The sequence below is a fragment of the Phocaeicola coprocola DSM 17136 genome, from assembly GCF_000154845.1.
Classification (GTDB): domain Bacteria; phylum Bacteroidota; class Bacteroidia; order Bacteroidales; family Bacteroidaceae; genus Phocaeicola; species Phocaeicola coprocola.
In genome coordinates this window covers 1-42,661 of the sequence record NZ_DS981498.1, presented here as the reverse complement: position 1 = coordinate 42,661, position 42,661 = coordinate 1, and the positions used below count along the sequence as shown (strand labels likewise).

The 42,661-nt window shown below is 41.5% G+C and carries 33 protein-coding genes, 2 tRNA genes and 5 pseudogenes; 23 read left to right on the top strand and 17 right to left on the bottom strand.

Features of this window, described 5'->3' with window-relative positions; all coding sequences use genetic code 11:
- The 3 genes from BACCOP_RS14945 to BACCOP_RS14935 all read right to left on the bottom strand — a co-directional run.
- The coding region (locus BACCOP_RS14945) for a reverse transcriptase domain-containing protein (protein WP_007570594.1) at positions 1-772 on the bottom strand (772 nt) is incomplete at its 3' end.
- Between the two features lie 526 nt (positions 773-1,298).
- Positions 1,299-2,585: an NCS2 family permease gene (locus tag BACCOP_RS14940; RefSeq protein ID WP_007570591.1), complete on the bottom strand. Its 1,287-nt coding sequence runs from the start codon at positions 2,583-2,585 to the stop codon at positions 1,299-1,301.
- A gap of 27 nt (positions 2,586-2,612) precedes the next feature.
- Positions 2,613-3,314, bottom strand: a complete 702-nt coding sequence (locus tag BACCOP_RS14935) for a nucleoside-specific channel-forming Tsx family protein (protein WP_007570589.1) — start codon at positions 3,312-3,314, stop codon at positions 2,613-2,615.
- Positions 3,315-4,057: 743 nt separating this feature from the next.
- On the opposite strand from BACCOP_RS14935, the gene BACCOP_RS14930 reads away from it, so the two are divergent.
- A complete protein-coding gene (locus BACCOP_RS14930; protein ID WP_040312139.1) occupies positions 4,058-6,067 on the top strand; it encodes an AAA family ATPase in 2,010 nt (669 codons plus the stop codon).
- A 5-nt stretch (positions 6,068-6,072) separates the two neighbouring features.
- Here BACCOP_RS14930 and BACCOP_RS14925 read toward each other — a convergent pair whose 3' ends face one another.
- Together BACCOP_RS14925 and BACCOP_RS14920 are read right to left on the bottom strand one after the other, a co-directional pair.
- The gene (locus tag BACCOP_RS14925; RefSeq protein ID WP_007570584.1) at positions 6,073-7,005 is read right to left on the bottom strand and encodes a glycoside hydrolase family 25 protein; all 933 of its coding nucleotides are present in this window, start codon (positions 7,003-7,005) and stop codon (positions 6,073-6,075) included.
- 101 nt (positions 7,006-7,106) lie between these two features.
- Positions 7,107-8,750, bottom strand: coding sequence for a diphosphate--fructose-6-phosphate 1-phosphotransferase (locus tag BACCOP_RS14920; protein WP_007570582.1), 1,644 nt, complete (start codon positions 8,748-8,750; stop codon positions 7,107-7,109).
- Between the two features lie 145 nt (positions 8,751-8,895).
- Here BACCOP_RS14920 and BACCOP_RS14915 point away from each other — a divergent pair, with 145 nt between their 5' ends.
- The 3 genes from BACCOP_RS14915 (at position 8,896) to BACCOP_RS14905 (ending at position 10,978) form a co-directional block, all read left to right on the top strand.
- Positions 8,896-9,168, top strand: coding sequence for a hypothetical protein (locus tag BACCOP_RS14915; RefSeq protein WP_007570580.1), 273 nt, complete (start codon positions 8,896-8,898; stop codon positions 9,166-9,168).
- A 5-nt stretch (positions 9,169-9,173) separates the two neighbouring features.
- A complete protein-coding gene (locus BACCOP_RS14910; RefSeq protein WP_007570578.1) occupies positions 9,174-9,731 on the top strand; it encodes a 1-acyl-sn-glycerol-3-phosphate acyltransferase in 558 nt (185 codons plus the stop codon).
- A gap of 287 nt (positions 9,732-10,018) precedes the next feature.
- Positions 10,019-10,978 carry a bile acid:sodium symporter family protein gene (locus BACCOP_RS14905; protein WP_007570575.1) on the top strand — a complete coding sequence of 320 codons (960 nt, stop codon included), beginning with the start codon at positions 10,019-10,021 and terminating at the stop codon, positions 10,976-10,978.
- A 74-nt stretch (positions 10,979-11,052) separates the two neighbouring features.
- Here BACCOP_RS14905 and BACCOP_RS14900 read toward each other — a convergent pair whose 3' ends face one another.
- Together BACCOP_RS14900 and BACCOP_RS21445 are read right to left on the bottom strand one after the other, a co-directional pair.
- Positions 11,053-12,684: an energy transducer TonB gene (locus BACCOP_RS14900; protein WP_007570573.1), complete on the bottom strand. Its 1,632-nt coding sequence runs from the start codon at positions 12,682-12,684 to the stop codon at positions 11,053-11,055.
- 173 nt (positions 12,685-12,857) lie between these two features.
- A pseudogene (locus BACCOP_RS21445) lies at positions 12,858-13,059 on the bottom strand (MobV family relaxase); the annotation flags it as partial.
- A 465-nt stretch (positions 13,060-13,524) separates the two neighbouring features.
- Between BACCOP_RS21445 and BACCOP_RS14895 the strand changes: the two are divergent.
- Genes BACCOP_RS14895 through BACCOP_RS14880 form a run of 4 tightly spaced genes read left to right on the top strand, consistent with a single transcriptional unit; the run spans position 13,525 to position 18,055 of the window.
- A complete protein-coding gene (locus BACCOP_RS14895; protein WP_007570568.1) occupies positions 13,525-13,746 on the top strand; it encodes a helix-turn-helix domain-containing protein in 222 nt (73 codons plus the stop codon).
- Positions 13,747-13,756: 10 nt separating this feature from the next.
- The gene (locus BACCOP_RS14890; protein ID WP_007570566.1) at positions 13,757-15,895 is read left to right on the top strand and encodes an N-6 DNA methylase; all 2,139 of its coding nucleotides are present in this window, start codon (positions 13,757-13,759) and stop codon (positions 15,893-15,895) included.
- A complete protein-coding gene (locus BACCOP_RS14885) occupies positions 15,892-17,280 on the top strand; it encodes a restriction endonuclease subunit S domain-containing protein (RefSeq protein ID WP_007570563.1) in 1,389 nt (462 codons plus the stop codon). Before BACCOP_RS14890 ends, BACCOP_RS14885 begins: the two co-directional genes overlap by 4 nt.
- Positions 17,267-18,055 carry a restriction endonuclease subunit S gene (locus BACCOP_RS14880; protein ID WP_007570561.1) on the top strand — a complete coding sequence of 263 codons (789 nt, stop codon included), beginning with the start codon at positions 17,267-17,269 and terminating at the stop codon, positions 18,053-18,055. Before BACCOP_RS14885 ends, BACCOP_RS14880 begins: the two co-directional genes overlap by 14 nt.
- A gap of 82 nt (positions 18,056-18,137) precedes the next feature.
- Here the strand turns inward: BACCOP_RS14880 and mobV are convergent.
- Both mobV and BACCOP_RS21185 read right to left on the bottom strand, forming a co-directional pair.
- Positions 18,138-19,509: pseudogene (gene mobV / locus BACCOP_RS14875) on the bottom strand (MobV family relaxase).
- A gap of 154 nt (positions 19,510-19,663) precedes the next feature.
- Positions 19,664-19,921, bottom strand: a complete 258-nt coding sequence (locus tag BACCOP_RS21185) for a hypothetical protein (RefSeq protein ID WP_040312138.1) — start codon at positions 19,919-19,921, stop codon at positions 19,664-19,666.
- 613 nt (positions 19,922-20,534) lie between these two features.
- Here BACCOP_RS21185 and BACCOP_RS20715 point away from each other — a divergent pair.
- Positions 20,535-20,753: pseudogene (locus BACCOP_RS20715) on the top strand (conjugal transfer protein TraG); the annotation flags it as partial.
- A gap of 92 nt (positions 20,754-20,845) precedes the next feature.
- Here BACCOP_RS20715 and BACCOP_RS14860 read toward each other — a convergent pair.
- The 5 genes and pseudogenes from BACCOP_RS14860 to BACCOP_RS14845 all read right to left on the bottom strand — a co-directional run bounded on the left by BACCOP_RS14860 (position 20,846) and on the right by BACCOP_RS14845 (position 25,912).
- The gene (locus BACCOP_RS14860) at positions 20,846-21,487 is read right to left on the bottom strand and encodes an NYN domain-containing protein (RefSeq protein WP_007570552.1); all 642 of its coding nucleotides are present in this window, start codon (positions 21,485-21,487) and stop codon (positions 20,846-20,848) included.
- Positions 21,488-21,670: 183 nt separating this feature from the next.
- Positions 21,671-21,796, bottom strand: a pseudogene (locus BACCOP_RS20505) (RteC domain-containing protein); the annotation flags it as partial.
- Positions 21,797-21,820: 24 nt separating this feature from the next.
- Positions 21,821-22,192, bottom strand: a complete 372-nt coding sequence (locus BACCOP_RS14855; protein ID WP_007570550.1) for a hypothetical protein — start codon at positions 22,190-22,192, stop codon at positions 21,821-21,823.
- A gap of 201 nt (positions 22,193-22,393) precedes the next feature.
- Positions 22,394-24,202, bottom strand: a complete 1,809-nt coding sequence (ltrA, locus tag BACCOP_RS14850) for a group II intron reverse transcriptase/maturase (protein ID WP_007570549.1) — start codon at positions 24,200-24,202, stop codon at positions 22,394-22,396.
- Between the two features lie 549 nt (positions 24,203-24,751).
- The gene (locus BACCOP_RS14845) at positions 24,752-25,912 is read right to left on the bottom strand and encodes a site-specific integrase (protein ID WP_007570548.1); all 1,161 of its coding nucleotides are present in this window, start codon (positions 25,910-25,912) and stop codon (positions 24,752-24,754) included.
- Between the two features lie 299 nt (positions 25,913-26,211).
- Between BACCOP_RS14845 and BACCOP_RS14840 the strand changes: the two genes are divergently transcribed.
- From BACCOP_RS14840 to mnmA, 4 genes are all read left to right on the top strand, one after another.
- Entirely contained in the window at positions 26,212-29,079 is a 2,868-nt protein-coding gene (locus BACCOP_RS14840; protein WP_007570546.1) for a golvesin C-terminal-like domain-containing protein, read from the top strand.
- A 61-nt stretch (positions 29,080-29,140) separates the two neighbouring features.
- Positions 29,141-29,467 carry a hypothetical protein gene (locus tag BACCOP_RS14835; RefSeq protein WP_022125100.1) on the top strand — a complete coding sequence of 109 codons (327 nt, stop codon included), beginning with the start codon at positions 29,141-29,143 and terminating at the stop codon, positions 29,465-29,467.
- Between the two features lie 178 nt (positions 29,468-29,645).
- On the top strand, positions 29,646-31,460 hold the full coding sequence (locus tag BACCOP_RS14830) for a YgiQ family radical SAM protein (RefSeq protein ID WP_007570542.1): 1,815 nt from the start codon (positions 29,646-29,648) through the stop codon (positions 31,458-31,460).
- 78 nt (positions 31,461-31,538) lie between these two features.
- Positions 31,539-32,600: a tRNA 2-thiouridine(34) synthase MnmA gene (gene mnmA / locus BACCOP_RS14825; protein ID WP_040312142.1), complete on the top strand. Its 1,062-nt coding sequence runs from the start codon at positions 31,539-31,541 to the stop codon at positions 32,598-32,600.
- Positions 32,601-32,670: 70 nt separating this feature from the next.
- Here mnmA and BACCOP_RS14820 read toward each other — a convergent pair whose 3' ends face one another.
- Positions 32,671-33,270, bottom strand: a complete 600-nt coding sequence (locus tag BACCOP_RS14820) for a MarC family protein (RefSeq protein WP_007570538.1) — start codon at positions 33,268-33,270, stop codon at positions 32,671-32,673.
- A 170-nt stretch (positions 33,271-33,440) separates the two neighbouring features.
- Here BACCOP_RS14820 and BACCOP_RS21440 point away from each other — a divergent pair.
- The 6 genes and pseudogenes from BACCOP_RS21440 to BACCOP_RS14795 form a co-directional block, all read left to right on the top strand.
- Positions 33,441-34,100 (top strand): annotated as a pseudogene (locus BACCOP_RS21440) (Crp/Fnr family transcriptional regulator); the annotation flags it as partial.
- A gap of 39 nt (positions 34,101-34,139) precedes the next feature.
- Positions 34,140-36,176: a M3 family metallopeptidase gene (locus BACCOP_RS14815; RefSeq protein WP_040312141.1), complete on the top strand. Its 2,037-nt coding sequence runs from the start codon at positions 34,140-34,142 to the stop codon at positions 36,174-36,176.
- Entirely contained in the window at positions 36,173-36,637 is a 465-nt protein-coding gene (locus tag BACCOP_RS14810; protein ID WP_007570534.1) for a DUF4847 family protein, read from the top strand. The genes BACCOP_RS14815 and BACCOP_RS14810 overlap by 4 nt, the downstream gene beginning before the upstream one ends.
- A 6-nt stretch (positions 36,638-36,643) precedes the next feature.
- The gene (locus BACCOP_RS14805) at positions 36,644-37,078 is read left to right on the top strand and encodes a deoxycytidylate deaminase (protein ID WP_007570533.1); all 435 of its coding nucleotides are present in this window, start codon (positions 36,644-36,646) and stop codon (positions 37,076-37,078) included.
- A gap of 5 nt (positions 37,079-37,083) precedes the next feature.
- Positions 37,084-38,724, top strand: coding sequence for a S41 family peptidase (locus BACCOP_RS14800; RefSeq protein WP_007570531.1), 1,641 nt, complete (start codon positions 37,084-37,086; stop codon positions 38,722-38,724).
- A gap of 223 nt (positions 38,725-38,947) precedes the next feature.
- Positions 38,948-39,508, top strand: a complete 561-nt coding sequence (locus BACCOP_RS14795; RefSeq protein WP_007570530.1) for a 5-formyltetrahydrofolate cyclo-ligase — start codon at positions 38,948-38,950, stop codon at positions 39,506-39,508.
- Positions 39,509-39,537: 29 nt separating this feature from the next.
- Here BACCOP_RS14795 and BACCOP_RS14790 read toward each other — a convergent pair whose 3' ends face one another.
- Positions 39,538-39,828, bottom strand: a complete 291-nt coding sequence (locus tag BACCOP_RS14790) for a DciA family protein (RefSeq protein ID WP_007570528.1) — start codon at positions 39,826-39,828, stop codon at positions 39,538-39,540.
- Positions 39,825-40,946: a DNA replication/repair protein RecF gene (gene recF / locus BACCOP_RS14785; RefSeq protein WP_007570526.1), complete on the bottom strand. Its 1,122-nt coding sequence runs from the start codon at positions 40,944-40,946 to the stop codon at positions 39,825-39,827. The genes BACCOP_RS14790 and recF overlap by 4 nt, the downstream gene beginning before the upstream one ends.
- Positions 40,947-41,109: 163 nt before the next feature.
- Between recF and BACCOP_RS14780 the strand changes: the two genes are divergently transcribed.
- The 4 genes from BACCOP_RS14780 to BACCOP_RS14765 all read left to right on the top strand — a co-directional run bounded on the left by BACCOP_RS14780 (position 41,110) and on the right by BACCOP_RS14765 (position 42,651).
- Complete coding sequence (locus BACCOP_RS14780) at positions 41,110-41,787, top strand: tetratricopeptide repeat protein (RefSeq protein ID WP_007570524.1); 678 nt, start codon at positions 41,110-41,112, stop codon at positions 41,785-41,787.
- Positions 41,788-41,941: 154 nt separating this feature from the next.
- The gene (gene ribH, locus BACCOP_RS14775; RefSeq protein ID WP_007570522.1) at positions 41,942-42,436 is read left to right on the top strand and encodes a 6,7-dimethyl-8-ribityllumazine synthase; all 495 of its coding nucleotides are present in this window, start codon (positions 41,942-41,944) and stop codon (positions 42,434-42,436) included.
- Between the two features lie 51 nt (positions 42,437-42,487).
- Positions 42,488-42,570: transfer RNA gene (locus BACCOP_RS14770), tRNA-Tyr, on the top strand.
- An 8-nt stretch (positions 42,571-42,578) separates the two neighbouring features.
- A tRNA-Gly gene (locus BACCOP_RS14765) sits at positions 42,579-42,651 on the top strand.
- The last annotated feature ends 10 nt before the right edge of the window (positions 42,652-42,661 follow it).

The following is a 42,661-nucleotide window of genomic DNA, read 5'->3' as shown; positions in this document are numbered from 1 at the left end:
GTTCCTTGTCCAGCTCATTGAGCATAATATTACTTAACAATGGACTTAGAGGTCCTCCTTGGGGAGTTCCTTCCTCGCTCACTTCGAACAGACCTTTGTTCATTACACCGCTTCGGAGATATTTGTGTATCAGACTGACAACTCTGCCGTCTTTAATAGTACGGCTGAGAATTTCTATGAGTTTGCTATGGTTCACGGTATCGAAGAAGCGTTCAAGGTCAAGGTCTACAACGTACGTGTAGCCTGTATTGATTATCTCTTGGGCTCCTCTCACCGCGTCATGACAACCTCTTCTCGGACGGAAGCCATAACTTCTCCTGGAGAATTGTTTCTCATATATAGGACTCAGAACTTGGTTAATGGCTTGTTGCACCAAACGGTCTACCACAGTGGGGATTCCTAATAGACGCATCTTGCCATTGTCCTTGGGGATTTCTACCCTTTTGACGGGGTTCGGACGGTAAGAACCGTCCATCAAGGAACGGATGAGCGCATCTTTGTTGGCTAATAGCCATAAAAACAATTGTTCACATGACATATTGTCGATACCGCCACAGCCCTTGTTTCCAATCACTGCCTTATAGGATCGGTTTAGGTTCGCAGGACTCAGGATTTGCTCGAAAAGGTGTTCCTTGTCGAATGGTACTTCCACGATGTTGTCTTCACATATCCACATGAAAGTCTGCACTCCCTCATACCATTCGGTTTCCGACCTATCTCTTTGAGGGCAGTCATTAACTTCGGATAATGTTTTCTGCATTCGTTCTTTCATTAGGTATGTTTCAATTACTATCGTTTAATTATTAGGTTCAGTCCTTCGCAAACCTATCGGCTCGTTTGCTACTATGACTTCTGCTGACTTCTCACGGCAAGCTTTACTCCGCTGATTTCGATTTTTTCTATTTTCATGCGTCCGTGAGACCTCCTCGGATAAGGGTATTAACTTTCAATCTTATGTCTGCTTCATCTACATTAACCGTTCCGAATAGCTATAGGGCTTTGGTTTGGATAGCAACCTTACCCACGGTTTTTATGCCTTATATGAAGTTTCTGTTCGTCAGACCAGATGTTTGCCGCCAGCTTCTTTCAGATTCCACCTCACGATGGACACCCTTGCTATTGGCTGTATGATTCCCGCTATTAGGGCTCATTGGGGACTTGCACCCGTTAGCTAATACTCATGCCGAGCATACTATCAAAAAAGCATGTGAAACAAAGCCTGAAGACTTTTATTTCACATGCTTTTTATATTAATCTATCAAAGCTATCTCTCCCTTAAAACAGAGAGAAACTAGATTCTACATAAAGAACTTAAAGACAAAGATAACCGACAAAATATACATAGCCGGAGTCAATTTCTTATAATTTCCGCATAATAAATTTATCAGCACATAGCTTATCATTCCCAATACAATACCATCAGAAATACTATAAGCCAAAGGCATAAAGATAATACATATAAATGCAGGTATAGCCTCCGAATACTCAGTAAGATCAACTTTCTTGATAGAAGACATCATCATCAATCCTACCAGAATCAGTACCGGAGCAGTAGCAGCCCCCGGAACAGCCAGGAAGAAAGGAGCAAGAAACAAAGCAAGCAAGAAACAAACAGCTGTAACAAAAGCTGTCAGACCGCTACGTCCACCCTCACCTACTCCTGAAGCACTTTCCACAAAAGTAGTAATTGTACTGGTTCCCAACATAGCACCTACCGTTGTACCAACAGCATCTACCAAAAATGCTTGTTTCAAGTGAGGAATCTTTCCTTCTTTTGTCACCATACCAGCCTTAGTAGTTACTCCCACCAGTGTACCGATTGTATCAAACATATCTACAAACAAGAAAGTAAACACTACTATTACCATTTCTTTAGTAAATATATGTTCCCATTGGAATTTAAAGAAAATCGGCTCAATAGAAGGAGGAGCACTTACAATGCCGTCAATATGTGTCAATCCCATTGGAATACCAATAATTGTAGTCAGCAAAATACCAAAAAGCAAAGCTCCGCGTACACGCTTCACCAACAAGATAGATGTAACCAGCAAGCCGATAATTCCCAGCAAAGCAGAACCTGAAGTTATATCTCCCAACGAAATAAGAGTCGCATCATTATTCACAATGATACCAGCATTCTGCAAACCCAGAAAAGCAATAAACAGACCAATACCTGCACCAATCGCATTTTTCAATGTAGCCGGCAAGGCATCAACGATCTTTTCACGCAAATTGGTAACTGTCAGCAAGATGAAGATAATACCCTCCAGCAAAACGGCAGTCAGTGCAAATTGCCATGAGTACCCCAGTGTCAAACAAACAGTATAAGCAAAAAAGGCATTCAGTCCCATACCCGGAGCCAGTCCGAAAGGTAATTTGGCATAAAAAGCCATAAGCAAAGTAGTAAAGGCCGACGCTATCACAGTGGTAGTAAACAACGCCCCTTTATCCATTCCCGTAGCACTCAGGATGTTCGGATTAACAGCAAGAATATAAGCCATCGTCAGGAAAGTTGTGATACCAGCCAGTATCTCAGTACGTACACGTGTCACTTTCCGGTCGAAGCCAAACAATTTTTCCAGCATACTATTTATAATTTTATGATAAATCTATTAGAAAGTCCACTTCATTGCCAGCGTAGGGATATAATAGAATCCGTTACGAGTAGCAAAATTCGTACTCATCTCCCACTCTGTACCAACGCTTAAATTCAAATCCTTATTTACATGCTTAAACTGATTCAGGTTTACCCAGAACTGAGGCTCAGTCATAAAGATGTAATTATGTTCGTTACCGTGAACATCAAAATGTTTCTCACGCCAGAAATCAGCAAAACCGCTGAAAGTATACTTACCCTGACAGAAGTTGATAGTCCATGTACCAGTCACCTGGAAGTTATGCGGTTCGTCATTCTTCTGGATATACTTATACATTACCTGCACACCAAACACACGAGAAAAGTCTGCACTGTTCCAGTTGTATGCCGGACCGGCCAGAAAAGCATTGTTAATATAATTCAAACCACCATTATATTCTATATGAGCAGATACAGGAGCTTTCCAGAATTTCAGTTCACGGCTGATTTCCCAATAAGCAGAAGCCACGCCCTTATCTGTATAGTCCATATCAACAAAGAAGAAAGTACTACCCCACTTGTCAGCTTTAAACATTTCTACTGTAGTAGTAACCCATGGACGGTCCTCCAGAGAATTGTACATAGCACGTCCTAAATCATAATGCAACTGGATGTTTTGTGCCTTTGCCACTCCTGCAAAACAGCACATCAAAAGAACGAATAAGAATGTTTTTTTCATCGAATTTTAATTTTGCTTAATAATTTGAAAACGCAAAAATAGTGAAAAATCTGTTTAAAAGCATAAATAAAAGCTATTTTGTTTCTCTTTTTAGCATTAATCTCCTTCTACACACCAATCATATACCTTATTATATATGCGAAGAACATGCAGTCCTCATCGACTGCCCCGATTACTTTTTCCGCCAAAAGTCCAATACCCTCCGATAGAAATGTTCAGTCACGTCACACCTATGTAACAAAAGAAGGGCTTTTTTTGATTTAGGTCAAAAAAGAGGCACTTTTTGCAATATATATGCTATAAAACATATTTTCTATTAAAATAACTCGTATATTTGCAGTGTAAAACAAAAGGAAATAATAAAAGACTAGACTTAACTAGATTTGAATTTTTAAGGTTAAAGGTTGAAAAGATGAATTAAAAAGCCGGCCGTGAGGCTCGCCGTAAAATTAAAAAGTAAAGTTTTCAGGTATTATTTAATGTTTAACTAAAAAAGAAAGGATAACATTATGAAAAAGGTAAAAAACATTTTTCACAAGATCGTAAATGCAGATCCAATGATCTGGGGTTACGTAATGCTGAACGATAAGATCAGCAAGTAAAAACAAGCTGAATGCTGAAAAAGGCTTCAGCTTTGAGAGAGAATCTGATAAATGCCGAGAGGCGTGTAAATAATCAACTAAGCGGTTGCACATGCGACCGCTTTTTTTATGTATCTTTGTCAGCAAATCAAGTTTTCACCTATGGCATATACACCGATAGATACCGACAACGCAGAGTTCCAAAATGCTTTAAAGCTGATACAATACACCCGCCAGTCGGTTTTCCTGACCGGAAAGGCCGGAACCGGTAAATCTACCTTTCTGAAACATGTATGCCAGATTACCAAGAAAAAATTTGTGGTACTTGCCCCGACAGGCATTGCAGCCATCAATGCAGGAGGAAGTACCCTGCACAGCTTTTTCAAGCTCCCTTTCTATCCCCTCCTGCCCGACGATCCCAACTTTAGTCTGAAAGGAGGAAAACTGCACAGTTTCCTGAAATATTCATCAGACCACCGCAAACTCATCAAGAATATCGAACTGGTGATCATCGACGAGATTTCCATGGTACGTGCCGATATCATCGACTTCATTGACAAAGTGCTACGTGTATATTCACAGAACATGCGCGAGCCCTTTGGCGGAAAACAGCTGCTGCTCGTAGGAGATGCCTTCCAGCTGGAACCGGTAGTGAAAAGCGATGAACGAGAAATCATTAATCGCTTCTACCCCAATCCCTACTTCTTCTCTGCACGTGTATTCCGCGAAATGGAGCTGGTAGCCATCGAGCTGACTAAAGTATACCGACAGACCGACAAAGTCTTCGTCAACGTGCTCGACCATATCCGCACAAACACCGCCGGAGCAGCCGACCTACAACTGCTGAACACACGTTACAACGCCCCGGTAAAGGCAAGCGAAAACGACATGTACATCACTCTTGCCACCCGTCGAGACAACGTAGACTACATCAACGAACGTCGTCTTGCCGAACTTCCCGGCGAAGCCGTCACCCTGCAGGGAGAAATACATGGCGAGTTCCCCGAAAGCAGTCTTCCTACACTTATGGAGCTGACCATAAAACCCGGTGCACAAATTATTTTCATCAAGAACGATTCCGAAAAGCGCTGGGTAAACGGAACCATCGGAACCATTTCCGGTATCGATGCCGACGGAATCATATATGTCATTACCGAAGACGGAAAAGAACTGGACGTTCATCGCGAAAGCTGGAGCAATATCCGCTACCGTTATAATGAAGAAGAAAAGAAAATTGAGGAGGAAGAACTGGGAACATTTACACAATATCCTATCCGCCTTGCTTGGGCTATAACCGTACACAAAAGCCAAGGCCTTACATTCAGTCGGGTAGTCATCGATTTTACCGGTGGAGTTTTCGCCGGCGGACAAACCTATGTCGCTTTAAGCCGCTGTACTTCACTGGAAGGCATCTGCCTGAAACGTGAAATAACCCGTGGAGATATCTTTGTCCGCCCCGAAATTGTAGCTTTTTCACAACGGTTCAACAACGAACAAGCCATCGAGCGTGCCATGAAACAAGCACAGGCCGACATACAATACGTAGCTGCTGTCAAAGCATTCGATAAAGGCGACTTCGAAGAATTTCTCAATCAGTTCTTTAAGGCTATCCATTCACGTTACGATATAGAAAAGCCCCTCCAGCAACGTTTCATCCGGAAAAAACTTGGCATCATCAACAAGCTGCGTGAAGACAACAAGCGACTGAAAGAACAGATGCAGGAACAGCAGAGAAATCTTCAAAAATACGCCAAAGAATACTACCTGATGGGAAATGAGTGCATCACACACATGCACGACACCCGTGCGGCACTTGCCAATTACGATAAAGCCATCGAACTGTATCCTGACTACGCCGATGCATGGGTACGTAAAGGAGTTACCCTGTTTAATGCCGACCGTATAAATGAAGCTGAAGCCTGTCTTGACAAGGCTGTACGTCTGCGCCCGATGGAATTTAAAACCGTTTATAACCGCGGAAAACTGCGTCTTCATACAGGAGATACCGAAGGAGCTATTGCCGACCTCGACAAAGCTACTACCCTGAAGCCTCAACACGCCGGAGCACACGAATGCTTTGGCGATGCACTTACACAAGCCGGAAAAGAAATGGAAGCAGCCATCCAGTACCGTCTTGCCGAAGAGCTCCGCAAGCGTAAATCCAATCAATAAAATAGTTAGTTTTCTTCTTCAGACACAGGAATTGTCATCTGCTTCAGTTCCTCCAGTGTTCCGTTGAACACATTCAGGTCCACCTGTTCCCTTATGCCCGGCAATGTACCGGCATCTGTATGCTGCCAGAATCTCCACTGGCCCTTATATTCTACAGAATCAACATAATAATGAGCAATCCAATACGGATAAGTATTGAAGACAGAATCGTTCAGATAACGAGTTTTAAACTTATACGAAGTATAAAGAATAGGCTTCACTTTATAATGCTGTTCTATTTTACGAAGCCATACCAGCAAATCTTTCCGCAAACGGTCGTCATCATCCCCTCGCTTTTCTATATCCAGCACAGGAGGAAGATCTCCCGGCTCCAGCTGAACCGAGCGGATAAAGAAATCAGCCTGCCGCGAAGCATCTGTCTTTGGATTATAAAAATGATAAGCACCGCGGATAAACCCGTACTGTCGCGCCAGATCAAAGTTATGGACAAATGTAGTATCACTGAAATCTCCACCTTCCGAAGCTTTCAGAAAGACAAAACGGATAGGGAATGGAGTAAACTGTGTCTTGCTGAGCACTGCCCAGTTTATTTCACCCTGATGGTGAGAAATATCGAACCCATGCACCCGATAGCCCGAAGGAAGACATACGCCATATGCCTTTGTACCATAGCAAGGCTTCCATCTGTATGCATAAGGACGGATAAAGAAATAATAAAACCCAATGACCAGCAATGCAGCAGCCCCTCCCATCAGAATATAATATATCCACGATGGAACTTCCCACTTACGTGCTATTTTCTTTTTATCCTTGCTGCGTCTGGTTCTTCTCTTCGGTCCTCCAGAAGAAGTCGTATTCGATGAAGAAGAACTCGTCCGCTTACGGGATGTAGTTTTGCGAAGCTTATTTACCACCATTATGGGCGGTTCTTTTGTCATAGGTTCTATCCAGTTACATTAAAAAATAGTCACTGCACCTCTCTGCCAGTCACAGACAGGCAGAGAAGGCAATGACAGATTTCTTTATTTATAAGCAATTATTATTTTGCTTGTTCAAGCTGCAAAGTCTTAGTCGGCTGATCGCAAACTTCAGTAGGACCAAAGTACTGGATCGGACCCGGATAAACATAAGCAGTTTCTTTAGCCCAAGTTTCACGCTGAGCAGCGAAAGCCTTGAACGGAGCACCATCCAACTTAACCAGAGCTTTCTGGATAACCGGTTTCATTTCACCGTGACGGCGTTCCATGTTCATCATCATTGTGATAGGCACACCACCTGCAATCCATTCAGCAGCCGGAGCAGTAGTGTTACGAACTGATGACATATAACCAGTCTTACCGTTAGCAATCAACATAGATGCAGTGTAACCCAAAGAGTAGCAATAGTCAGCATCGAAGTTAGATGGAGCAGCGCAACGTCCTTCGTAACCGAAGAAGTGGTGCTGAGCAGCAAACTTACCAACATATTTACCTTCTTCTTTCCATGCAGCCAACTTAGTAGCAACCATTTCAGACAACAGTTTTTCAGTTTCGATCAATGAAACCTGAACGTTTCCGTGCGGGTCACGATCCAAAGACAACTGACGAGCAACACCTTCCGGCAGAGAAGCGTAGATAGCAGCATTTTCCGGAGTCAGCTTGCTGATGATGTATTCACGCTGTTTAGAACGTTTGATGTTGTTGAATTCTTCACCATTAGCAGCCAAGAAGTCGTTCAATTCAGCGATCAGACGCTTCATAGCAGGGATGAATTCGATCAAACCTTCCGGAATCAATACTGTACCGAAGTTGTTTCCTGCAGCAGCACGGTCAGCAACAACCTGAGCAATATATGTTACTACATCATCCAAAGACATGTTCTTAGTTTCAACTTCTTCAGAGATGATACATACATTAGGCTGAACCTGCAAAGCACATTCCAAAGCGATGTGAGAAGCAGAACGTCCCATCAGTTTGATAAAGTGCCAGTACTTGCGAGCTGAGTTACAGTCACGCTGGATGTTACCGATAACTTCAGCATAAGTCTTACAAGCAGTATCAAAACCGAATGAAGTTTCAATCATGTCGTTCTTCAAGTCACCGTCGATAGTCTTCGGACAGCCGATAACCTGGATACCATAGTTCTTAGCTGCATAATATTCAGCCAATACACAAGCATTTGTATTAGAGTCATCACCACCGATGATAACCAATGCTTTGATACCCAATTCTTTCAAGATTTCATAACCTTTTTCGAACTGATCTTCTTTTTCCAGTTTAGTACGACCAGAACCGATAATATCGAAACCACCAGTATTACGGTATTCGTCGATAATATCAGCTGTCAGTTCCATATATTTGTGGTCAACCAATCCACCAGGACCCAGGATGAAACCATACAATTTGTTTGCAGGGTTCAATTTCTTTACGCCATCAAACAAACCAGAGATTACATTGTGTCCGCCAGGAGCCTGACCACCAGACAAAATTACTCCCACGTTCATAGGAGCATATTCTTTTTCTTCTCCTTCAACAAATTTAATCAACGGCATGCCGTAAGTATTCGGGAACAATTTCTTGATTTCTTCCTGATCGGCAACCGACTGTGTAGGTTCTCCTTCCTGTACCTTTACAGCACCCTTCAATGCCTTAGGCAATTTTGGCTGATAAGCAGCTCTTGCAATTTGTAATGCGCTTTTTGTCATAATTGTTTTTAATTTATATAAGGTGTATAAATTTCGGTATGGCAAATTTCGCCTTTTTTTCGGAAATATGAAAACGTATGCAAAAAAAATGTTATCTTTACCCCGCAATCAATCTATTTTATTAACCCATTAAAACAATAAAACTATGGCTAGTAGAAGAAATTTAAAAAAGAACGTCAATTATATTTCCGACCTTATCGCAGGTCTGTGTATCGTAGAAAGCATGAATGCCAAAGATGAAAACCGTGAAGAACTGAGCAAATTGTTCCTTCAGGCAGTCAATCTCCGTCAGGACATCATCAGCCGCATCAGCCATACTGAACCGGGTAATGTAAAAGGCTTCTATAAGAAACTGAAAGAAGACTTCAACAACGGTACACAAACTATTTTCAAAAAATTGGAAGAACTGGGTAAATAAGGAGCATGAAACAAGCCATTTGCAGCTTTATCTACCACAAGATACTGGGATGGAAAGCTGAAGTTTCCGTCCCTGATTTCGACAAGTGCATTATCTGTGCAGCCCCTCACACCACGAACTGGGACCTGTTTATCGGCAAGCTGTTTATCAGTGCCATAGGTCGTGAGTCGGGATTCATGATGAAAAAAGAATGGTTCTTCTTTCCGTTGGGTATTTTGTTCCGCTGGATGGGAGGAATCCCCGTACATCGTGACAAACGTACCTCAATGGTAGATCAAGTCATCAAGCAAGTAAACGCCAGCGAGAAATTTCATCTTGCCATCACCCCTGAAGGAACCCGCTCTCCTAACCCGAACTGGAAAAAGGGATTCTATTACATAGCATTAGGGGCAAACATTCCTATCGTACTGATCGGCATCGATTACGAAAAGAAATGTATAACAGCAGGCAAGTATATCATACCCAGCGGGGATATAGACAAGGATATGCGCGAAATCAAATTGTATTTCAAAGATTTCAAAGGAAAACATCCTCACAAATTCGTTCTAGGCGATATAGACTGACAATGTATAGTCTTTATATACAACGTCCTGTGTGCTTTTTCACACGGGACGTTTTGTTTTTATAATTCATCAGGAAGTTCCTTTTTCTTTTTGTACAAATTTTCTCTAAAACTTCATGATATTTTGGAGAAAAGATGCTGAATTTTTAATCAAAATATCTGCAATAATTTATTTCCCATCTTCGATTCACCGAAAGTAGACAGACAGTGATTTCGACAAGACAAACATACACGTCAAGATTCACATGAAATTTTGTAACTTTGCAGACAATTTTTGAGATAACAACAATGAAAAATAAACTCATCCAACTATCTATATGGATTGCCGCCCATATTACCCTTGTGGTAGTGCTAGTGACGGCTGTGGCCCTCTTTTTGCCTTCTTCGTTCGTCTGGATAGACACTTCGGCCATCACACCAATGCTGGGCGTAGTGATGTTCGGCATGGGACTAACACTCCGTCCGTCCGACTTCAGACCGGTCTTACAGCATCCGAAAGACATTCTCGTCGGCGAACTGGCACAGTTTCTTATCATGCCCTCACTGGCGTGGCTACTCTGTAAGTTACTGTCTTTGCCGGAAGAACTCGCCTTAGGAGTAATCCTCGTAGGATGTTGTCCGGGAGGTACGGCCAGTAACGTTATCTGCTACCTGGCCAAAGGTGATGTAGCCCTGAGTGTAGCTATGACCGGAGTTTCTACCCTGCTGGCTCCCATCATGACACCTGCCCTCGTATGGTTACTTGCCGGTGAATCGGTGAAAGTAGACGTAACAGGCATGTTCTTAAGTATCGTGCAAGTGGTGATAGTACCCATCGTACTGGGAGTGGCTGCCAATCATTACTTCCAGCGGACTACCCGACGGATACTGCCGTTGCTACCGATGATTTCCACCTTATCCATTGCCTTCATCATCGGCATCATCGTAGCGCACAACGCGACCAGCATCCTTACATGCAGCCTGATAGTAGCTGTAGCGGTAATTCTACATAATGTATTCGGACTAGTCTTAGGATACGGCCTCTCTGCCATAACCGGAAGCGAACCGTCTAAACGTTCGGCCATTGCCATCGAGGTCGGTATGCAGAATTCCGGTCTGGCAACTTCACTTGCTGCCACCCATTTTGCCTTGTTTCCTATGGCAGCCGTACCCGGAGCCATGTTCTCGGTATGGCACAACTTTTCAGGCAGCATCGCAGCACAGATTTTCAGAAGACAGTCAGATAATCAGCATAATGTGATTTTATAAGAATCAAGGTCTATATGGTATTCGGTGCATTAAATAAGAAAAGTTGAGGTAAGGGCTAAAGTTAGCAATAAACCCTATAAAATTTTGCCATTCGTATCTATATAATACCAGTCGGGACTATCCCAGTAATGTTTTTCATCTTTAGAATCAGGAACGACCTTACTTTCTCCTGAAAATGTAACCTTTGCCTTGCCATTCTCAAAAGGGAAGGCAAATTTGAATTGGGGCTTTATAACTATATTCCCTAAAGAATCAGCGAAGCCAATCAGTCCGTTTTCATCCGTTATACGAAACAGTCCTTCCCGAAGTTTATCCGGTCCATTGTCATACTGAAAGACGTAGAACAGTTCTTCGCCTTGACCATTCAAGCAGACAATCCGGGTATCTTGCTTGTTTTCGTATGCGAAAACTAAATTTTTGACACGATTTATTTGACAGTAATTATACTTGCCGTATGGCACAATGGTATCTCCCCGTTCATTCAGGAAGCATACGGGAACACCTGTCTCAAGATTTTTCTCAAATGTATGAGCAATCAGTTTGCCTTTTGTCTTCCTGAAGAAAACGTTCATGGTCCATATAGACTCCCGGTATTTGCTTTTGCCATAATAACTGATGGCAGGTGTCCATCGGGGCATACCTTTGATAATATCCACTACTTGCGCGTCCCACTCATGTATGCCGCAGCTACGGAAAACATCAACTTCGGATACTTCTCCATACGAATTTATTTTTACTTTATAAAATCCTCTCACCTGTTCTTTATTACCTAACAAACTCGGGTCGTACACAAGTCTTTCGTCTATATAATTTTGTATAGTATTGGGATTTCCGTCCTGGAAACAAGATGGTGATTCCCATTCCACAAAGCAATGTTTCTGTTCTTCTTCCCAAATACTGTCTTTCTTTACTCTGTCTCTATAGTGTTGTGGCAGGAATGGAACATATACTGTGTATAGACATTCCATCCGCTTCCCATTCTTATCCAGACATGGAAGACAGTGTGGAAGATCCTTGGTCAGTCTGATGACTTCTTTGTCGAAGTCTTTATGCTTGGTTGTCAAAATATTGATACTGCGTGGCAATCCCAAAGTATCAATGGAAAACATCACTACGGAATAACCTGCTATATTCTTTTTCAGCAATTCTTCCGGGTATTTCATTTGGGAAACATAGTATTTTGTCAGATCATAATCCCAAACAGCCCATCGTGGAGGTTCTATCGTGGATAAATCCTTAACAGGTTCTCCGGTTATCTTTGCCACGCCCTTGTTCCAAATATCCTCTTTACGCCATATACTGTCCAGACGTTCTTCGTTCTTACGCTGTCCTTCAAGAGTGTTGTCTGTTACACATTTGACAGAGCCGACACTAATCGTCAAGCTGTCCGGCAAATACTGAAAAACTAAAGTGCTGTCTGTAAGTTCTTGAATGATATACTTTTTCCTTGACTCAAAAACCTTGATTGTATCTCCGCACAAAGAATACGAATAAAATGTTTCTGTTTTCTTCTCATCAGATAAAAAAGTCTTTCTCAATCCTGCATCACGAAATTCCAACTCCATAGCATATTGCTTGCCTTTTGGAGCTTGTACCTTCCAAATTTTGTTTTCCAGCAATGCGGATATGTCTGTATAATCGCTGTTTTGTGCGGTAAGCTTACTGATAACGACCAATGAACACAATATGAACAGAAACTTTTTCATAATCTTTCATCTTGATGACACTCAAAGATACTGATAATAAATAACCTAACCAATTTTTGACTATTCCTTTTCGATTAAGACTAAGTAAATTAATCACTATATTTGATTCCTTTTCTGTCTTAAAACTGTATAAGGCTTTTTCCGTATAGTTGTAAACAACTTGTCAAACTGCTCCTTGAGCCACTCTCCAATGGGTTTCCCTTCGATGCAAAGTACAAGAAATCACGGTAGTATTGAACTGTTGTCGTTTGCCGTGCTTCTGAGCCACGTACGCCTCGTTGCAAACCGTATTTTTCCATTGCTTTTGCGTAACTGTCGTGGTAGGTAACGAGTTTCTTACATGTTAGCACACAGACGTACGGTATTGGCTTTCTTGTATTCTCACGTCACTATCCGTAGATGTGTGGTGTATGTTAGTCCAAATACTGGATATGAAATTTAATTTTCCACTTACACAAGCAATAAAAAAACTAACCTGAAGCCGAGTTTAAAACTATTATTGATAACATAACCATACACAGAATAACCGATTGATGCTACATCATATCAACTTTGACATCAAGACTTTTAGCATCATTTCCCCCGTTTCACAAGGTTATTCCACAGATTTTCCGTAAATCTGTATAAAGAATATAGCTATTGAAATTAAGCAATTTAGAAGAATTACCTTGTTTGGGGGTAATGATTTAGCAACCGTTTTAATTGCTTTGTTCTGCTTTGTTTTACTTCATAGAGTAACTCTTCAGGTACAAAAGTAGTATTTTTTCAATACTATACGAAGGTTACCAAATTAAATTTTATATTTTTGCAGCCAATAAACAACGATGAGCAAAACATAATATGTGCAAGAACCGTATAAAAGAGGCATTAGCGGCAAGAGGCATCAGCCAAACGGAATTGGCAAATAGACTTGGAAAGACTTTCAATATGGTCAATCTGTATGCTTCCAATAAAGTACAACCTCCTATTTCGGTGCTATATCAAATTGCTAATATTTTGGATATTGATGTTCGGGAATTACTTATATCGAACAAGCAAACAAAAGACAATGAACAATTTTAAGATAACATAAATGAAACTAACAGATATTATTAAAGGTACAGAGTATGAACTAAGCCTGTTTTCAGAGGAGCAAATCTCGGAATTGGAAAGACGTGTAACTGAACGGATGTCAAAGAAAGGAGTTGACTATTATCTTACATGCTTAGTGCGTAAGAAAGAAATAAAGTTAACTCCAGAAGAAGTAGTGCGTCAATTATATCTGTTGGTTCTTACGCAGGATTTAGGTTATCCAGTTTCAAGAATGGAATTGGAATACGAGGTTACATTCGGCAGGGAAAAGAAACGGGCAGACATTGTAGTTTTTGACAAACAGCAAACCACAAGCCCGTATATCATTGTGGAATTGAAAAAGCCGAAGTTGAAAGACGGTAAGGAACAGCTGAAAAGCTACTGCAATGCAACGGGTGCGCCCATCGGTGTATGGAGTAACGGTCGGCAGATTTCTTATTACCATCGTAAAGACCCGAATTATTTTGAAGATTTGAGTATGCTTCCACGTGCCGACCAAAAGCTTTCAGATATTATTTCAGAACGGTGGAAAATTTCTGACCTTATCAAAAAAGATAAATTGGTGAATGAACGGAAATCTCTGAAAGACTTAATTCTCGAAATGGAGGATGAGGTATTGGCTGGTGCAGGCGTAGATGTATTTGAGGAAGTTTTCAAACTTATCTTTACCAAACTTTATGATGAAATGGAGAGTGGTCGTAAACCCGACCGCAACCTTGAATTCCGTAATTACGGCGACACAGAAACGGAGTTAAAAGAAAAGTTGCAAACTCTATTTGACCAAGCTAAAGAAAAGTGGCAAGGCGTATTTACTGAAGATGCCAAGATTCTACTTACACCATCGCATCTTTCCGTATGTGTTGCTTCCTTGCAAGACGTAAAGTTATTCAACTCCAATCTTGACGTGGTGGACGAAGCATTTGAATATCTTATCAATAAAAGTAGTAAAGGTGAAAAAGGACAATATTTTACTCCCCGTTATGTGATTGATATGTGTGTGAAGATGCTCAATCCGAAAGCTGACGAGAAGATGATAGACACGGCAGCTGGCAGCTGCGGTTTCCCTGTCCATACAATTTTCCATGTATGGCAAAAAATTCTGGAAGCAAAAGGATTGAAACGTAGTCATCTGTTTACTTTGGAAGAAAAACCAGCTGAATGCAGTGACTATGTACAGAACAATGTATTCGCCATTGATTTTGATGAAAAAGCCGTGCGTGTGGCGAGAACTCTTAACTTGATTGCCGGAGATGGTCAGACCAATGTTATGCACTTGAATACGCTTGATTATGAGCGTTGGGATGAAACTGTGAAGGATGAAAATTGGAGTGATACTTATTCAGAGGGTTGGAAGAAGCTCAAAAAAATGAGAGCTGAAAAGAACAGCAACCGTGATTTTACTTTTGATATTGTAATGGCAAACCCTCCGTTTGCAGGAGATGTAAAAGAAAGCCGTATCCTTGCCAAATACGATTTAAGTCGTTCTGTTTCGTTGGAAAAACTGAAAAATGTACCATCAGGAGCAACGATTACCCAAGGAGAGCCTACATTTCCGGAAGCATTGGCAAATAGCGGTGAAACAGTTTATCAAATGGCAGACGGTACGTTCCGTAAAACAAAGCTGAAACAGGCTTCAAACATGAGCCGTGATGTGCTGTTCGTAGAACGCAACATCGATTTTCTGAAATCTGGCGGACGTATGGCAATCGTACTACCGCAAGGACGTTTCAATAACAGTAGCGATAAGGTGTTGCGTGAATACATTGCAGACCGCTGTCGTATCCTTGCTGTCATAGGATTACATGGTAATGTATTCAAGCCGCATACAGGTACAAAAACAAGCGTCCTATTCGTTCAGAAATGGGATGATGTGCTTTGCCCGAAAGTAGAGGATTACAATATTTTCTTTGCAACCATGCAGGAACCAAGTAAGGATAATAGCGGTAATAAGATTTATCAAAATACTATAGATGAAGAGGGAAACAATGTACCGCTGCTTGATACACATGGACATCTCATTGTAAAGCATGACCTTTTCAATCACGATGGACTAACCAAAGACGGAATAGCTGAAGCTTTTGCCGAATTTGCGAAGAAAGAAGGTTTATCTTTTTTCGCGGATGCCCCTTTAATGAAGTGAAGTATAAGGCTTTGTTGGAGGGGCTGGAAATATCAATAATTAGCAATCGGACATTAGAGCGTACTTTAAGATTGGATGCTGAATTTTACTCAAAATCCAATCTTAGCCAAGTGCTATTACTGAAAGGCATAGGTGCGATTCCTTTAACCACATTCACTGATATATCTGATGGAAATCATATGTCAATTAGTCAAAACTTTGTGAATGATGGTATACCTTATTATCGGGGTGGTGATATTTATAATTCATTCATAGAGTTTTCACCCAATCCGTTGCGTATTCCAAGATATGTATATGAATTATCTATAATGCGACGGTCACATTTGAAGAAAGGTGATATATTAATGTCTATTGTTGGTGCTATTATTGGGAATATCTCTTTAGTTTCTACAAATAATAATGCTACTTGTAGCTGTAAATTGGCAATAATACGTCCTAAAAACAATATATCATCAGAGTATTTGGCAACATATCTTAGATGCAAATACGGTCAGCAGCAAATTCAAAAATTTCGAAGAGGTTCTGGACAAACAGGTATTATATTGGAAGACTTTGACCAATTATTAGTACCTGATTTAAGTAACAATATAAAGGAACAAATTTCTAGTTTTGTGAAACAATCTTATGCTTATTCTTTAAAAAGCAGGCAGTTGTATTCCGAAGCTGAATCCTACCTTTTGGAATGCTTGGGTATGACCGACTTTGCCGCCAATCCTGATGCATACAATGTAAAGACATTAAAAGAGTCTTTTCTTGATACAGGACGTTTTGACGCAGAATATTACCTGCCTAAGTATGAGGATTATTGTAGACTTGTACAATCCTATTCCAATGGTTATGAACTGTTAGGGGATGCATGTAACATTAAAGATGCTAATTATACTCCCGAAACCGGTGTGCGCTACAAATATATAGAACTTGCCAACATTGGCAAATCGGGTGAGATAATAGGGTGTGACATTCAAAACGGCGAGAACCTGCCAACCCGTGCAAGACGAATGGTACATCAAGGAGATGTGATAGTTTCTTCCATTGAGGGGTCATTGGAAAGTTGTGCATTGGTTACGGAAGATTACGAGGGTGCATTATGTTCCACTGGTTTTTATGTACTGCAATCCTCTAAAATGAACTCAGAAACATTGCTTACACTTTTCAAATCATTACCTATACAACAATTGATGAAGAAAGGTTGTTCGGGCACAATTCTTACAGCCATCAGCAAACCTGAATTAGAGAAACTGCCCATACCAATCATACGACAAGAGGTACAGGATGAAATAGCTCAACATGTACGAAAAAGCTTTGCCCTGCGAAAAGAAGCAATGAAACTTCTTGAAAATGCAAAGCTTACGGTAGAACAAGTAATTGAAAATGGGGGGGGGTAATTGGTTGATTATTAGTCAGTTATACAATAACATTGTTCAAGAAGAACGAAACGCGGAATGGTTGTTGCTTATGGAAGTCGGGGTATTGCCTGACATTGAAAAAGAAAGCAAGACCGTAAAAACCTGCAAGAGACTGTCTGATAGTTTTTTGTCAAGTGGACGTCTTGATGCAGAATATTATCAGCCCAAATATGATTACCTGTTTTACCAACTGAGTAAATTTCCGACATCAACAATAGGAGAATTGACTAAAATAGATAAGTCTATAGAACCTGGCAGTGATGCTTATCAAGAAACAGGTGTGCCGTTTATCAGAGTTTCTGACCTTTCAAAGTTTGGATTAACTGATACTGCGATACATATTGATAAAGAGGAGTTCAACAATGTTATAAGACCTCAGAAGAATACTATTTTGTTGTCAAAAGACGGAAGTGTAGGCATTGCCTATAAGGTAGAAGAACCACTTGATGTAATTACTTCTGGTGCAATACTTCACTTGTCATTAATCAGTACTGATGTCTTACCCGATTACCTGACATTGGTGCTCAATTCTCCAATAGTACGTCTCCAAGCTGAGAGGGATGCAGGAGGTTCAATCATCCAACATTGGAAACCATCGGAAATTGAAAATGTCATTATACCAATATTACCTATGCCTATTCAACAGAAAATTTCAGGAAAAATCCAAGAGAGTTTTAGATTAAGAAAAGAAAGTGAAGAATTATTGAATAACGCGAAACGAAAAGTCGAAATGACGATAGAGGGGATAGCTTAATTTTCAAGTTAAGAACCAACCAGAGAATAGCAAGTCTATTTGAACTACAGATAAAGACTTACTATTCTCTCATTGGTATTGTTTATAATCCTATACCCTTACCCTTTTTGAGTGGTGCAACTGTTCTGCGTACGGAAGAAAACAATTTATTAAATTGTTCTTTGAACCACTCTCCAATAGGTTTTCCTTCAATACAAAGTACAAGTTTTGACTTGTCTTTCGGGTCTTTTACAACTTGGAAACCTGCGTTTTCTGTCTTGAACTTCCGTTTATGTTCCTCCGAATAGAGTTCGCCTTCGTAGAACAGCGGCTTTCCTCTGATGAGCGTGGCGGTCTGCCTTTCGTTGAAACCGACTTTGAGGCAGAACTTCTCCATGTACACCAACTCTTGGAACAGCGGGAACCACTTCTTGGCTTTCTGGATGATTGATTTCAGGAATGACACTTCTTCTTGGTGTGCCACTTCTTTATCTGCCATCTCCCTGCGGTGCTTGACTTGCAATTCCATAAGTTGGCGGTTGTGTTCCTCCTGCTGCCGCTGCATCTGCTGTTGCAACAACTTGATGCTCTCATCACGGGCGGCGACCTCGCCTTGCAGGGTACGGTTGTCGGCTTCCAGTTCTTTCAATTTACCACCGCCCCAAAAGAGAACCGACTTTTGCCACGAATGCGGCTTTCGCTTCCGTCTTGGCTGCTTCCAGTTTCTCCGACTTGACTTCCTGCCTTACCTCGTCAAGCTGTTGCTCTGCTTGTTGCTGCTCTGTCTGTAACTGTTGCACATTGGCTTCAAGTTCACCCGTCTGCCGTATCAAATCACGGTAGTATTGGGCTGTTGTCGTATGCCGTGCTTCCGAGCCACGTACGCCACGTTGCAAACCGTATTTTTCCATTACTCTTGCGTAACTGTCGTGATAGGCAACGAGTTTCTCACGTGTCAGCACATCATCGGCACACAGACGCACGATATTGGCTTTCTTGCGGTAGGAGCGTTTACCTTCCGTCTGCTTTTTCTTGGCTTTCCTGCGCTCTCCTGTTACTATCGGTACGACCGTGGCATGAATGTGCGGTGTGTGCTCATCCATGTGCAGGACTGCCGAAACGGTATTTTCCTTGCCGAAGGTGCGATGAAGCCATTGAAGGTTGTCATCACACCATTCGTCAAGTCTGCCCTCGTCCTGTATTTTCATCATATCCTCGTGCGTACCCGAAAGCACGATTCTAATTGCCCGCACTTGGTCAGGGGTTATCTTACGTTTGATGCCTGCCGTACGGATACGGTGGCTTATCGCTTCGGTACGGTCGGACACTCCATCAGAAAACTCCACCAGTTCACGGTTGAGATGTGTACGTGTAGGGTCTGCGTTCTTGGGTATGGTCTTACGTTCTATGTGGTCGGATGCGCCCGTGTCAGCCGAGCCTTTCGCTTTGTTGATTTGAATGCTTATATATCCCATGCTTGTTTTTCGTTTTCAAGTTTGACAATTTGGTTTGTTGGTTTCCGTCAGCTGCGGTCATGCCGCATGGCAAACGGGGGTGTCCAGAGGGGTGTAACCCCGTTGGCTCATTGGGGCATTTTTAGCTGTGCCTGCACTGCGTAAAGAAAATGCCCTAATGAGCTATGGCTTTTCTGTTCTCAAAAGCCTGTGAGAGTACCAGCTGTATAGGCAGCTCTTTTCTTTTCATTGATATGATACGCCTTCCCTTGTCGGCTGGTCGGACAACAGGCAGGTCGGATGTCCGACCGACCAGCTTGCGGATAGTGGCATTTCCTTCCATCCGTTTGTCCCGCAGACTTGTTGGCGGATGAAAATCCGATGAATTGATGAGTTGATAGGATAATATACTGATAGCCAAAATGATATACATTCATCATCGTTTCATCAAACCGCTCGCCAAAAGAAAAGTGATGTAGAGTGCGGTGTGTTCTTTCTCTTTTCATCTGCCCGATTCTCTTGTTGAAAGGTTGATGAAGACGTAAGTTACTGTTTCTCTTTATGTTTATATATACTTTCATCATCTCATCAAAATATCAGAATTTTTCCAGCTGTATTTTGTTTACCGTGTAGTAACGTCCTATTCCTCTTATCAGCGAATAATGACAATCCCGATTCACAATCTTGTAGAGAATTGTACCTACGCAAATAATTTCTTTTTTTCTTCATGTTCTTGATACAGGTTTTAGTGCTGCCTACATTCTGTCGGCAACGGGTTAAACATGGTTGCAAAGCTACGGAAGTGTCGGTAAAATCTTGATACGCAAATCTATGCGGAACGGCGCAAAATAGGTCATGCCAAAAGAAAATGCAGTATAAACGGGTGGCTCTTTCAGATAAAAGGAGATAAAAAAGCCCGAAGTCGTGGAATATGCACGTCTTCGGGGACTGGATGTTGCAGATAATTACAGATTGACTGACGCACTGATTTACGGATTTAATGACTTCATGTCGTCACTACGTCAGATTAAACCGTTAATCATCCAATTGTGGTCGATGCCGAGAAAGTGAAGCGTGAGGAACAGGCTTACCGGTCTATACCCGTCATCACGGACTTTACAGATGCCGGCGGCAACGACCGCATGAAGGAGATGAACTAGGATAACTACAACCGTATCCGTGCCGATGTCCGGCAGATTGTCGCTGACGAGTTGCAGCGCATACAGTCCGACCCCGAACTGCAATACCTCTTGCAGAACAAATAGAAATATCATAGGCGAAAAGAAAAATCCGTAATACGACTGGATATTCCAGACTGTATTACGGATTTTCCTTTTTTATAACGCGTATTTCTGATTCAGATTGACTGAAAAGCCTTCCATTTCTTAGGTATCTGTAAATCAAAGTTTGCCTTTCCAAGATGTACCACATCAGGTAAAAGACATTGCCTGAAACGAGTTTCATATTGTTTCATATGGATAGGCTTACCCATACCCATAGTAGCAAGATTACTGGAGTACTGGTAAGGAGGGAAATATACAAAAACCTTTTGACAAGCTTCTGTTGCAAGTTCGATAGCAGGTATCATGTCACTATCAGCTGATACTACAATGGATATATCACAATTCTTCTGATAGGCATCTGCTATAATCTGTGTGGCTATTCGTACATCAGTTTCCTTTTCCTCATGGGTATGAATAACATTTCCGCATTTGAAACAGGTTATAGATTTTTTCAGGTACTTACCCAATATCAACTTGAATTTCGGATTTTCTCTATTGGCTTGAAAAAAGGCATTCTGGCGAAGACTTTGGTCTATATCATCAGGCTTTGCCGAAAAATACTTGACGGCAACAAGCTCCTGATTCGGGCGCATGAACATCTCGAACAACTTAACTATATCAAGCCAATAATATTTCTTCCATTTAGCATTGCTCTTCAGTCCGAAATAGAAATTGAATCCATCAATATAGACTATAACGCGCTGTTTTTGCTCCATATTCCAATTGTATATATAAAAAATAAGCCACCTTTTTAGGGGTGGCGAGCCTTAGTATTTTCCACCTAAGGGCGATATTGTATTGCAAAAGTACAATTTATATTTGATAATACAAATATAGTAGAAACTTTTTTTATTTTTTTCGTAATAAATCAAGGCGGACTTATCGCTTGTTTTCTTGCTTCACCGCCTCTTCCGTTCCGCCTCCTCGTCCCGCATCATCCTGCGGTTCAGCCGTTCCGCCGCCCTGTCAAAGAAATACGTCCGGCTCTCGTTCTTCCGCCGCTTGATGTCCGCATAGGTATTGTAGTGGCTGAACATAAAAAGTTCACCCTAACATTCATACGGCATTCTGTTATTCATTGACACCAGCAGGACTTGTTTTTCTTTTCGTCGGCACAATCTTTCCAGCAGGGCATTGCGAACCGTTGCGGCACCTGACGTGTCAATGCGAAAAGCGAGTGCCACCACCATCGGCAAGGCATACATGTCCGCGTAATAGCCGTTGAGCAGCTTGATACGTTTTTCAGCTTCAAGAGGATTAAAATTTCCACACTTGTACACGGCACGAATGGCGGCACGGAGCGTCGGGACGATTGCCCCGAACAGCTCCACCAGCTCCATTTCATTCATCCATATATTACCTGTATCGGATGGTATGGTAATTCTACCATAGCTGTCCGTTGTGATTATTTCCCGTTTCATATCCCAGCTATTTTCACGTTTCCGAATGATTTGCTCAGTTTGTCGCCCAGCATCGTGAGGTCATTATCCAATTTCTGCACGGTTATCTGTAGGCTCGGCAAACAACGCCTTTCCGCTTTACAGCGGTAGGTTTTCGCTTACCTGCCCCCGAACCGTACTTACACGTCTCCATGTATACGGCTCTCCATCTGTAACATCATCTTACTTGACACATCTCTGGATTTTTGCATTGCACTCCGCACAAACGACCAAAGTCTTTCTGTGCATATAGAGCATTTTGCGTTCCCAGTCATTTTTACCTTTTAACTCTTTGAGAGTGCGGACATGGTGCATTACCACTTCACCGTGCTTACCACATAGTTCGCACGTTTTTGTTATAAGCCTTTCTATCAGACTCAACGATGGCGTTTTGAACATGTACGGCAGATTGTCACTTGGGGCTGTTTCACAATCGGTTTTACGGGCATACCCCTCATTGTAGAATACCCTGTACTTGGTTTCTCCTCCCTTGTTTACAAAAGGCACGGCAAAGAGATTGTCCTTACGGTATGTTTCAATGACTTTTCTCACTGACATATTCAGCTTTTGAGCAAGAGTTTTGTATATGGAGAACTTCATAATGCAGCCGAAAGAGCGTCCCAAAGCCGATGCATTGTTTGCTATTGAGTAATAGTTGTAGAACCCTCGTATTTCGGTATTAAACTGAGCTACAATCTCGTGCGATTCATTGTCAATCATATAAGTCCGGCCTTTTGACACCCATGTTTCCTTGCCGTGTTTGGTGACAACTTTCATGGCTTCGAGGCTGAGCAGCTTGTTCTTGATTACTTCTCTTGAAACGTGCAATATCACGTTCCCGTTGAAGTATCTGCGCACTGTTCCGTTACTGTTTCTCTTTGTGGCATAGTCTTTACGGACATATATTTCGTAACCCAAAAATTTCGCGCTGTCTTGTGCATTTGTAATCAAAGTCTTTTCCTGTGACATCTCCAGTCTTAACTTTTCCTGCATAAACTTGGTGATGTCTGCTTTGATTCTCTCACATTCGTTTTTCGTTCCGATAACCCCGATTAGAAAATCATCGGCATAGCGCACATATCTCAGTCTGCGAAAATTTCTATCCATATCGTTGCCACTCGGCATTGTTAGTATCCACTTCTGCTTTTCGTGCAGTTCTTCTACCATCCTTGTTCTTACGTTTACATCCTCAACTTCATTTATCCTACGTTTTAGGTAGTGTACTCTGCTGTTGAGTTTGCAAATATCCTTGTTGCGGCTTCTTGCTGTCCCTTTATTGAATTTGTTGGCATATTCATCCATGTACTTATCGAACTTGTCTAGGTATATGTTTGCCAAAATAGGGCTTATGATACCACCTTGCGGTGTCCCTGAATAAGTCTTGTTGAATTGCCACTCTTCCATGTACCCTGCATTGAGGAATTTCCGTATCAGACGAAGAAATCTGTCGTCTGCTATTCTGCCTTTCATTATTTCTATCAGCACATTATGGTCTATGTTGTCAAAGAAGCCTTTTATATCTCCCTCAATGAACCATTTTGCACCGTTGAAATTGTTTTGTAGACTTTTCAGTGCTGTGTGGCAGCTTCGGTTTGGTCTGAAACCGTGCGATGTCCACTCAAAGTGTCCCTCATATATGGCTTCAAGCACCATTCTTACTACCTCTTGAACCAATTTGTCTTCAAAAGACGGTATTCCTAGCGGACGCATCTTCCCATTCTTTTTCGGAATGTAAGTTCTCTTTGCAGGATTGGGACTATAAGTCTCATCCTTTATACTCTCTATGAGTTTGTTTATCCTATCAATGCTCATCTCATCCTCAGTTTTGCCATCTGTGCCGGGTGTCATGTTGCCCGGCTTTGCATACATACGTTGGTAGGCGACAAAGAACATCTGTTCATTGAATAGAATACGGTAAAGCCTTTCGTATTTATACTCGGGCTCATTGCTGTGTCCAGCTAAAATGTTTAATACTTGCTCTGGATTTCTCATACGTCTCTCACGTTTTCCGTTGTTTGTATTAAAGTTACAGACTACTTCCCTTCGCCATGTACAAGGCTTTCCCCTGCTCGGACTACTACGGAAGTTCCGTTACCATATCGGATATTCAAAAGCTTTCTTTATAGCTGTTTGTTCCAGCGTTCCGACTTAGGTAATCCCCAGTTAGTTCTCTTAATAACTATTAGCACGACATACTGTCGGATGCGACTTTCGTTCTTGTCCGCTTATTGCGGCTGTGTCATAGTCGGTTCTTTATGCTCTGCACTAACGCACAAAATAGGCAGAGTACTATGAAACAACGTATGTATAATAGTCTTCCGTTGTTACAAGATTTGGTACCCTGAACTATCATTCAACCAATCAAGGCTTCATCCTTATGTATGTCTTTTCGTCTTGCCCCTCAGTCGCCACCTGACTATTAGTGGACTTGGAGCTTTAATCAGTATGCTACACTCTCCATCGGGTTTCCCTTTTGGATAAACTGATTGACGATAGGACTATATCGAACCCAATCCTAACTTCTTGCTAAAGAAGTATTTATTAAGCGACCATTCTGGGCGCACTCGCATAGATTTGCGTAGTCTTGATGTTCGTATGCCCCAAAATACGGCTGACACTCTCGATTGGCATCCCTTTGCTGAGAGCCAGGATCGCAAATCCGTGCCTTGAGCAATGAAAGCTGATTTTCTTGGTGATGCCGCATTCCTTTATCATCTTTCCCATACGCTTGCATATTGACCAATAGTTGAGATTGGGGAATACAAGATTGTTTTCCTGAAAAGCCTTGTAACGCTCGATTATCTGCAAGGGAATATCCAGCAGCTTCACCTGAAACGGTACACCCGTCTTGTGTCGTTTGGAAATAATCCATTTCTCACCGTTCACTTCCACAATCTGGTCGTTGCTTAATTCCTTTATATCCACGAATGAGAGGGCGGTAAAACTGGCGAAAACAAAAATATCACGGAGATAGGAGTTCTTGGGGTCTTTGAGCTGAAATTCCATCAATGTTTTTAACTCATTCTCCGTCAGATATTCACGCTCTTTCGTGTTCGGGCTTATATGGAACTGGGCAAACGGATTCCTCGGTATATGTCCGTTGAAATGCGCCCGCATCACCACACCTTTCAGCCACATGCAGTTTTCCCATATCGAACCGTTGTGCAGTCCGGCTTCGTTGGAAAGGAACACGGCGAACTCCTTGATGAAGTCGGGCGTAAGTTCAGGCATGGAGATGTCGTTCCGCTTGTAATGTGACCTGATGAATGCCGCCACATGGTTTCTTGCCCGTACCCTTGCCATATAGGTTGCCCTGCCCCTGTCTTTTCCGACACGCTTCTTGAACACTTCATTTTCCTTGTCGAAAGCACCGAGCAACGTTTCATACTCACCGCCCAATCCCTGATAGGCATTGCGTACCATTTCTGCCGTTACATAGGCTTCACGGTCGGATATACGCTGGTAATGCTTGATGATTTGAGCCTTGATGTTGTCAAGCGCAAGATTGGTTTCCCTCGCTTCCATACTCTTGCCCTTTGCCTTGTTCCCTTTGGCATCCCAAAGCTCTTTCGGGATAGTCCGCTTGCAGCTGAACTGTGCTACCGTACCATTGATTGTAACTCGTCCCATGATGGGGACAATTCCGTTCTTTTCCTTACTGCCGTTCACGTAGAACAGCACCTTGAATGTGCTTCTTGCCATACTCGTTTCTTTTTGGTTGCAAAACTATAAATCAACGAGTTACCTATTGATAAGCAAAACTGCGCAGAACGCCGCAAAATGAAACAGGAACTGTTAAATCTGCACTTTCATCGGGTAATGATTAGGAAACCGTTCTTTTGCTTTAATCTGCTTTAAGACGGTTTTCAACTGTCTGCCCAACTTCTGCGTTTTTCCTCTAACTCCCTAATTATCAAATCCTGTTGCGTTAATCTGCTGCAATTCGGCGGATATTCCACAGATTTTCCGTAAGTTTGTCCCTCAACATAAAAACTTACATTATGAAACGATTTTTTCTTGCATATATCTGCCTGTTACTTTGTGTTTCAGGTAATTTACCGGCTCAAAGCTTGGAAAAAAATATTGAACAACGCTTGACGGACTATTTCATTAATTACCAGACGAGTTATGCAAATATCGGTACATGCAAACTCGACCACTTTACAGTCGATCATGAGCACAAGACTTTACAAGTATATGCCAATGATAATTTTGGTTACCAGCCTTTTACAGAAGAAAACACACAGGCTATTTACCGCTCTCTGAAACAGTTATTGCCTGGCCCCGTAAATTACTATCGGATAACTCTGTATGCTGACGGTCAGCCTATAGAAAATCTGATACCTAACTTTCTGCGCAAGAAGGGAAAGGACAAGGAACGTCTGTATGGAAAAATAGAATATAAAGGTGATGCATGGACGCAGAATATCTCGAAACCGTTCAAAATCAGTCAGGGATTACAGGACCGGCATATTGCCGTATGGCAAAGTCACGGAAAATTTTATAAGAACGACCGTAACGAATGGCGCTGGCAGCGTCCACGCTTGTTCGGTACTACCGAAGATTTGTATACTCAGTCTATCGTAGTACCTTATCTTATTCCGATGCTCGAAAACGCCGGAGCAGTGGTTTTTACACCACGTGAGCGCGACTGGCAAAAGAATGAGGTGATAGTGGACAATAATACATGTACTCCCGGCAGCCGGTACTTCGAAAAGAATTACAAAAAAAACGTATGGAAGACCACCTCGCAACCGGGGTTTGCCCAGAAATATCTCCGATATCCTGACAACTATAATCCGTTCCGCGACGGCACGGCACGCTTTATCTCTACCCTCTCAAAACCAGAAAAAGCTTTTGCCGAATGGATTCCCAATATTCCTGAAACAGGAAAATATGCTGTATATGTAAGTTATCAAACTTTGCCTCAGAGTGTTTCGGATGCCAAATATCTGGTATTCCATAAAGGAGGCGTCACCGAATTTAAAGTCAACCAGCAAATGGGTGGCGGAACGTGGGTGTATCTGGGTACATTCGAATTCGACAAAGGGGTGAACGATTACGGTATGGTAGTACTGAGCAACGAGAGTTCACAAAAAGGTGTAGTTTGCGCCGATGCTGTCCGCTTTGGAGGTGGTATGGGAAATATCATTCGCGGCGGAAACGTCAGCGGAGTGCCACGTTACCTGGAAGGAGCGCGCTACTGGGGGCAATGGGCAGGAATGCCATACGAGGTATACAGCAAGAGTCAGGGGGAAAACGATTATAATGATGATATCAATGCACGTTCACTGATGACCAACTACCTAAGTGGAGGTTCGGTGTTCAATCCCACGGAAAAAGGTCTGAAAGTTCCTTTCGAACTGACTTTTGCCATGCATAGTGATGCCGGATTCAAGACTGACGATGCGCTGGTTGGCTCACTGGGTATCTATACAACCAATTTCAACGACGGAAAGGTAAACAGCGGGATTTCACGTTATGCATCACGCGACTTGACAGACATGGTACTGACCGGATTGCAAAAAGATATCAGTTCACGCTTTGGCATACAGTGGGCACGACGCAGCATGTGGAACCGGAACTATAGCGAAACTCGCCTGCCGGCTGTACCTTCGATGATACTCGAAACACTTTCGCATCAGAATTTCGCCGATTTGAAACTGGGCTATGAACCGGAATTTAAATTTACGGTAGCACGTTCTGTTTACAAATCGATATTGAAATACCTCGCAGAAATGCATCATAGCAACTATACAGTTCAGCCGTTGCCAGTCAGCCATTTTGCAGTGACTGAAGGAAAGAAGAAAAATACATTCGAACTGCGCTGGATTCCAACAGAAGACCCGTTGGAACCAACAGCAAAAGCTCAGGGATATGTGGTTTATACGCGTATCGGATATGGTGGATTCGACAACGGAACATACGTAAAAGGGACCAGTTTTACTGTAAAAGCAGAACCTGGGCTGGTTTATAGTTTCAAGGTTACCGCTGTAAATAAGGGAGGTGAAAGTTTCCCTTCAGAAATTTTGTCGGCTTACAAAGCAAAGAGAAGTAAAGGTACAGTACTCATTGTAAATGCATTTCACCGTACAAGTAGACCGGAATCAATGAATAACCTTATGATGCAAGGTTTTGATATTCAGTCCGACCCGGGATTGCCATACATCAGCACGACAGCATTTTGCGGCTACCAGCAGAATTTTAACCGCACAAAAGCCGGTATAGAAACTGAAGAAGGTTTAGGTTATAGCGGCAATGAGCTGGAAGGAATGCAGATTGCCGGAAATACATTCGATTATCCGTTTGTGCACGGTAAGGCTATCCAGACAGCCGGACGCTATTCGTTTGTGTCATGCAGCAGCGAAACCGTTGAGAGTGGTTCTACTGATTTAAGTCCGTATTACATGGTAGATATTATTTATGGAGCAGAAAACAGCACTTTGAGCAGCCGTATGCAACAGGCTCTTACCAATTATTGTCGAGGTGGAGGAAAATTGTTTATCAGCGGTTCTTATATCGGTAATAAGCTGGGCGATACAAACTTCACCGCCAATGTTTTGAAATACACATACGGAGGAAGCATGAAACATGTACGCTCGGGAGAGATTTTCGGAACGAATATCAGGTTTCAGATTCCACGTGGTGCCAATGAGCAGACGTATGCTGTTCCTGCCCCCGACTGTATTCTTCCAGCTGAACAAGCTTTCCCTGTATTTTGTTATACAGAAGGAAAACAGTGTGCCGGAGTGGCTTATAAAGGAGCGTACCGTACTTTTGTTTTGGGCTTCCCTTTCGAAAGTATCGTGAATGCTGACCAGCGGACACATGTCATGAAAGCCATGCTGCACTTTTTTGAGGAGAAATAATGCTCTCTATTCATTTAATTTTTTATCTTTGCTCATGTAAACGTTAAAAATAATCAAGACTATGTACACAATACAAACAAACGTATCTGGCACACGCAGCATGGAGATATCGGAAGAACATCTGAAAACAATTCAAAAATATGCCTTGTTCCAACAACTGATAGACAGCAACGGTATTGTTGATGAATCGGTTCTTGACAAGCTGAAACTGAATGTCCGTTCGCTTATCGCATCCATGACAGAGAATTGTAAAGATTTATTAGATCTTTGCATTGATGTTATTTACCACAATAATATGAAAGCATTCGGACTTCATCAGTTGATTCTGCTTTACATTAAGTGGGAAAACGAACAACAGACAACAGAAGAAGAAACAGAAGAAGAATAATAAGAAAGGGCCTGTTTTAAATTTCATACCGGTTTATTTTTTTAGTTTTCCGTAAAAGAAAGCTGTAAAAATGCCGGAAAAACACATATCCGAAATTTTAAAACAGGCTCTTTCCTTGTTTTCTGACAAGGAATTTAAAAAAAGGGCAATGCCTGTGACTAACTAAAAATATTGAAATTTGAAAGAGTATAAACTAACCGACTGGTTGCCTACAACCAAAAAAGAAGTAGAATTGAGAGGATGGGATGAACTGGATGTTATCCTGTTCAGTGGAGATGCATATGTAGATCATCCTTCGTTTGGTGCTGCCGTCATCGGTCGTATGCTGGAAGCACAAGGACTAAAAGTGGCCATTATTCCCCAGCCTAACTGGCGTGATGATTTGCGCGATTTCAAAAAACTGGGACGACCACGATTGTTTTTCGGTGTTTCTGCCGGATGTATGGATAGTATGGTCAACAAATATACGGCCAACAAACGTCTGCGCAGTGAAGACGCATATACTCCCGACGGACGACACGACATGCGGCCGGAATATCCAAGCATTGTTTATACTCAGATATTGAAAAAACTCTATCCGGACGTACCAGTCATCCTGGGGGGAATTGAGGCTTCCCTGCGCCGGTTGACTCATTATGATTATTGGGAAGACAAAGTCCGTCCTTCTATCCTGACCGAATCAGGAGCCGACTTGTTGATATACGGAATGGGAGAAAAACCCATTACAGATTTATGCAAACGGCTGAAAACAGACGGTGCTATCCCCTACGACTTACCTCAAACGGCTTATTTGTGCCGGAAAGCTAAGTTTGCTTCCAGCGAAAACGATTTGCGCTTGTTTTCACACGAGGAGTGCTTGAAGGATAAAAAGAAACAGGCACAAAACTTCCGCCATATTGAGGAGGAATCGAATAAATATGAAGCTGCACGCATCTATCAGGAAGTTGGAAACGATGTGGTAGTGGTGAATCCTCCATACCCTCCAATGACACAGGGAGAACTTGATATGTCGTTCGACTTGCCTTATACCCGCTTGCCTCATCCTAAGTATAAAGGGAAGCGGATTCCTGCCTTCGACATGATAAAATTCTCGGTCAATATTCATCGGGGATGCTTCGGAGGATGTGCTTTCTGTACGATTTCTGCGCATCAGGGAAAATTTATCGTGAGCCGGAGCAAGGAAAGTATTTTAAAGGAAGTAAAGGCTATTACGGAAATGCCTGATTTTAAAGGTTACTTAAGTGATCTGGGAGGACCTTCGGCAAACATGTATGGCATGCACGGACGTGACGAACGTATGTGCCGCCGGTGCAAACGCCCGTCGTGTATCCATCCTAAGGTATGTCCGAACCTGAATACCGATCATCGCCCGCTGCTGGATATTTATCATGCTGTCGATGCGCTCCCTAAGATTAAAAAGAGTTTTATCGGAAGCGGTGTCCGATATGATTTACTGTTGCACGAGAGCAAGGATCCTGAAGTAAACAAGAGTACGGCGGAATACACTCGGGAGCTGATAGCACGTCATGTAAGCGGACGCTTGAAAGTGGCTCCGGAACATACCAGCGACCGTGTGCTTTATATCATGCGTAAACCGCCGTTTGAACAGTTCTATCGCTTCAAACGTATCTTCGACCGAATAAATAAGGAGCTGAACCTGCGTCAGCAAATCATTCCTTATTTCATCAGCAGTCACCCGGGATGTACTGAAGAAGATATGGCTGAACTTGCCGTTATCACCAAACGGCTGGATTTCCACCTGGAGCAGGTACAGGACTTTACTCCTACTCCTATGACTGTAGCTACAGAGGCATGGTATACAGGCTATCATCCTTATACACTGGAACCTGTATTCTCTGCCAAAACTCAGAAAGACAAACTGGCACAGCGTATGTTCTTCTTCTGGTACAAGCCAGAAGAACGGCGTGCTATCATCAATGAGCTGAAGAAAATAGGAAGAAGTGACCTGATCGACAAGCTATATGGCAGGTAGTAAATGCAAAATACCCTAAAAAAGGTATTTGCTACAAAGCTGATAGGCGGTATCTTTGCAACAAACAAAATATCGCCCATGAATATAGCTGCACTTATCTCAGGCGGAGTAGACAGTGCCGTAGCCGTACATTTACTCTGCGAGCAAGGATACAAACCTGACTTATTTTACATTAAGATAGGAATGGACACCGACAACGAACTTAGTTGTACGGCAGAAGAGGATATCGAACTGGCTACTGCTACGGCACGCCGTTACGGCCTGCAACTGGAGATTATTGACCTTCAGAAAGAATATTGGGATCAGGTGGTAGCATATACAATAGAAAAGGTTCGAAACGGATTTACTCCCAATCCGGATGTAATGTGCAACAAGCTGATCAAATTCGGTTGTTTTGAGCAAAAGGCTGGATATGCTTACGATAAAATAGCGACAGGACATTACGCGTCAACTTGTGAACTGAATGGAAAAACCTGGCTGGCAACAGCAAAAGATGCGATTAAAGACCAGACTGACTTTCTGGCTCAAATCAATTATCTGCAAGTTTCCAAATTGCTATTTCCGTTAGGCGGTTACATGAAAAAAGAAATACGCCATATTGCAGCTCAGGCAAAACTGCCCAGCGCACAAAGGAAAGACAGTCAGGGAATCTGCTTTCTAGGAAAAATCAATTACAACGACTTTATACGACGCTTCTTAGGAGAACGCCAGGGAAGTATCATAGAACTGGAATCGGGTAAAGAAATAGGCAAACATCGCGGATTCTGGTTTCACACTATCGGCCAACGTAAAGGACTGGGATTGAGTGGAGGTCCGTGGTTCGTTGTAGACAAAGATACAGAAAACAATATATTGTATGTATCGCATGGATATGACACAGAACAGCAATACAGCAATGAATTCAAATTAACAGACTTTCATTTCATTACAGACAATCCATGGCTTACGGAAAAAGAACAGCAAGTCTGCTTTAAAGTCCGCCACACAGACGGCTTTCATCAGGGAAATCTCATATTAAAGAATGGCATATGCCACATCAGAAGCTCTGAAAAAATACAAGGTATCGCTCCCGGTCAGTTTGGGGTTATTTACGACAAAGACGCCCATTTATGTATCGGAAGTGGAGAAATACGAAAATAAAGTCTCTCTACATCTGGATAAATCGGGAACAAGCTGCAGTTTTTTTCCTGCATGGCTTGTCCTGATTTTATTATTTTAACTGTTGGAACTGATCTATCAAAGAAGTTATATTTGCAGTAAACAGGCGAGCGGAAATAGCAAGCAAAATTATACCGAAGAATTTCCGGATAATATAAATACCACCTTTCCCTAAAATGCGTTCTATACGGTCGGTCATCTTCAGTACGATATATACCCACACCATATTTAGCAGTAGCGCGATAATAATGTTAATAGAAGCATATTCGGCTCTTAGTGAAAGCAAGGTAGTAAACGAACCGGCTCCGGCAAGCAGAGGGAAAACTAAAGGGACTAGTGTCGCCTCTTTTATAGGTCCTGTATTCTTAAATATCTCTATATCAAGAATCATTTCCAGCGACATTAGAAAAATTACAAACGCTCCGGCAACGGCAAACGAAGCAATGTCAACCTGAAATAGCTTCAGCATCATATCACCGGCAAAAAAGAACCCTAACAATAATGCCGCAGCAATTAAAGTAGCCTGAACAGCATTTACCGCACGACCTTTTTGCTTTAAATCTAAAATAATAGGCACAGCACCTATTATATCAATTACTGCAAACAATACGATAAAAGCACTGATCAGCTCTTGAAAATTTAAAGTTCCCATATTCTCTTCATTACGATTAATGTTACGCAAAGTTATGCAAAAATAACCATAATGCAAGGGAGCAGGCAAACATTATCAGACGGAAAGAAACGATAAAAAAGGTAAAAGCCGGAAAAACATTCAAAATATTCGCTACTTTTGTACGTTAAAATATAACTTAATAAAGTTAAATGCCGATGCAAAGCACTATGTACGATAAGCTTTTATTGCTACCTCTGTTTCAAGGACTATGCAAGGAAGACTTTACATCCATACTGGAAAAAGTTAGATTGCATTTTCAGAAGTATACAGCCGGAAGCCGCATTGTAAAACAAGGTGATTATTGTAACAATATCATTTTCATTTTACAAGGTGAAATACGCGCTGAGTCTGTAGACCATACTTACCATTATACTATCCACGAAACACTGGAAAGCCCTCAAATCATTGAGCCTTACTCACTGTTTGGCATGTATCCGCAATATACGGCATCGTATTATGCACATACAAATGTAAATGCCATAACCATAGACAAAGCTTATATTCTGTCGGAGCTTAATAAATACGAGATATTTCAGCTCAATTATTTAAATATGTTGAGTAACCGGGCACAAACGGTCTACCGTAAGCTGAAAAGTCCACATGCAAGTGACACACTGGATAAAATAGTAAATTTCATGCAACTCCGGTGCATTACTCCTACTGGGGAGAAAAAACTCCAGATACGCATGGAAGACCTTGCAGAACAGATTGACGATACAAGAATTAATGTATCGAAAGTGCTGAACGAACTAAAAGACGGAGGAGTTATCCGGTTGAGCCGAAGAATTATCGATATACCCGACATGGAAACATTAAGTAATTACAAAGAGAATAAAAAAACTTTATTTATGGAAAACCCGTTTTTACAACCATATACAACGCCGCACGGAACCGTTCCTTTTGACAAGATAGAGCTTGTACATTACGAGCCTGCTATCCGGGAAGGAATCAGCCAGGAAGATAAAGAGATAAATGATATTATATCGAATCCGGAAAAACCGACATTCAAAAATACAATACTGGCACTGGAACAGTCGGGCAAGTTACTGGATCAGGTAACTACAGTGATGTTTAATCTGATGAGTGCTGAAACCTGCAATGAACTGGATGAAATTGCAGAGAAAATGATGCCTTTACTTTCGGAGCACAGCAACAATATCAGCTTAAATGAAAAACTCTTTGAACGCGTAAAGCAAGTTTACGAAGAAAGAAAGAACCTGAAGCTTACTCCGGAAGAATTGCGACTGCTTGAAAAGACATACGACGGTTTTGTACGAAACGGAGCTAACCTGTCAGAAGAAGATAAAGTAACATTCAGAAAAATAAGTACAGAGTTAAGTTCACTGACTCTGCGTTTCTCACAAAACCATTTGAAAGAAACAAATAGCTACGAGTTGCTTTTAGATTCTGAAGAGCAGTTGAAAGGACTCCCTGAAAGTATTATAGAAGCTGCGGCTCATACAGCGAAAGAAAAAGGGAAAAATGGCTGGATAATTACCCTGCAAGCACCCAGCTATGTTCCTTTCATGAAATATAGTGAGAACCGCGAATTGCGCCGTAAACTGTATATGGCTTACAATACCCAATGTATACACGACAATGAACAAAACAATGAGGATGTTGTAAAACAATTGGTAAATCTGCGCATGCAGCTAGCACAGCTTCTCGGATTTAAGAATTATGCAGACTACGCACTTCGCAAACGTATGGCAGAAAACAGTGAGCGAGTATATCAGTTACTCGATCAGCTGCTGGAAGCATATACACCAACCGCCCGAGAAGAAGTGAAAGAAATTGAAGCGCTTGCACAACGTACAGAAGGAAAAGACTTCCAGCTGATGCCGTGGGATTTTTCATATTATGCAGAAAAACTGAAAAACGAGAAATTCAATCTCGACGAGGAAGCACTTCGCCCCTACTTTGAGTTAAGCAGGGTCAAGGAAGGTGTATTCGGACTGGCAACCCGCCTATATGGTGTTTCATTCAAAGAGAATAAAGACATCCCGGTATATCATCCGGACGTACAGGCTTATGAAGTATATGATAAAGACGGCAGTTATCTGGCTGTTCTGTATACTGATTTCCATCCGCGTGCGGGAAAGCGCTCTGGTGCATGGATGACAAGCTACAAAGAGCAATGGATAGAAGCAAACGGCACCAACAGCCGTCCTCATGTTTCTGTAACCATGAACTTTACCAAACCGACAGCCAATAAGCCTGCATTGCTCACTTTTTCGGAAGTGAATACATTCCTTCATGAATTCGGACATGCGCTGCATGGTATATTTGCCAACACTCGCTTTAAAAGCATGAGCGGGACAAATGTTTACTGGGACTTCGTAGAACTGCCTTCGCAAATAATGGAAAACTTTGCCATTGAAAAAGATTTTCTTAATACATTTGCACGTCATTATCAGACAAACGAATCTATTCCGGAAGAATTGTTGCAACGGATTATAGATGCTTCAAACTTTAATGTTGCTTACGCTTGTCTGCGACAAATCAGTTTCGGATTACTGGATATGGCTTGGTACACCCGGGATAAGGCGTTCGACGGTGATGTTCGTGAATATGAACGTGAAGCATGGAAACGCACGCAATTATTACCTCCGGTAAAGGAAACATGCATGACCGTACAATTCGGACATATCATGTCGGGAGGATATTCTGCCGGATACTATAGCTATAAATGGGCTGAAGTGCTTGATGCCGATGCTTTCTCTGTTTTCAAGAAGAAAGGAATATTCAATCAGGATGTTGCCCAATCGTTCCGGGACAATATTTTATCAAAAGGAGGTACTGAACACCCGATGACTCTTTACAAACGATTCCGGGGACAAGAACCGACCATTCACGCATTACTAAAACGAAATGGAATAAAATGAAGCTAGATATAAGAAAATATATACGCTGTCTGCTATTTGTACTGCCTTTCTTGTTGAGCAGTTGCAATCAGGAAGATGACATAAATGAAATTTTTGTCAGTGGCCAGTGGCAACTGGTAAATTATTATACAGGCATAGACTGGAATAATTATAATGCCAATGCCAAACCTACATATACTAAGCCTGAAGATTTGAAAGTAATAAACGCTTTCAGCATTATGTTCAACGACGACGGAACGGTTCAGGGCAATATCGAGAATGGTACGTATAGCGGTAAATGGCAGGCCAATGCCAAAGACCGTTCTATCAGAATTACTCAGATAGAATGTACGGTAAGTCTTTCTGGAAAGAACAAAGAATTTATAGATAAACTGAAAAACGTTCAATTTTATCAAGGCGACAATATCATGTTGCGCCTTGCGCCCAATGAACGTACCACATGTATGCAATTCAGACATTAATATATTATGGAAAATACGGAAAACAAACAAGAGATTCTTGACAAGCGCTATATGCAAATGGCTACTATCTGGTCGGAAAACTCATACTGTAACCGGCGAAAAGTAGGTGCCTTGATAGTAAAGAACAAAATGATTATTTCTGACGGATACAATGGTACTCCGGCGGGATTTGAAAACGTGTGTGAAGATGAACATGGCATCACTAAGCCTTATGTACTGCATGCAGAAGCCAATGCTATCACAAAAATAGCAAGATCGAACAACAGCAGTGAGGGAGCAACCCTTTATGTCACAGCATCTCCTTGCATAGAATGTGCCAAGCTTATTATCCAAGCTGGAATAAAGCGTGTGGTTTTTGCTGAAAAATATCGGCTGGAAGATGGATTGGAACTCCTAAAACGTGCAAATATAGAACTAGTTTATTTAACTCCTAACGAATAAAAGATATGAGTAGTAACAAGAATCGACTAATGCCTTTCCTACTGGCTATCTGTCTTGTAGCTGGTATCCTGATAGGAACGTTTTATACGAATCATTTTTCTGGCAACAAGCTGGGAATCATCAATACATCTTCTAATAAACTGAATGCCCTGCTGCATATAATCGATGAACAATATGTAGATACTGTAAGTATGTTCAATCTGGTAGAAGAAGCCATGCCGCAAATCCTTGCCGAACTGGACCCGCATTCATCATATATTCCGGCAAAAGATCTGGAAGCTGTTAATTCAGATCTGAAAGGAAGTTTCAGTGGTATCGGAGTTCAGTTTACGATACAAGATGATACGATTCATATTAACAGTGTAATTCAAGGTGGTCCGTCTGAAAAAGTCGGCCTTCTTGCCGGCGACCGTATCGTAGAGGTAGACGATTCTAGCTTCGTAGGAAAAATAGTGACCAATTCGGAAGCCATGCGCCGTCTAAAAGGCGAAAAAGGAAGTAAAGTCAAATTAGGTATATACCGACCGGGAGAAAAAGAAATTCTTCATTTCACCGTGGTACGTGGAGATATACCTGTGAAAAGTATTGATGCAGCTTACATGATTAATGACAAATTCGGATACGTCAAAGTCAACAAATTCGGTGAGACAACCTATCCGGAGCTGCTGGTTGCATTAGCACAATTGTCTCAGGCAAACTGCAAAGGTATGATTATAGACCTTCGTGGAAACACCGGAGGATATATGGCAGCTGCCATTCAGATGGTAAATGAATTCTTACCGAACAATAAACTTATTGTATATACGGAAGGAAGAAAGTCGCCACGTGAAAATTATACTTCAAACGGAACAGGAAGCAGCCAGACTATGCCACTTATTGTCTTAATGGACGAAGGATCTGCATCGGCCAGCGAGATTTTTGCCGGAGCAATTCAAGATAATGACCGAGGAACCATTATCGGCCGCCGTTCTTTTGGAAAAGGTCTTGTACAGCAGCCTATCGAATTCAGCGACGGTTCTGCTATCCGATTGACTATCGCACGTTATTATACACCTTCCGGACGTTGTATTCAGAAACCTTATGAAAAAGGAAATGATGCAGAATACGAAATGGACATTATCACCCGTTACGAACATGGAGAATTTTTCTCAGCCGACAGTATCAAGCAGAATATAAAAGAAATTTACCATACAAGCTTAGGACGTACGGTATATGGAGGTGGTGGTATCATGCCGGATATTTTTGTTCCACAAGATACAACAGGTATGACTTCATATTACAGAATGGCTGCTACACGCGGCTTAATTATCCGTTATACACTCGACTATACAGATAAAAACCGTAACAAGCTTAAAGAGTATGATACTCCACAAAAGATGGAAGCTTATTTAAAAACTCAAAATCTGTTAGAGAAGTTCGCTGAATATGCAGAGAAGAAAGGACTAAAACGCCGGAATATCCTGATGTATAAATCGAAACAGCTGTTCGAAGAAAGCTTATATGGAAACATCATTTACAACATGTTAGGCATAGAGGCATACATCACTTATTCAAACTTGACAGATAAGACTGTACAAAAGGCTCTTGAAGTACTGGAAAAAGGAGAATCATTCCCCCAAGCTCCAGAAAAAACTTCAGAAAAATAAACGAAGCGTCTTAATTCAACGAATATTCAAAGAATAAGAGAGTATGTCAAAACTCAAGTTCCATAAAAAGGAATTTAGAATCTGAAGCTTGACTACTTTATTTACAATAAAAGAGCCTTATCATTATCCTGAAACTGGGGTTTGATAAGGCTCTAAATATTTAGATTCTATAATAGATAATTATTACGGTTACTTTTAGTTGATCTTAATCCTCTCACTCAATATGTTAAAAGAAGAAAAACGTTTACTACGTCGCTGCATCGCAGACAAAAAAAAAATGTATACTAATCATGAATTGGCTACATACTCTACGTTGCTGCTAAGCAAATTGGAAAGGCATCCACTTTTTGCTGAAGCCCAAACAATATTAATGTATTACTCATTGCCTGATGAGGTACAAACGCACGATTTCATCGAAAAATGGAGTCATAGTAAAAACATTATCTTGCCTGTTGTAAAAGGTGACGAGCTCGAACTACGATATTATACAGGAAAACAGGATCTTCAAAAAGGCAGTTACAATATAGAAGAACCTCAAGGTGAACTTTTAAGCAACTATGACAAAATAGACCTTGCCATTATCCCTGGTGTAGCATTCGACTCACAGGGTAATCGTCTGGGAAGAGGAAAGGGATATTACGACCGACTGCTTAAGCAACTTAATGCATATAAAATAGGTATCTGCTTTCACTTTCAGATTTGTACGTATATCCCTACCGAAATATTCGACAAGCCTATGGATGAAGTGTGGAGTGAAGAGGAATCTTTCATACCAAACAAATAAAAGAGTATGTAAAATTCCACCGAATATCATCAACGGAAGATGATATTTACAATAACCTGTGCTCCTACTTGTGAATTCAGGTTACGAATCAACAATTGACGACTCATCATCAGCTCCTGACGGAGAACGGATGAAGACAAATGTACGAAAAGTACTTGATTCTTAATGTATATATTAGTCGTATAACGAGCAATAGCTTCCCCCACGACATCCTTCCAGGCATCAACCAGCCGATATTCATTCAAAGGAGTTTCAAGTCCCTCCTGTCTGAGAAGACGCCGCAACACCTCTCCTACCTGTTCTGTATTATTCCGCTTCATATTTCCTCCTCTTCATTGCAACGTTCAGATACAACTCCACCATCAACTTCAAAGAGTTTATAATCTCCTTCGATCTTACGTAAGATTTTATCCAAATGATCTCTGTTCGTATCGGTCACAAATATTTGTCCGAAACTGTCTCCAGCAACCAATTTTACAATTTGCTCAACACGAGAAGCATCCAACTTATCAAAAATATCATCTAACAATACGATGGGAGTGGTACGACTTCCGGTACGCTTCAGGAACTCAAACTGAGCTAACTTCAACGCTATCAGATACGTTTTATTCTGCCCCTGAGAGCCTTCCCGCTTAATGGGGAAATCTCCCAGCTGCATTATCAAATCATCCTTATGGATACCACGGGTAGAATATCCTAAAATACGATCACGCTGACGAACCTCCTTCAGTTGTTCAAGAAGATTTCCTTTGGCAGCATGCGACTCATAGGACAAGCTTACTTGCTCCCTGTCCTGGGAAATATAAGAATAATACGACTGGAAAACGGGAATAAATTCATCAATAAAGGCTTTACGCTTGGCATATACCGTTTCACCGGAAGCAGCCATCATCTCCTCCCACACCAACATCAGCTCTTCTTCCGGTTCAACATCTGCTTTAAGCAATGAATTTCTCTGAAGAAGGGCTTTGTTATAACGGATCAGAGCCTCTAAGTATTCACGGTCAAACTGCGAAATGACGACATCAATAAATCTGCGCCGCTCTTCACTTCCACCTGCAATCAACCACGAATCGGCCGGTGAAACCATGACAAGAGGAATCAGCCCTATATGGTCTGACAGGCGTGAATACTCTTTTTTATTACGTTTGAATTGCTTTTTCTGACGGCGTTTCAGCCCACAATATACTTCTTCGGGCTCTCCCTCGTCCGTTTCATAAAACCCCTGCACAACAAAAAAGTCACGATCATGCAAAATATTTTGTGAATCAATGGCATTGGTAGCACTTTTACAAAACGAAAGATAATAAACTGCATCCAGCAAATTGGTTTTTCCCATCCCATTTTTGCCTATTATACAATTCATTTTACGTGAAAAAGCAACTTCTACTTGCTCCAGATTTTTATAGTTTAATATAGAGATGCGTTTAAGCCACATAGTTCAAAACCTAAATTCAGACTACAAAATTAGCAATAAAAGCACGATTGATAAAAAAACATGCCCGCAAATTTCATTTATAAACATAAATAAACTACTTTTGCTGACCGAAATATAAATTACTAAATAATAGAAGAGAAATAATAAAAAACAATTAAATAAAATGGCAGAACAAAAACACACTCATGACCCATTGAATGTAGATGAAGCACTGAGTACTTCTGAAGCATTCCTTTTAAAGTACAAAAACCTGTTAGTAGGTATTGTAGTAGCTATTGTTGTTATCGTATGTGGCACATTGGCTTACAAACATTTTATCGGTGAACCTAAAGAGTTGAAAGCTTCTGAGGCACTTTTCAAAGGTGAACAGTATTTTGGCAACGACAATTATGAAACTGCACTGAAGGGTGACAGCTTGGGTTACGCAGGTTTTCTGAAAATAGCAGATGAATTCAGCGGTACAGAAGCAGGAAACTTGGCAAATGCTTATGCTGGTATTTGCTATGCACAGCTCGGAAAGTATGAAGAAGCTGCAAAATATCTGGATAAATTCAGCGCAGATGATTATATGGTTGCTCCTGCCATTATTGGTACAATGGGTAACTGTTATGCTCAGATGGGACAGCTTGACAAAGCAGCTGCAACATTGCTGAAAGCTGCAGACAAAGCAAACAGCACTACTTTAAGCCCAATCTACTTGCTTCAGGCTGGTCAGATACTTGAAAAGCAAGGTAAAAATGCAGAAGCTGTTGAAGCTTACAAGCAAATTAAAACAAAATATGCAAACTCATTCCAGGCAATGGACATTGATAAATACATTGACCGTGCTTCAATCAAATAATAACTAGCATATTTATTACATATATAATAAGGTATTGTCATTCGGAGCAAAGCGAAGAATCTCGGATACATCAACGTGGATGCTCATGAGATTCAAACTTTACTCCGAATGATTTTTTATTTCATATTCATCTAATCATTTATACATAATTATTATGGCAACAGCATATCACAACTTATCAGATTACGATTTCACCTCTGTACCCGACGCTTCTCAAATGCGTTTTGGAATTGTTGTCTCAGAATGGAACAGCAATATAACTGGCGCATTATTGGAAGGTGCGGTAAAAACATTGAAAAAGCATGGTGCAAAAGACGAAAACATACTTGTACAAACAGTTCCAGGAAGTTTTGAATTAACTTTCGGCTCAGCACAAATGATAAAAAGTGGAAAAGTTGATGCAGTAATAGCTTTAGGATGCGTAGTTCGTGGAGATACTCCACATTTTGACTATGTTTGCGCCGGAGCAACTCAAGGAATTACACAACTGAATGCAACTACCGATATACCAGTGATTTACGGCCTAATCACGACCAATAACATGGAACAGGCTGAAGAACGAGCAGGAGGAAAATTAGGCAATAAAGGCGATGAATGTGCAATTACTGCAATAAAAATGATAGATTTTGTTTGCAAATTAAAAAAATAGTTGTACCTTTGCATCGCAATTGAGAAAAACACTAGTCAATCAGTTGCGAAAGGGCAAATACCAGAGTGGCCAAATGGGGCAGACTGTAAATCTGCTGGCTTACGCCTTCGGTGGTTCGAATCCATCTTTGCCCACTAAAATTGCGGAAGTAGCTCAGTCGATAGAGCATTAGCCTTCCAAGCTGAGGGTCGCGGGTTTGAGTCCCGTCTTCCGCTCTTCTGAAAA

Excerpts from the sequence above, each read along its gene's own strand:
- BACCOP_RS14815 (WP_040312141.1), top strand. The coding sequence starts at position 34,140 with ATGGAAAACCCGTTTTTACAACCATATACAACGCCGCACGGAACCGTT.
- BACCOP_RS14910 (WP_007570578.1), top strand. The coding sequence starts at position 9,174 with ATGAAACAAGCCATTTGCAGCTTTATCTACCACAAGATACTGGGATGG.
- ltrA (WP_007570549.1), bottom strand. The coding sequence starts at position 24,202 with ATGAGAAATCCAGAGCAAGTATTAAACATTTTAGCTGGACACAGCAAT.
- BACCOP_RS21185 (WP_040312138.1), bottom strand. The coding sequence starts at position 19,921 with ATGTATATCATTTTGGCTATCAGTATATTATCCTATCAACTCATCAAT.
- BACCOP_RS14840 (WP_007570546.1), top strand. The coding sequence starts at position 26,212 with ATGAAACGATTTTTTCTTGCATATATCTGCCTGTTACTTTGTGTTTCA.
- BACCOP_RS14935 (WP_007570589.1), bottom strand. The coding sequence starts at position 3,314 with ATGAAAAAAACATTCTTATTCGTTCTTTTGATGTGCTGTTTTGCAGGA.
- BACCOP_RS14805 (WP_007570533.1), top strand. The coding sequence starts at position 36,644 with ATGGAAAATACGGAAAACAAACAAGAGATTCTTGACAAGCGCTATATG.
- BACCOP_RS14810 (WP_007570534.1), top strand. The coding sequence starts at position 36,173 with ATGAAGCTAGATATAAGAAAATATATACGCTGTCTGCTATTTGTACTG.
- ribH (WP_007570522.1), top strand. The coding sequence starts at position 41,942 with ATGGCAACAGCATATCACAACTTATCAGATTACGATTTCACCTCTGTA.
- BACCOP_RS14820 (WP_007570538.1), bottom strand. The coding sequence starts at position 33,270 with ATGGGAACTTTAAATTTTCAAGAGCTGATCAGTGCTTTTATCGTATTG.
- BACCOP_RS14880 (WP_007570561.1), top strand. The coding sequence starts at position 17,267 with ATGGGGGGGGGTAATTGGTTGATTATTAGTCAGTTATACAATAACATT.
- BACCOP_RS14790 (WP_007570528.1), bottom strand. The coding sequence starts at position 39,828 with ATGAAGCGGAATAATACAGAACAGGTAGGAGAGGTGTTGCGGCGTCTT.
- BACCOP_RS14835 (WP_022125100.1), top strand. The coding sequence starts at position 29,141 with ATGTACACAATACAAACAAACGTATCTGGCACACGCAGCATGGAGATA.
- BACCOP_RS14900 (WP_007570573.1), bottom strand. The coding sequence starts at position 12,684 with ATGAAAAAGTTTCTGTTCATATTGTGTTCATTGGTCGTTATCAGTAAG.
- BACCOP_RS14800 (WP_007570531.1), top strand. The coding sequence starts at position 37,084 with ATGAGTAGTAACAAGAATCGACTAATGCCTTTCCTACTGGCTATCTGT.
- BACCOP_RS14920 (WP_007570582.1), bottom strand. The coding sequence starts at position 8,750 with ATGACAAAAAGCGCATTACAAATTGCAAGAGCTGCTTATCAGCCAAAA.
- BACCOP_RS14860 (WP_007570552.1), bottom strand. The coding sequence starts at position 21,487 with ATGGAGCAAAAACAGCGCGTTATAGTCTATATTGATGGATTCAATTTC.
- BACCOP_RS14845 (WP_007570548.1), bottom strand. The coding sequence starts at position 25,912 with ATGGCAAGAAGCACATTCAAGGTGCTGTTCTACGTGAACGGCAGTAAG.
- BACCOP_RS14780 (WP_007570524.1), top strand. The coding sequence starts at position 41,110 with ATGGCAGAACAAAAACACACTCATGACCCATTGAATGTAGATGAAGCA.
- mnmA (WP_040312142.1), top strand. The coding sequence starts at position 31,539 with ATGAATATAGCTGCACTTATCTCAGGCGGAGTAGACAGTGCCGTAGCC.
- BACCOP_RS14930 (WP_040312139.1), top strand. The coding sequence starts at position 4,058 with ATGGCATATACACCGATAGATACCGACAACGCAGAGTTCCAAAATGCT.
- recF (WP_007570526.1), bottom strand. The coding sequence starts at position 40,946 with ATGTGGCTTAAACGCATCTCTATATTAAACTATAAAAATCTGGAGCAA.
- BACCOP_RS14890 (WP_007570566.1), top strand. The coding sequence starts at position 13,757 with ATGAAACTAACAGATATTATTAAAGGTACAGAGTATGAACTAAGCCTG.
- BACCOP_RS14795 (WP_007570530.1), top strand. The coding sequence starts at position 38,948 with ATGTTAAAAGAAGAAAAACGTTTACTACGTCGCTGCATCGCAGACAAA.
- BACCOP_RS14925 (WP_007570584.1), bottom strand. The coding sequence starts at position 7,005 with ATGACAAAAGAACCGCCCATAATGGTGGTAAATAAGCTTCGCAAAACT.
- BACCOP_RS14895 (WP_007570568.1), top strand. The coding sequence starts at position 13,525 with ATGTGCAAGAACCGTATAAAAGAGGCATTAGCGGCAAGAGGCATCAGC.
- BACCOP_RS14915 (WP_007570580.1), top strand. The coding sequence starts at position 8,896 with ATGGCTAGTAGAAGAAATTTAAAAAAGAACGTCAATTATATTTCCGAC.
- BACCOP_RS14855 (WP_007570550.1), bottom strand. The coding sequence starts at position 22,192 with ATGAAACGGGAAATAATCACAACGGACAGCTATGGTAGAATTACCATA.
- BACCOP_RS14940 (WP_007570591.1), bottom strand. The coding sequence starts at position 2,585 with ATGCTGGAAAAATTGTTTGGCTTCGACCGGAAAGTGACACGTGTACGT.
- BACCOP_RS14905 (WP_007570575.1), top strand. The coding sequence starts at position 10,019 with ATGAAAAATAAACTCATCCAACTATCTATATGGATTGCCGCCCATATT.